The following is a 49,727-nucleotide window of genomic DNA, read 5'->3' as shown; positions in this document are numbered from 1 at the left end:
TGATGGTTCAATGCCTGTTGTGGCTAGTTGGTTTACACGCACAGCAACAGGGCTGGGATAAGCATTTTCAGGCCAATACCATTGGGCATCGAACGGTACTCTCAACGATTCGCTTGGGATTGGAGGTACTCAGGCGGCCTGATTATCAAATCACGGAGAAAGAATTGCTGGCGGCCTGGGTATTATTCGCCAATCAGTTGCTCAAATATGGCTATGCTATGGCTGATTTATGAGGGGATCCTTCAGTGCAAGGTGTTTATCTCGAAAATACCGCAGACGGCAAAATTCAAGCAATGGGCTATGTACTAAATAAATAATGAAGACTGACTGCAGAGTTTATTAACCCCACTCTGCAGTCAAATTCATGCATCCTATAATAAGTCACCTAAATTAGGTTATTAGTATGAGTAAATCAGAAAATAAAATTGGCGTCGTCCAATTAACTATTATCACCATAGTCAACATGATGGGTTCGGGCATTATTATGCTGCCAACCCAATTAGCTCAAGTCGGTACTATCTCCATTTTATCTTGGTTAGTAACAGCTGCAGGGTCAACGGCCCTCGCCTTCGCCTTTGCTAAGTGCGGTATGTTCAGTAAAAAATCCGGTGGTATGGGCGGTTATGCCGAGTATGCCTTCGGCCGTTCTGGCAACTTTATGGCCAACTACACCTATGCCGTCTCGCTGTTAATCGCCAACGTCGCGATTGCCATCTCTGCCGTGGGTTACGCTGCCGTGTTGCTGGAAGTTAACTTAAGCCCGATGGCAATTTGTCTTGCGACCATTGGTGTACTTTGGTTGGCAACCATTGCTAACTTCGGTGGTGCCCGCATCACGGGTCGCGTCAGTAGCGTGACTGTGTGGGGAATTATTCTGCCAGTGATTGGCGTATCTTTAATTGGTTGGTTCTGGTTTGACATCGACCTCTATAAAGGCGCATGGAACCCGCATGATATGCCATTCTTCAAAGCGTTAGGCGGTTCTATCGCTATGACTTTGTGGGCGTTCCTCGGTTTAGAATCGGCCTGTGCAAACTCAGAAGCCGTCGATAACCCAGAAAAAAACGTACCTATCGCCGTGATGGGCGGTACCTTAGGTGCAGCAGTGATTTATATCGTTTCCACTAACGTCATTGCCGGTATTGTGCCAAATGCCGAGCTTGCCATGTCGAATGCGCCATTCGGCTTAGCCTTCGCACAAATGTTTAATCCAGTAGTTGGTAAAATCGTGATGGCCTGCGCCATTATCTCCTGTACTGGATCACTCTTAGGTTGGCAGTTCACTATTGCCCAAGTGTTTAAAGCCTCTGCCGATGAAGGATTTTTTCCTAAAATTTTCTCTAAAGTCAGCAAAGCCGATGCGCCAATTTGGGGCATGACTATTATCGTCTCGATCCAAACAGCATTATCGCTGATGACCATTAGCCCATCACTGAGTAAGCAGTTCGAAGCACTCGTTAACCTCGCCGTCGTCACCAACATTGTGCCTTATATCTTATCTATGGCCGCGCTTGGCATAATGCAAAGACAGCAAAAAGTGCCTATCAATAAAGCCCGCGTTGCCAACGTGATCGCCGTAATCGGTGCGTTATATAGCTTTTACGCTCTGTACAGCTCTGGCGAAACCGCAGTGATGCTTGGCGCCATAGCCACCTTCTTCGGTTGGACTATTTTCGGCGTGATCTCAAACCAAGCGCCTGTTGCCGACACACGTCCAGCCTAAATACGGCTAACGCATGATCGGAAACAATTAATACCAACATCCACATCAAGACTAACGATAACTCAGGGATCATAGGCCAAGCCTATGATCCCCTGGAGAATACTTGCTCATTATCGGGGGATTTATGAATAAGACTTGTCTCGCTTTAGTGTTACCTATGCTATTAACGGCCACCAGCAGTCAGGCGGTTGAACTCTATAAAGATCAAAAAAACACCTTAGATTTAACCGGTTGGTTAGGGTTTGCAGCCTTGAATGACAGCCACGACACCTCAGTTATTGACGATTCTTCGCGCCTCAGATTTAGTTTCGAGCGCAGCGAAAGAAATGGCTGGACCGCCTTTGCTACCACGGAATGGGGGATCAACATGGTCTCCAGCGACGATGGGCTAGTGATGCAAGGGGGCAAACTCGCCGCCGAAAAAACCGATGATTTTCTCTATAACCGCTTAGGTTATGTTGGTATGTCCCATGATACATGGGGCAACCTGAGTTTCGGTAAACAATGGGGCGCCTACTACGATGTCGCAGGCACTACAGATTTACCGAACGTATTTGCAGGTTACAGCGTTGGCGCTTACACCTTCGGTGATGGCAGCCTCACAGGTACAGGCCGTGCCGATTCCGCCTTCATTTACCGTAATAATTTAGGCCCAGTACAAATCGCCCTGCAATATGCCGCCAAAACCAATGGTGATGTCAGCCTAAAAAACGATGATGGTAGCGAGATGACCAACTCAGAACTGAGTTTCGACAGCAGCTACGGCGCCAGTATCACTTATGCGATAACCGATAAATTTAAGCTACTCGCAGGTTTTAACCGCGGCGATTTTGAAGGCCACTTAGGCAATACTCAAGTCGATGAAACCAATGAAATTATCGGCATTGGTGCCATGTATGGTGACTACTATCACTATGCCGAAGGACGGGAGGCCAGCGGTCTCTATGTGGGCTTTAACGCTCACAAAAGTAAAAATAATGAACTGGTCAACGGCGATCTCTACGACGCCACTGGTGCCGAGGTGATGACGGCCTATCAATTCGACAACGGATTTGTGCCCATGGTTGTACTCAGTTATTTAGATTTAGACACTGATGCAGCTACGCCGATTCAAGGTCAATGGACTCGCCAATTTGCCATGCTGGGGCTGCATTATCGCTACAGTAACGACACTGTGATGTTTGCCGAGATGAAGCTAGATTTCAGTGATATGGATGATCCTGCACTTGAAGCACAGGAAGACAACAGCTTCGCAGTCGGGATTAACTACTTCTTTTAAGGCTCAAGGGGATATTAACCAAGGTTGCTAAAGCGCTCATTCTACTTTGGCATTGCTTAGTCGCATGAAGCAGGACGATTTTGAGTAACAGTCTTCAGTGACAGTTCTAATCACATGTTGAGTTAAATCATGTTTAGCAGGATAGGCAGCTCGCGTCATCGCTCATATGCGTGAGCTTATTTGAGGCTGAGGTGCGGCGCACGTTCCGTCTACAAACGCTCGCCGTAACACTCATTGGATGGTACCGCAGGCTTACCATTATCTCTACGCCACTCCAAGTTAGTTTCTGGAGTGGCTTTTTTCTAACAAATTGAGCGGTTTAAGCCGATGTGCATTACGACTTTGCGCTTGACTTCAATGGCCAACGTTTACCCTACCCTTCGCCATTTATCGCATTAATACAGCGTTGTACGACTTCTTCGAAAGTGCCATCTATACTCACTTGGATAACGTCAGCTTCATCAGTCGCGGGCATTTCCAGCGTGTCGAACTGACTCTTGAGTAGCTCAATCGGCATGAAGTGGGCTGTTCTGGCAAACATGCGTGTTTTGACTAATTCAAAATCTCCGTATAGATGAATGAATACCAGCTTGCTATTGTTCTGACGGATTAAGTCACGATACTGGCGACGCAGTGCAGAGCAGACAATAACCCCCTGCTCACCCTTTTGCTCAATGCTATACACAGCGTCGTTGATGCGCTCAAGCCAAGGAGCGCGATCGCTATCGTTGAGCGGTGAGCCAGATTTCATCTTGATAATATTGGCTCTAGGATGCAGATCATCACCATCAATAAATTTCGTCTCTAAAGCCTCTGCGACCGCGGCACCAATCGAAGATTTGCCACAACTAGAGACGCCCATGAACACATAGCTATTGCCTTTTTTTCTCTCAGTCACTTTGTTAACCTCATGCCAATTCTCGAATTTAGTCACTTCCCACTCTACCATATTACGGGTAACATGTTACCGGTAACCTACAAAAATGTGGACAACTTAACTAACAAGGAAAAGTCCTCTTATGTCTGATATGTCATTGATTCTGACAGCACTGGGTTCAATCGCCCTGCTACTGTTCTTAGTGATGAAAGTGAGATTACATGCAGTAGTATCACTGATACTGGTGTCGATAATTGCCGGCCTTTTCTCTGGTATGAACCCAGCTGATATTACCAATACAATTCAACAAGGTATGGGGGGAACACTGGGCTTTGTTGCGGTGGTGGTCGCTTTGGGAGCCATGTTTGGCCGGGTAATGGAAGAGACTGGCGCGCTAGATCAGATAGCCCATACACTGCTGAATAAATTTGGTAACGACAAAGCTCACTGGGCCATGACCTTTACAGGCTTTATCTGTGCGCTCCCCCTCTTCTTCGATGTTGCTGTGGTACTGCTGATTGGCATCGCCTTTGCCGTGGTTCGTAAAGGGGGCGGCAGCGTCGTTAAAATTGGTATTTCACTGCTCGCGGGTATTGCCACTTGTCAGGCATTTCTCATCCCTGCACCAGGGCCTATTTTGGTCGCTTCCCAGCTCAATGCCGACTTTGGTTACATGATAGTCTTCGGTTTATTGGCATCGATTCCGGCGATGATTCTAGGCGGCCCACTCTTTGCCAGCCTCATCTCCCAAAAAGTCCATGTTGAGCTGCCTGCCCACGAGCAGCAGGAAAAAGGTGAACGAGAAGGCGGACCGATCCCCTCATTCGCGCTATCAATCAGTATTGTGGTGTTCCCACTGCTGCTTATCGGTTTAAAGACAGTTGTGTCACGCTTTATTGATGAAAAATCCGATCTGCATAATTGGCTCGCCTTGATAGGTCATCCCTTCACCGCCATTTTGCTAGCCTGTTTAATCGCATTCTATGTGCTGGGCGTGAGACGCAATATTCCCAATGAGCGCATCATGGAAATCTGTAGCAGTGCGCTCCAACCTGCTGGGATCATTATTCTCGTCACCGGTGCTGGCGGCGTGTTTAAGCAAGTGCTGATTGATTCGGGGGTTGGCGATGCATTAGGCAATATGTTGGCAGGTTCGGGATTACCGATTGTAATACTGGCATTTATTTTATCGGCGTCGGTACGCGTGATCCAAGGGTCGGCAACCGTGGCCATGTTAACGGCTTGCGGCCTTATCATCCCAATACTTGAACCACTAAACTTAGATGGTGCTCAATTGGCGGCAATTACGATTGCCATTGGCGGTGGTTCGATTGTGCTCTCACACGTCAATGACTCAGGCTTCTGGCTCGCTAACCGTTTTCTTGGATTATCAGAAAAACAAACACTGCAAACTTGGACTGTAATGGAGACCATTATTGGTACGACGGGCGGCATAGTCGCAGTCATCATCTCTGCGTTTCTCTAACGATAACCTGTGATGACAAACATAAGTCGTTAAGCGAAAGAACGAGGGGAAGTCTACAGTGTTTCCCCTAAATCAATACGATAGCCCAGATCGATAACCGAATCTGCTATCTCTTTGCCATTTAACCTGTCTAATAGCTCAGTGGCAGCAATTCGACCAATCTCCTTTCTCGGCGTAATAATGCTCGCCAATTTTGGCGTCATAGATTGGCCAATATCATGGCCATGAAACCCTGCAACGCCAATTTGTTCAGGGATCTTGATGCCTTGTCTTTGACACTCAAATATCACCCCCGCCGCTAAATCATCGTTGGTGCAGAAAAAACTATCCACATAGGGATATTTCGCTAATGTTTGTTGCAATAACGACGCCCCCAAGGAAAACGACGAGGCCTCATTTGTGGTCATCGCCAAAGGTGTAAGCTGAGCTTGCTGCATCGCTAACTCGTAGCCTCGCATCTTAAGCTGAGTACGAATATCCATGCGCGCGCCTAGGTAGGCAATGTGGCGATAGCCTTGTGCAATCATGGCCTTAACCATTTCGCATGCGGCCGCAGTGTTATCGAAACCCACACACTGTTGAATCGAAGGCGACACGCTATCCATCATTTCGATGACCGGAATGCCCGCCGTTTCAATCATTCGCACGGTACGCGGCGTGTGGTAACTTTCGGACAAGAGTAAGCCATCGATATTGTAAGAGAGCAGTGATGCAACCCGCTCTTCTTCTAATTCAGCCTGATACCCGTAGTGAGCCAGCATGGTTTGATAACCGCGTTTGCCGGTCACATTCTCGATACCGCGCAGCACTTCAGCAAATACTTGGTTGGTTAACGAAGGCACTAACACGCCAATGGCGCGACTGGTTGCTTGCGCTAAAATTTCCGGCGCGCGATTAGGAATATAACCTAAGGTTTCTAGTGCGACAGCAATCTTCTCTTGAGTGCTTTGTGCCACCCTTGTTGGATTTTTTAAATAGCGACTCACCGTCATTTTGGTGACCCCAACTTGATCGGCAACGTCTTGAAGACTGGGTCTACGCTTTTTATTCATAATATCTAATGTTAGTTAACGAACCGCGGATATGGGTGAGATGTATAGCTAAAATATCGAATATAAACAAATAGTAGACATAAACATCAGACAGGGATCTTATAATAGTTCGCCCAGCGATACCAGTTGAGGACTATTTTAGCGGAATGACCATGCTAGCTAGGCCACTCCAAACTCATATCTGGAGCGGCCTTTGAACATTATTTGTGATGGTGAAAAGTGTTACTTAGCCTGTTGGCGCCCCTGAGAGGGCTTTCCTGCAGGTTTACCACCCGTTTTTGATGGGCTTCCGCCTTGAGCACTGCTGTTCGCTTGAGCGCCGCCGGCCTTAAAACCAGACTGGCCGAAGGGCGCTTTTGCTCCCGGACGGCTCGAATGGACTCCACTAGGTTTAGAGCCAGTTGGTTTAGATCCCGTTGGCTTAGCGCCATTCGCAGCGGGTTTTCCACCTTTGCTGGCAGGTTTTGACTCAGCACCAGCCTGAGTTTGTGCGCCGCCTTTCGCCGCACCTTTAGATTTGCCATCGCCCTTGCGGTCATCAAATTGATTACTCGAGAAGCGCGTAAAGGCTTTTTGGCCTTGGTTGGCATCTTTCATCCACTTAGGTCCGCGCTCATTTCGACCTTCTGGCGGCACTAACTGATGCGGACTATTACCGATCAAGTCTTCACGCCCCATGGCGGTTAAGCCTTCACGGATTAATGGCCAACCCGCAGGATCGTGATAACGGAGCAATGCTTTGTGCAAGCGACGTTGGCGCCCTTTCTTCGGCACCGATACCACTTCGCTGGTGTGCTTAACGTTTTTCAGCGAGTTTAACTCGGTATGATAAATCGTGGTCGCATTCGCCATCGGTGACGGATAAAAATTCTGTACTTGATCGAGCTTAAACTTACGTTCCTTCAACCACAACGCTAAGTTCACCATGTCTTCGTCGGTCGTACCTGGATGCGCCGAAATAAAGTAAGGGATCAGGAACTGCTCTTTGCCCGCTTCCTTAGAAAACTTATCGAACAATTCTTTAAACTTATCGTAGGCGCCCATGCCAGGCTTCATCATCTTACTGAGCGGACCTTCTTCGGTATGCTCAGGGGCGATTTTTAAGTAGCCGCCCACATGGTGCTGCACTAACTCTTTAACGTAAGCAGGATCTTCGATTGCCAAGTCGTAACGCACGCCAGAGGCGATCAATACTTTCTTGATACCAGGTACAGCACGCGCCGCGCGGTACAGGTCGATAGTGTGTTTATGATCTGTGCCTAAGTGGCCGCAAATCGATGGGAACACACAGGATAAACGACGACAGGTTTTTTCAGCCTTCTCGCTGGTACAACCTAAACGATACATGTTGGCGGTTGGGCCGCCTAAATCGGAAATCACCCCAGTAAAGCCTGGCACTTTTTCCTGAATATCTTTGATTTCTTTAACAATCGACTCTTGTGAACGACTCTGAATGATTCTGCCCTCATGCTCGGTAATCGAGCAGAAAGAACAGCCACCAAAGCAACCACGCATGATGTTGATTGACGTCTTGATCATGTCATAGGCAGGGATTTTTTCCTTGCCGTAAATCGGATGAGGAATACGCTGGTAAGGTAAATCGAATACGGCATCCATCTCATCGGTATTGAGCGGCCATGCGGGCGGATTCACCCAAACGGCGCGGTCGCCATGGGGTTGAAATAACGCACGGGCACAACCTGGGTTTTGCTCTTGGTGCAAAATCCGTGAAGCATGGGCATATAAATATTTGTCTTCAGAGACTTTTTCAAACGCTGGCAGCAGCACATAGGTTTTATCCCATGGCTTAGGTTTAGGCGGTTGAACGCTAATAGGCTTAGGGGCTTCGTTATCGAAAATTTTCACATCCGACGGGCCAGACAAGTTAGCACAACCCACATCATCGGCGCCGTAAGGATTCGGCAGCGGCTCTATCTTGTGCAGTTGGTCAATCTTGCGCGAGTCCATACCGCGCCATTCGGGCAGTGGCTCTTTACGGATAACAGCTGTGCCACGCACATCGTGCAACGAGCTTATCGGTTCACCGGCTGCTAAGCGGCGTGCCACTTCAACTAAAGGACGCTCGGCGTTGCCGTACATCAAAATGTCGGCCTTGGCATCGAAAATCACACTGCGACGCACTTTGTCCGACCAATAATCGTAATGGGCGATGCGGCGTAAACTGGCTTCGATACCACCAATAATCACAGGCACATCTTTAAAGGCTTCTTTACAACGCTGGGTGTACACAGTCACGGCGCGATCTGGGCGCTTACCACCAATATCCCCCGCAGTATAAGCATCGTCGGAGCGTAAACGACGGTCGGCAGTGTAACGGTTGATCATCGAATCCATGTTACCGGCGGTGACGCCAAAAAACAGATTCGGGCGGCCCAATTGCATAAAGGCGTCTTTGCTCGACCAATCTGGCTGGGAAATAATCCCAACTCGGTAACCCTGAGCCTCTAACATACGGCCGATCACCGCCATGCCAAAGCTTGGGTGATCCACATAAGCGTCGCCTGTGACTATGATGATGTCACAGCTATCCCAACCAAGCTTATCCATCTCCTTGCGAGACATAGGTAAGAAAGGCGCAGTGCTGTCGCCCGTGGCCCAATACTTGGGATGACTAAAGAGTGTGGATTCAACTTGCATGGATTGTGACCCGAAAACGTAATGTCGAATAAAGGCGCCACGAAAATAAGTTACGCCAATTTAGGGACGCGGAGTATAGCAGGGAATGGAGGATAAATGCGATTAAAAAAACACCAATCGAGGCATTTTCAGGGGTATTTGAGCCAGAAGCGTAATACCCCTAAATCCGCTATGGATATGGCTTAGGGCGGAATTGACCGCCCAAACCTGCGAGCCTAGAGACCCTTTCCTAAACCTTGAGCAAAATGCAACAAATTCACCAACGCCAAACTGATAATCACTAGCCAAGTGAGCAATACGCCCCAAAAACGACCAAAATGGTAACCACCTTGGCCTTGAGTTAAGCCAATAGCATGGAGTAAGCGCGCCACTATCCACACGGTCCCAAAACAGTGTAAATAAAATGCAGGCAAGCCACCCGCTTCGGCCACCAGCATTAAAATCAATACGATAGGCGCATTTTCGATCAGGTTAACATGCACTCGATTAGCCAAAGCTAAGGTGCTGTTACCACCATCGCCTAGGCCGATTTTCTGACCTCGCCTTAATTTCACTACTCGATAAGCCAAAGCGACAATTAATAGCCCTGTGAGGCTAGCGTAAAGACCCGTTACCATCAAAGACATGCCTATTTCCCCTTATCAAAAAGCTGACTATAGCCCGAGCTGCAAAAAATCAGCAATTTATTTGTATTAAGGTTAAAAGCCATTAACCTTTTATAGACAAGATAGGTTAATATGCGCGCGTCATTCCCTACAACTTTTTATACAGTGAATACCCCGATTGGATAACGACGAGTTTATCGAAAAACGCAGATTTATCATAAAGCTAGGCAAAGCCTTGCATAAGTTTGGCACACCCGCTTATCGTCTAGAAACCCACTTACAAACCGTTGCTCGCACCTTAGGTATCGAAGGCTATTTCCTTATTTCTCCGACGTCGATGACCTTCGTTTTGCAACATGATACCGATCAAGAATATAACCATGCCGCTCGCGTTAAGCCCGGTGAACTCGATTTAGGTTCACTCGCCCGCACCGATGAATTGGTCGATGAGTTAACCTCAGGTAAACGCACTTTGGCCGAGGCCTTAGATCGCTTAGAAGAAATTGCCAATAAACCCAATCCCTATGGCCCTGTATTAACTTGCTTTTCTTTTGGAACTTCTGCCGCCGCTTTCGCTATGCTGATGGGCACGGGTTGGAACGATGTATTTTGGTCAGGATTATTAGGCTTATTCGTCTATGGCTTGGTATACCGTGCCGAACGCTCGGCCCGCATGGCCGAAGTGCTCGAACCCTTCGCCACTATCCTTTGCGCCATCGCAGCCTGTGGCATAGCGCGTATCGATCCAAATATTAATATCCCAGTAGTGATCCTCTCCTCCATTATTATTTTTATTCCCGGCTTAGCCTTAACCTTAGGTTTAGCCGAACTCGCCGCACGGGATTTAATTTCTGGCACGGCGCGCATCATGGATGCGAGCATGCAATTATTTAAGCTGTACTTTGGCGCAGTGCTCGGCATGGCAATCGGTAAAGCTATGTTCGGCGAAGCGATTCACATAGAACCTGAGGGTTTACCTCGCTGGGCAATTTGGTCGGCGGTTCCGATTCTATCTATGGCGCTGGTTTTTATTTTCAAAGCAAGGATGCAAGATTCGCCTTGGGGCGTATTGGCTGGGATAGTGGCGTTTTTCTCAGCCATGCTCGGCGGACATTATTTTGGTGATTCGGTGGGGATCTTCTTTGGTGCCTTAGCAGTAGGAATTTATTCTAACCTCTTCGCCCGCTGGATGAAGGCGCCAGCCTCCATCGCCCTGTTGCAGGGAATAGTGATCTTAGTCCCCGGCAGTAAAACCTATATCGGACTCAATGCACTGATCTCAGGAGAGACCATGCTCAATCAGTCGCACATAGGCTCGCAAATCTTTTTGATTTTTATGTCGCTGATTGCGGGGCTCATCTTTGCTAACGTCGCTGTCCCACCTAGGCGTACACTGTAACAATCGCTAATCCGGCTGGAGCCCGCGCCCAGCCGCTACCTCAAGATAATCTTAAGCTAACCTTAAGTAAAATAAGAAACTTATTAAAATGTTTCCTTGACTAACACTCGTTTTCCATGTGTTATTAAATTGTGAATTGCAACGTGAAATTGTTTTCGCTGCAGTCGTCGATTTCATGGGAGTGGCCTTTTATGCAGAAATTTTTTCAGTATGCATGCATCCTATCTTGTTGTGTTGGCAACCTAATCAGGATTGCCCAAGCAGAAGAGGCTAAGCTCGCCGATCCCGCAAACCAAGATCAAACCAAACAAAAAGTCAGCAAGATTGTGGTGGTCAATAACCCCATTTTTGATGAGTCAGATCCCGATGCTTTTTTCATTCACCGCTGGGCTAACGCCCTGCATATCAATACCAAAGAATATGTGGTTCTCGATAATCTAACCTTCAGCGAAAATGATACTGTCACACAAAAAGATCTCGACGAATCCCAACGACTTTTGCGGGCAATGCCTTACATTCGCGATGCGAAAATTTATATCGCAGAAAAAGATCCCCAAGCCGATGTCGATCCATCCGTTGAGTCCGTGGTGGTGGAGACCTGGGATAATTGGTCATTATTACCGACAGCGAGTTTGAGTAGTTCAGGTGGCGACACCCGTTACTCCTTCGGGCTCAAAGAAGACAACTTGCTTGGAACGGGGATCCGCACTCGACTTAAATATCAATCCAATGAATCCCGGAATGGCTATAAATTTGCTTTCGAAGCGCCGCTCAGCATTATTGAACACGGCACAGTTGCCGCTGAGTTCTACGACAATAGCGACGGCCAAGCTAAACACGTTTATGTGAGTAAGCCCTTCTATTCCCTCAATACGAGTACCATGTATTCGGCGGAGTTTTTAGACGATAACCGTACAGATACCCTCAGACAAAATGGGCAAGAGGTGAATGAGTTCACACACACAGTCGACTATCTCAATCTGCAATATGGCTGGTTAATTAATAAAAACAGTCAGCACCTTTCTCGCTTTATTACTGGTGTCACCCAAGACAAGCACGAGTTTGCCCATTCTGAGCGCTATCCTACGTCCATGCTCCCTCAAGACAGGGACTTTATGTACCCTTGGGTCGCGTACGAGTTTATCGAAGATGATTTCCACGTACTGAATAATGTTCACCTGATCACCAATAATGAAGACTTTAACTTAGGTTGGCATCACTATGTGCAATTCGGCATAGAAACCAATGATATAGGTGATAATAATCCCTTAGGCTACCACGTTAACTGGCAAAGCACTGGCGGGTATAAGTTTAACGATCAACTGTGGCTGTTAGAAATGGGGGGAACAAGCACTATCGGCACCACTCAAAAAGATACTTATAAGGTCGATGTTCAAGCCGAATACTTCTATCAAATTCATCCTAAGTGGACGGCTTATGGCAAAGCTTGGGCTAGCCTTTCACAGAACACTTATCTGGATCTAACAAAAGGATTAGGGGATGAAACTGGCGTGCGCGGTTATCCAAACGAATACCAACAAGGGGATAATCAGTGGTTACTGACCGCCGAGATACGCAACTACCCCAATATCAACTTATACCAACTGGCTGAATTAGGCTGGGCAGTCTTTGCCGATCTGGGTCAAGCTTCCGGCGGCCAACTCGCCGAGAATAACGAAGTCAGCGGTCCACTGGGTAGCATAGGCATAGGCGCGCGGATTTATTCCTCTCGATCCAGCTATGGCAACGTAGCCCATATTGATTTTTCACTCCCTTATACGGGCGGCGAGTCAGTAAACAGCTGGGAATGGCGATTCCTAGTGAAAAGCAGTTTTTAAACTAAGGTACATAATAATCGTATGAACTATGTACTTTTTAAGACAATCTTTGGCGCCTTGTGGCCTAAAATAATCCTGACGCTATCTGCCTGACCTCCTGTTCAACCCTCTGTACCAGAGAAGCGTCTGCCAATATGGGAGAACCGCAATTAAAGGGAGGTTTAGGATCATATTCAAACAATAACTGCAGTGTTTTAGCCTGTTGTTCACCCTCTATATTGGCAATGAGTGCCAAAGCAAAATCGAGCCCTGCAGTAATACCGCCGCCACTGATCCGATTACGGTCAATCACAATACGTTTATTTTCAAAAGTAATTTGAGGATATTGTGCCAATACTGAAGCATAAGCCCAGTGAGTGGTCGTGCGATAACCATTAAGTAAACCTGTTGCTGCAAGAATCAAGGCACCAGTGCATACAGATGTAATGTATTGCGCTTGCTCCCCCTTGCGTTTTAAGAAAGAAATGACTTTCTCATCCTGTATTTGCGCCAAAGGATTTGCGCTCCCAGGCACTAAAAGGATATCTATCGGCGGACAATTATCGAAATCGTAATTAGGTTGTAAGTTAACGCCCGCATCACAGGGTAATAGCATGCTGGTTTTCGCAAAAGTGAAAGTTTCAAAAGATGGCACAAAGGCTAAAAACTGTAGTGGCCCATAGGCATCGAGCATCGTCATGCCGGGATAAAGAAAAATACCTACTCTTAATTTGTGTTTGATTGGATAATTTGTTTTATCACTTTGAGCAGCTTCAATATTTTCACTCATCACAGATTCTCCATCGGTAGTGACAATTTCATATTTCAGGTAACACTGTCATTGCAGTTAACCCTATGACCGTCACTATAAAGCCCATTATTCCCAACCATCAGGCACAAACTCGCCCGAATGTTTCAAATGGTACACCTGAACCTATCTGTTCCACTTAAGCAAAAATCACAACACAAGAGCCATTGAGGCTAATGTATAATCAAACGCCTGAATTGAATTTGGAGCAAAATCCAGTATGCACACCAAGCCCCACATGCGCATAGAACAAAGCCCACGAGCGATGCTCAAGGTTCTCCACGTTTTCAAGGAAATGCTTAAACAACAAGATTATCGTGATATTGCAGTGGCAGATATTGCGCACAAAGCCGATGTCGGGCGCACGACGTTTTATCGCTACTTCAAACGCAAGCTGGATATTCTTATTGCACTACATCAAAATATTTTTGAAAATATCTTTGAAGATCTACGGTCAACCGAAGACTGGCTTTCAACCAACACACCACCCTCATTGGAAAAACTGCTTATTACTTTTAGCCGAAACAGCATGTTTCGCCGTTCCATGTCATTTAGACTAGGTAGCGACCTCGATGCAGCAACTAAACAATTACAAACTAAACTTGTGCAACATATTGAAAATAAATTGATCAACACCTTCAACACTGACGAATTTATTATTCCAAGCTACACATTAGCCCATAGCATAGCAGCTCTTTATTTAAGCCAAATTCAACAACTTATCGCCAGTCCCACACCTTGTCCTATACAACAAGCAAAATACTTACACTTACTGACTCGAGGCATGATTGTAGCAGCATTGACGACAACTAATAGCAGCGAAACCCATACCAATGGAAATCATTAAGGTAGAAATCACGGCATTTACATCATTCTCAAGCGATGAGTTTGGTAATCCAACGCAAGCCAAAAGTGCTACGCAGTAGTTTAACAGTGCTGTTGTGGCGCATTTGAAACAGGCAGCCAAGGCTAAAACTGACGATTAAACCTGGTGTCGACCCTATAAAATCACGACTGCTTTGCGCTAATTGTAGTTTCCTCATCAGTAACAAATCATGCTGCAACTGGCCTTGTTCCGTCAGCACAGTCAGCTTCAACTGCTGTTTTTTAAGTAACTGTTGAATTAGCATAGTCGCGCCTCCTATTTTTGATGTTCCGACTCTCGAGTCGAGAGCAAAAGCTGTAATTGCTGCCAAGTCTTCGAAAAGCCAGTTTGTGACAGCACATAGCCAAGGCTACGCCAACACCAAAGCAATAAAACAAACTGTAGCACCACCAAAGCGATCACCGAGGCCAATAACGAACCGCTCAATTGAAACAGCATATAGCCCAACAGCAATAAAATACTGCCCCAGAATAACGTAATGCCAGTACCAAAACAGACGACTAAAGCCGCAGCGATAATCAGGCTACGCCCTGTTAACTGCCATTCTGCCGTTGCTATTTTCCCGGCCAACTTCAACTGCTCGAGATAGGCTTGCTTCACTGAACTGCTAAGAACAGCTATTTCAGCCAGTTGCTCCATTGCCTGATCAATTACTTTATGCTGGGCAGCAGCTGATGCTGTCTGCCCAGTTTTGGCGGTTTGCGCACTATGCTGGACGGGCCTTTGTTCTGGCGCCTCTGACCTTGCACGGTTTTGCATAAATCCACCTTAGCGACGGCGCAATAAAGCCGTTAATACCACGCCAGCGGCAAAGGCAATCCCAGCAGTAGCCAATGGATTTTGCGCTGCCAACTCACGGGTTTTGCTATAAGAACTTTGCAGTTGTAATTTGATTTCCTCCTGCTTGAGCGCCAGAGTTTCCTGTGAGCTAGCTGCCGTTTTACGCAAAGTGTCTTCTGCAACTGCGGCTTTCTCTGCTACTACATCAACAGCATGGTGCGTCACTTCAGTTGCTTTCGCTGTTGTGGGTGAATTTAAAGCACCGCTATCTTTACTGTTAGTTTGTTCTGCTACGCTTTTTGAACTGGCCATAGAAAGCCTCCTTGGTGAACACTGTGCAATGCAACAAGATGCTGCACTTTGCGTACAAACCAATGCAATGGCTATACCAAACAATATAAATGCATAAAAACAAAAGGTTATAACTACTTTATTTCTATTAACTCTCTCAGTTAACGGTAGATGTTACCTGCATTGAGTAATTTTTACCTGCGACGAAGAAGGACTAAAAATAGCTATAATGGCGGCTAAACTGAAAGCTAAATAAGCGATAGACTGAAGGGACGGGAGAACGAGATAACTCTGATTTTTTAATGAGTTAATCAAATAAAATTTATCATTACTGTATAAATTAAAAAACAAAAAGCCCGTTTGTCATTACGACAAACGGGCTTTTTGTTGAATGAGGTGAGTTGGCCGATAAGCCGGGTCCTGTCTTGGACAGTCATTCATCTAGGCCTGCAATCGCTCACAGGCTCAAGCGACCTACCCGGTTCCAACGCGAGCCACGCCATACGGAACCCTATTTGGTCTTGCTCCGGGTGGAGTTTACCTTGCTACGAACTATTGCTAGCCGCACGGTGCGCTCTTACCGCACCCTTTCACCCTTACCGACCTGATAAATCAGGTAGGCGGTCTACTCTCTGTTGCACTTGTCGTCGGTTCGCACCGCCCAGGCGTTACCTGGCACCCCGCTCTTTGGAGCCCGGACTTTCCTCCCCGTTCTTGCGAACGCGGCGACTGTCTGGCCAACTCGGCGCGGATTATAGCCTAAGCCACCCTGATGCACCACAGATAATCCGCTCGTAACCGTTTTAGCGCTTATAAATCAGACTCTAGGCCGTATTTATACAGAGCATTCTTTTTAAGTCCATGAATTTGCGCGGCAATTGCTGCGGCTTTCTTCAATGGTAAGTCTTCACATAAGAGTTTGAGCGTATTAATAGCGACGGTGGGAATCGCTTCGTCATCACTCAAATGGTAGCCATGCACCATAAGCACGATTTCACCCTTCTGCTGATTCGGGTCAGTACTTACGGTGGCAAGCACCTCTGAGACAGGACCAGATAAAAAAGTTTCGAAGGTTTTGGTCACTTCACGCGCCATGACGACGTGGCGTTCGCCACCAAGCACTTCAACCATAGTCGTTAGACTGTGCTCAATGCGGTGGGGTGATTCATAAAATATCAGCGTGCGCGGATCTTCTTTCAATGCCAATAACTTATCAGCGCGGGCTTTTTCTTTAGAGGGCAGAAAACCTTCGAAAGAAAAACGGTCCGATGGCAAACCCGAGGCGCTCAGGGCAGTAATTGCCGCGCAAGGGCCGGGCAAAGGGATCACATTAAACCCAGATTGGCGCACATGGGAGACCAAGTGATAACCCGGATCGGAAATCAGCGGGGTACCCGCATCTGAAATTAATGCAATTGACAACCCAGCTGCAAGCTGATCGACAATCCACTGGGCACGAGCACGCTCGTTATGATCATGCAGCGCCGTAGTTTTTGTAGTAATACCAAAGTGGCTCAATAACTTACCGCTGTGGCGAGTATCTTCACAGGCGATCAATGAAACCTGATTCAGCACCTCTATTGCCCGTGAGCTCATATCGCCCAAATTACCTATGGGAGTAGGAACTATGTAGAGTGCGACGCTTTGGTCCATATATACCTCTGTAATGACAGTGCCAAGACTTTCGTCAAGCGCGAGAGAAGGTTAAACTAGAGGCTGCATCTTACCAGAGTGAAGCCCAGTGTTAAAAAGCCTGAATACAACTAAGTTCGTTTCCGTGGCCATTTTATCGGTAATCTTGGCGGGTTGTGGCACTTCAACGCCCACCTCGACCGGAACTGCACCCACAGTGGCCACCTCTTTAGCATCCGCACCTTTGTCGGCCAATGTGTATTTGGCACAAGCCGCCAATAGCAAAGATCCGCAGCAGCGCGATACTAATCTGCTGCTCGCAGCCCATGCCTACATCAATGCCAACGACTACGCAGCGGCGCAGAAGCTACTAAAATCGATACAGCCAAGCTTGAATCAGAACCCAACATTTCTGGCCGAACATAAATACTTGACCGCACGCGTGCTTGAACACACGTCCACCTATAGTGATGCACTTAAAGTTCTGAATTATCCAAGCAATTGGAGTTTGCCAAGCTGGCAGATGACGGCTTATCACCAATTCAAGGCGCATTTATATCAATTGAATAAACAGCCTATTGAGCAAGTGCGTGAACTGAGTTTACTGACGACTTACTTGCCCCCCGCCCAAGCCAACGAGGTGAATAACGCGATTTGGCAAGTGCTGCAGCCAATGCACGAACAAACCTTAAAAGCCTTTACCCAAGATGCTAAGACTCCTGTGTTTACGGGTTGGTTGCAATTGGCTTATATCGCGAAGCATTATGCTGTCGATCCGACACAGTTAGTACGCTACTTAGGCGAATGGCAGAAACAAAATCCTTATCATCCTGCAGCGGCTAAGCTGCCCGCCGATCTTGACAGAGCCTTAAACGCTAAGCCATTTACGCCAAAAAACATTGCGGTGCTGTTGCCGCTGACGGGGCCAAGAGCTAACGCTGCCAATGCAATTCGCCAAGGCATATTAGCCAGTTACATGGCCAAGCAAAATGACCAAGTCGCAGTCAACTTTTATGACACGGCAAACGATGCTGCCAGCGCTTACCAACAGGCGCTAACTGCGGGAGCCGAATTTATTATTGGCCCATTACTGCCAACTGAAATTGAACAACTGCAAGTGATCAATGCGGCAAACACTGCCGCCACTAATGCGGTGACTAATACTGCTAACCCAGATAAAACGACCAATACAGCACCTGCTACGCCTGTGCCACAACTATTTTTAAATCAAGTAGATAAGTTCACCCCCGATCCGAATAAGTTCTACTTTGCATTATCTCCCGCACAAGAGGCGGCCGATGCGGCGGAGCATTTATATCAAGATGGTGTAACTATGCCGTTACTGCTCGCCAGTAACGATGCCCTTGGCAAACGCATGGCCGAAAGCTTTATTCAAGCATGGAAAAAAAAGAGCGATAACCCTGTCGAAGTTCACTACTTCGATGGCGGTGATAAAATGCGCACCACAGTACAAGATGCCCTTGGCGTACGCGATAGCCAAGAGCGGATCGCCCGTATTAAAGAGCTGTTAGGCAATTCAGTACAAGCCGACTTCCGCTCGCGCCAAGATATTGATGCCATTTATATGATTTCAACGCCACAGGATCTCACCCTGCTCAAGGCCTTTATCGACGTAAATTTTAGCGTTTTCACACAACCTGTGCCTTTATATACCTCAAGCCGCAGCCGAGTTGAAAATGAAAGCACACAAACGGCGCAGGATTTAAATAACCTGACCCTAAGCGACGCACCTTGGCTAATGCAAAACGGCGAAGAAAATCTGATGGTCAACACACTATTTTCGGGCTGGAATAACAGTCAGAAACGTTTGTTTGTTATGGGTTATGATGCAATGGATTTGATCGGCCGTTTGGCGCAAATGCGCTCATTCACAGGCTATCAATTCAATGGCCGCAGTGGTGCTTTATCTGTCAGTCCAGATGGCATAGTCAACCGCCAGTTAAGCTGGGGACGTTATGAAAGAGGTAGCTTCCGCCAGTTATGACTCTCGGACAGCAGGCAGAATCGCACGCCCAACGTTACCTTGAACAACAAGGCTTAACTTTTGTCGAACGTAATGTCCGCTATCCGTTTGGGGAAATTGATTTAATCATGCGCCATAAAAACCATTGGGTATTTGTCGAAGTGAAGTATCGTTCGGCAAATCAATATGGCGGCGCATTACAGGCCCTAAGCAGCGCGCAGATTTCGCGAATTCGCAAAGCGGCTAGCCACTATTTACAACTCAATAGACTCGATGTGCCCTGTCGTTTCGATGTCATCGCCATGGAAGCCGATCAAATTCATTGGCTGGTCGATGCCTTTTAAGCGCCAATAGTGAAAGAGTAACTACACAAATTATTTTAACGTCTGTGCCTCAACACGCTTGTGGAAATATGGCATGATAGCAACACTTTATCCTGAAAGGATTTATCCATGTTAGAACGCATTAAAGACAGCTTTACTGAATCTATCCAGACAAAAATCGATGCAGCCGAAGCACTGCCAGAATCCATCGCCAAAGCGGCCGAGATGATGGTGCACTGTCTTTTGGGTGGCAATAAAATCCTTGCTTGCGGTAACGGCGGCAGTGCTGGTGATGCGCAACATTTCTCAGCAGAACTGCTAAACCGCTACGAGATTGAGCGTCCACCATTACCGGCCATCGCTCTGTCTACCGATACTTCAACCATCACAGCTATCGCAAACGACTATAGCTATGATGAGATTTTCTCAAAACAGATTTTTGCCTTAGGTCAACCGGGCGACATTCTGCTAGCGATCTCGACCAGTGGTAACTCAGGTAACGTGATTAAAGCCATTGAAGCCGCATTAAGCCGCGACATGACTATCGTAGCGTTAACAGGTAAAGATGGCGGCGCTATGGCTGGCCTACTGAGCGTGAACGATGTGGAAATCCGCGTACCTTCAAATGTCACTGCACGTATCCAAGAAGTGCACTTACTGGTGATCCATTGCCTGTGTGACAATATTGACCGCACCCTCTTCCCACAGGACGAGCAGCAATGAGACACGCTGCCCCGCTGTTAATGGTTTGCTTGCTGCTTCAAGGCTGCGCCGGTGCCGTTATGGTGGGCGCAGTCAGTGGCGCTATGATGGCCAACGACGAACGTACTGTTAAGACTCAGCTTGATGATACCAATACTGATTTTAAGATCACCAGCGCACTGCTAGAGCAAGAAGATCTTAAAAAACAAACGAATATCACAGGTGTATCCGTCAATGGCAATGTACTTATGATAGGCCAAGCCCCTAACTCTACGTTAAGGGATAAAGCCATCAAGGTCGTACAAGATCTTAAGCTCGGCGGCAAAATACATAATCAAATCCGCATTGGCAATCCAACCTCTTTCACCACCCGCAGCAATGACACTTGGGTTACAACCAAAGTGAAGGGCCGCATGCTGAACGAAAAAGATTTGGATGTGACTCGCATTAAAGTCATCACTGAAAATGGTGAAGTCTTCCTGCTGGGGGTTATTCATCGCTCACAAGCAGACTTAGCTGTTGATATCGCCCGTAATACTGCTGGCGTGCGTAAAGTGGTGAAAGTATTTGAGTATGCTAAGTAATTTTGCAGTTTACCTATTTAAAACTTGAGCCTAAGTGGTGAGCTAACTCGCCCACTTAGGCTTTAACCCTCGCTGTTATTTTCCCGTGAGTGTATCTGCTATCTTAGGTGCCGATTTTGATAGGAGCGATCCTAGCCAAGGTAAAAACAACGAAGGCAATACGATTAAGGCGGCACCGAGCCAACTTAAGTTATCCAACCATTCATCGAACAACAACCAGCCTAAAAAGACAATAAACAACAAGCCTGTGTATTCCGCAATCGCGATATCACTCGCCTGGGCCTTGCGGTAAGCCAACACACAAAACCAGTGATAAACCAATAAAAATGCGTTGCTCAGCAAGGCCACGCCCACCAGCTCCCAACTCAAACCCTCAATCCCCTGAAACGCTGCAATCACTAACGTTGCCGGAATACCCAGCAAGTTATATAGCATTAGCGTTAGCACGGGATGCTCAGCATGGGGTACTTTTTTAAGTGCTAACTGATTCACTGCAAAGGTAAAAGCAGAAAACAGCACAGCAATGCCGTACCAGTTCATTTCACTCGGTCGCAGGATAATCAAGATGCCGACAAAACCTAAGCCAGTACAGATTGTCTGAGCAGCGGTGATCCTCTCGCTCAGGAAGAAATACCCCATCAAAATAATCATTAGCGGTGCGGAGTAAAACAATGAGCTAACTGTCGCGAGCGGTAATGCCATTAAGCCAATAATTAAAAAAAGCGCGCCAACTGAGCCTATGTTGGCACGCCAAAGGTGAACTGAGATATGTGTCGTCATCGGACGCTGCGAATACAGCCACACTGGCAACAACATAAATACTGAAGAGATTTGCCTGACAAGGAGGAAAGTAGAGGCACTCGCATCGTCCGGTAACCACTTGATCGACACATCATAGAAGGCACTGAATAGATTACCTACTATCAATAAAATCAAACCAATAACTACTGGGCGTTGCATTTTTTAACATCCATAAACCTCAATGGCGGCATGATAATCCTCGCAAAACTTAAGCTGAAATGATGCTTTCTCATGCTAGATGAATTAAATTCATACTAAAGCCTTTAGATATTGAAAATCATGAGAAAGCTCCCGCCATTACGCGCTCTACAAGTGTTTGAAGCTGCCGCCAGACAGCAGCATTTTTCTAAGGCCGCCGATGAACTGTGCATCACCCAAAGTGCAGTGTCGCACCAAGTGCGAGTATTAGAAGAGTATTTTGGCGAGCAACTGTTCGACCGTCAGGGGCGTAAACTGCAGTTAACGCCTAAGGGGCACGGACTATTTCTAGAGTTAGAGCGGATATTCAACGAGTTAAGCGACCTCAATTTGAAAGTGCGCGATACGCCCAATCAGCAGCTGTGCCTAGCCGTTTACAGCTCATTTTCAGTAAAATGGTTAATCCCAAGACTCGCCGATTTTCGCCGCCAATATCCGAGCGTGAAAATACGCCTCGAGATGATCACCCAAGATCCAGATCTAAGCACCAGTACCGCGGATATCTTCATTGCCGGTAAGCTAAATCAACGTGGCTATTGGCAACAGTTACTGCACAAAGAGCGTTTAATTCCTGTATGCAGCCCCAGTTTTTACCTTAAATGGCGCGACATAAGCCTGAGTAATTTCCAGCAACAAGCCCTGCTGGTGGTTGATGAAGGACCATTAGGGCTTGACTGGCACAAGTGGTCATCGGCGCACCAAATACCACTCGATAACGAACAACAGCATGTATTTAGTCATATTGTAATGGCGATTGAAGCGGCGATTGCTGGCCAAGGCTTAGCCCTAGCGCCGGACTTTATGGTGGCTGGCGATATCACCACGGGGCGTTTAGTCGCCTTGAATCTGCCCGATGTGCATACCGGATTTGAATTTACCTTCTTTTGTAAGCAACGCCGTTTATCAGAACCTGCGATTGCCGCTTTCTCATCTTGGCTAAAATCACAGGCTTAGGATGAATTTACAGGCACAAAAAAGCCGACGCGAACGTCGGCTTAATTTATCGATCGATTGATTACACTAACAAACCAATCTTCTCATACACTTTCTTCAGGGTCACTTCGGCGCGCGCCTGCGCACTCTGTGCACCAGCTTTCATCACTTGGTCTAAGTAAGCGCGATCGCTACGAATCGCGCGGTAACGCTCTTGCAGTGGCTCTAACATACTCACAACCGCTTCACCAGCCGCACCTTTCAAATGGCCATACATCTTGCCTTCAAACTCGGCTTCTAGGCTCGCAATGCTTTGCCCTGTCACACCCGACATGAGACTCAGCAGGTTAGAAACACCCGGTTTATTATCCACATCAAAACGCACGACTGGCGGCTCATCACTGTCTGTCATGGCTTTTTTCAGCTTCTTCAGCACTGATTTCGGATCTTCTAGCAGGCCGATAACGTTATTACGGTTATCGTCTGACTTAGACATCTTCTTTAGCGGCTCCTGCAGTGACATGACTTTAGCGCCAAGCTCAGGAATAAAAGGCTCAGGAATGGTGAAAGTATCACCATAGGCATTGTTAAAACGAGTAGCGATATCACGTGTTAACTCAAGGTGTTGTTTCTGATCTTGCCCAACAGGGATTTCGTTCGCTTGATAAATCAGAATATCCGCCGCCATCAACACTGGGTAGCCAAATAAACCCACGTTGATGTTGTTAGCGTGCTTTTGTGATTTATCTTTAAACTGAGTCATGCGGCTCAACTCGCCCATTTGGGTATAGCAGTTTAATGCCCAACCCAATTGCGTATGTTGTGGCACCTGTGACTGGATAAACACTGTACTCTTTTTAGGATCTACGCCACAGGCCAAATACAGGGCTAAGGTATCTAAACACGCTTCACGCAATGCTTTAGGATCTTGGCGCACGGTAATGGCATGCAAATCAACTACACAATACAGGCAGTCGTGGCTATCTTGCATCGCAACCCACTGACGCAATGCACCCATGTAGTTACCTATGGTTAATTCGCCGGACGGCTGTGCACCGCTGAGTACTATGGGTTTGGTCATTACGTCATTGCTCCACTATCTATATATAAAAAGACTAAAAAAAATCGACTAAAGAACAGGTAACCCCCCATTACTTGGTAGGTTTTACCCAGTTCAGAATCTCACTAAATTGCTCACATACGGCATCTGGGCCACTGAGCCCAATATCTTCACCGTAGTTGTAGCCGTAGGTCAAGCCGATTGACGCTATCCCAGCCGCTTTCGCCGCTAAAATGTCGTTTTTAGAATCGCCGACCATCAATAACTCAGTTTTCTCCAATTGCCACTCATGCAATAAATGCTGCAGCGGCAAAGGGTCGGGCTTCATCTTAGCTAAGGTATCGCCACCTAACACTAAGCTGAAAAAGTCGTTAATCCCAAAAGCATTGAGTAATGGCATGGTAAAACGATAGGGTTTATTGGTGACAACCGCTAACTTAAAGCCTGCATCAAACAAAGTTTGCAGCACTTGATGCACGTCGCTATACAGCGCACTGTGCTTTTCAAGATTCTCTTGGTAATGATGCATAAAAATCGGCATGGCAGCATCAAGGGTTGTTTGCTCAACATCCGTACCCAAAGCATGACTCATAGCACGGCGCATTAACATTTCGGCGCCGTTACCGACCCAAGTACGCACTTGCGCCTCAGAGCAGCTCTTCAAACCTAACTCAGTCAAGGCTTCCTGCGTAGCAACGGTTAGGTCCGGCACACTGTCAATCAGCGTGCCATCTAGATCAAACGCAATCGCTTTAATCTTATCCCACATGGCTATGCCCCAACTTTAGCAAGTTCGGCACGCATCTCATCAACAACGACCTTATAATCAGGCTTGCCGAAAATAGCCGAGCCCGCAACAAACATGTCCGCACCAGCGGCCGCGATTTCGGCGATATTGTCGACCTTAACGCCGCCATCGACTTCTAAACGAATATCAAAACCACTGGCATCAATACGCGCACGCACTTGGCGCAGCTTATCTAAGGTTGATGGAATAAAGGATTGACCACCAAAACCAGGATTCACTGACATCAATAGGATCACATCCAGCTTATCCATCACATGGTCAAGATAATGCAGTGGTGTCGCAGGATTAAACACGAGACCCGCCTTACAACCGCACTCTTTGATGAGCTGAAGTGTGCGATCGACGTGCTCAGAGGCTTCAGGGTGGAAAGTAATAATAGACGCGCCCGCTTTAGCAAAATCAGGCACAATACGGTCAACCGGCTTAACCATCAAATGCACATCAATATCAGCGGTAATCCCATAGTTACGCAGTGCTTGGCACACCATAGGGCCAATCGTTAAATTAGGAACATAGTGATTATCCATCACATCAAAATGTACTACGTCGGTTCCCGCATCTAACACAGCTTTTACATCGTCACCCAAACGGGCAAAATCGGCAGATAAAATTGATGGAGCAATCAAGAATGGACGCATAAAACACTCGCTGCTATTTGGATAAAAAGTGCCTTATTTTACCCTGAGCCAAGCTAAGCCTCTATAGCTAAAGCCACATTTCTGGCAATTGATCCGCTATGCCTATGTCAGTAAAGCAGCACACTCTGCAGCTATAGCAGTAAATTGGGGCTTAGATTCGGTAAAATAAGCTAATATTTCCGAGCATTTTGGCTGGAATTGATAATTTTTTGTTCATAAACTAAGCGAGTTTGTTATACTCGAGGCGCAGTGCTGGTTCATTCCAAAGGAAGCGTTATGATGGAGCGGTTTAGTCAGTTTTCACACTATGTTAGGTCGGTGACATTCAAGTCATCTATGATGTTGGCATTTACTGCAGTTGTAGTGGCCACGCTAGCTTTTGGCGTTGAAAAACTGACGGAAAATACCGAAACTGCATCTTGCGCTTGTAGCAATGACACTCGTTACAACAATGCACTGCCCAGTAGCCACCCTAATAATCGCTGCGCCGATCAAGCACAAACCTTAAGCTGGAAAACGTGGCTTACAGGTAAAAACCGTTCGAGTCAGTTCCACTTTGTCGATCTACTTGAACTATTACATGGTCATCAAGATAAACCTATGGATGATCTCGAGCCCACTACGTCGCATCTCGCCTATTAATGCTTAGCCGCATTTGGCAAGTATTCCACAGTACCATTGCCGCCTTTTTCGGGGTACAAACTAGCGAAAATCGTAAAAAAGATTTTCAAACCAGTTCCCCATTGCCCTATATAGTGATGGGCATTGTGTTAGCTGTCATCCTAGTGGCAAGTCTGATGTTTCTCGTAGGACAAGTGCTTAGCTAAACGTTATTTATGTTGAAACTAGTCGTCTTTTGGATCGTAGTTTTCATCATATAGCGCCATCAACTCATCCACTTTATTACGACCACTGCCATTTTGGCTAATGTTGCGTTGCACTTGAATTTTCGCTAAATGCGCGCCGCGATATAACTCGCGAGTTAATGGAATATCGTGATTACTAATCAATACCGGAATACCACGCTCTAACGCGGTATGGCGCGAATGACGAGCCAGCAGTGCTTGATCGTCTAAACTAAAACCTGCACCAACATATGTCGTGAAACTGGATGTAGTAGATAACGGTGCGTAAGGTGGATCGCAATAGATAACATCGCCACTGCGTGTCTGCTCAAAGGCTTTTTCGTAACCAATGCATTTAAACTCAGCACGTTGCGCTTTTTCAGAAAAGGCCCAGATTTCCTTTTCGGGGAAATAAGGTTTTTTATAGGAGCCAAAGGGCACATTGAAGCCACCCTTACGGTTATAACGGCATAAGCCATTAAAACCATGGCGATTTAAATAAAGAAAATACACAGAACGCTGGAAAGGGTCGCGACATTTATTAAAGTCGGTCCGCACCTGATAGTAAGCTTCCTTTTGATTCATCTCATCGACAAACAATGCTTTAGCGGCGGCAATGTATGCTTCTGGTTGATGCTTCACGATCTGATATAACTCGATCAAGTCCTGATTAATGTCACAGAGCAGGTAGCTAGGATAATCCGTATTCAAGAAAACGGATCCTGCACCCACAAACGGCTCGACCAAACGGTCTCCTGCGGGTAAATAACTGGCTAAATCATCCACCAATTTAAATTTACCGCCAGCCCACTTAAGGAAGGCTCTGTGTTTTTTTATCATTTAACTTGATGAATGCCGACAAAAATAAAGGCCATGATTGTACTCTGTTTATTCTGAAATTTCACGATTTGAGAGACTTTCTTCTACTTGATAATCTTTCAAATCGGCCCATTTTCTGACCCAAGGTTGCTCAAAACGATACTCCTTAACCAATTGCGCCGCCGCATTCGAAGCCAATTTGCTACTGCTGTAGTGACCAACGAGAACAACCCACCGCTGTTTATACTTTGCGACTCGAACGCCCTCGACATTCTCAAGACTCTTTAATGTCGAACGCAGGGTATCTAGCTGAGCAACACTCGCTATTTGTACGGTATAACCTTTGAGTGGCTTTTGCGGTTCCAAAACTGTTTTATCAACCTTTGCCACCTCTGGCGCTGGGGACTGAACATCTACCGTTTTAGCTTGAGGCTCTGCATCCACAGTTGGCTCATCATCACCAAAAGACTTGCTACTCACTTCACCAACACTCACTAAGGCAGCATCATCAGGCTCTGGATGTGGTGCCTCACCATGAAATTCACTTAATGGATCGACAGCCTGTTCTGTTTTGGCTTTGGATGTATCTAGTTCGTTAACTTTCACGGTTACAGTGGCAAACTTTAATTGTTCAGCGCGCAGAGCAAAATAGGGGGCTAAGATTTTTTGCCCATAGGACAAGAAAGCGGGTGAATCTATCGCAGGAAAAGTCGCAGTCTCTAGGGCTTGCTCTTCAGAAAATGGTTGAGTAACACCAAGCCAAATACCTAGCGCTAACAACATGCTCACAGCTGTCACCACCATAGCTTTATATTTCATCCAAGAAGATGTTTTCTCTTGCGGGCTATGCAAGGCTTTATCTAACAGATTGACCACTTCTTGCGGCGTACCCGTTTGCTTCTCAAGCTGACTGCGTACGATTTCCCTTGGCGTAAAAGGGTTTTGATCGCTGTATCTCAGCAATGTTTGATACAAAGCTTCACGCTCTGGCATGGTTAACGGCTCAATACTGATAGGCAATATTTGCCGCCGCAATTGCTCGGGTAATTGTGGCAATAGGTCCGCTAAGAATGCCGGTGGAACCGTGAGCGTGACGGCAATATTCTTACCCGCACACTGAATTTGATTGAGAATAATACACTCAGCCCATAGCGCCTTAGGCAATAAATGCGCATCATCGATAATGATATGTAGGGGTTTAGTTTGCGTGCTCGCAAGCCGCAACAGGGTATCGGCGAGGGGAATGTCGTCGTCAAAAATAGGGGATGAAATTAGCTGGACTAGAATTTTGCGGCGTATCTCAGCGTTATCGGCATGCATAGGACAAATCACAAATGCCGCATTTGACTCGTCAAAATCGGTCGCTAATCCGGTAACTAAGGTCGTTTTTCCTGAACCGCTGACACCAGAAAGCACCAGCAACTGATCGCTATAACTGGCAACATGATGCATTCTTTGTATGAGGGCTTCCTGAGAAGGAAGCAAGACAGAACCCTGAAACGTCACTCGCCCACCACACAGTTTTTATGCGCAGCGAATAACCTGTTCAAGGGTAGATTCTGTGACTTGACTAAACACATCCGCGCGGCCTATTGCCGTTGGGAGCACCAGTCGAATCTGACCGCCTAAAACTTTTTTATCGCGTCGCATATGTTGAATGAAACTGTCGAAATCCATAGATTCCGGCGCACTCACTGGAAGATCAAAAGCTTGTAGTAACTGTATGATACGACAAACTATTGACTCATCGATAAGCCCCAGTGCCTTAGCTGTTTTAGCAGCAAGGACTGTGCCAGCTGACACGGCTTCACCATGCAGCCAATTACCGTAGCCCATTTCGGCTTCAATCGCGTGACCAAAGGTATGACCCAGATTCAACAAAGCACGCACGCCCTGCTCAGTTTCATCTTGGCTAACCACATCGGCTTTAATCTCACAGCAACGAGAGATAGCATAAACTAATGCTTCGGCATCTAAGGTTTTTAGCGCCGTTACATTATCTTCAAGCCATTGAAAAAAATCAGCATCCCACATGATGCCATACTTGATGACTTCCGCCATTCCCGCCGCAAACTCGCGCGCTGGAAGCGTATGTAAACATAAAGTATCGATAAGCACGATTTGTGGCTGATAAAAGGCCCCAATCATGTTTTTACCAAGAGGATGGTTAACAGCCGTTTTACCGCCGACGGAAGAATCCACCTGCGACAATAAAGTTGTCGGAATTTGAATAAAATCGATCCCACGTTGATAACATGCCGCGGCAAAGCCCGTCATATCACCAATCACGCCACCACCCAAAGCCACCAGCACAGAATCTCGACCATAGTTTTGCTGCAGCAATGCAGTAAAAATAGTATCTAGATGTGCTAAGTCTTTGAATTGTTCGCCATCAGGAAGGATAACACTCTCTACCTCACCAAACGAAGCCATCGTCTCTTGTATCTGTTTAAGATACAAAGGCGCGACAGTTTCATTGGTGACGATAAGAATACGTTTTTTAAGCAGGTAGCGAGACAAAGTCTCGCCATCACTCATCAAATTCAGGCCAATGTAAATGGGATAACTACGTACACCTAAATCAACCTGAATTTGCTTCATAAATTCTGCCTAAAAACCTAATTGCTCAATGATCTGATTTGCGACGATCTTTGCGCTTTGATCATCGGTTTTGACAATCACATCGGCAATTTCTTCGTACAATGGATTACGGATCTCTGCAAGATTCTCCAACACTTCTCGAGGATCATCCACTTGCAATAATGGGCGTCGCTTGTCTCTTTGAGTACGAGCGACCTGTTTGTCGATAGTGGTTTCCAGGTAAACCACAATGCCACGAGCAGACAGATGATTACGGATATCTTTGCTTTGTACTGAACCACCACCGGTGGCAAGGACGATACCTTGTTTCTCAGACAAATCAGCAATAACCTGAGCTTCACGACGACGGAAGCCTTCTTCACCTTCGACGTCAAACACCCAAGCAATATCAGCGCCTGTGCGTTGTTCAATCTCTTGATCCGAATCGTGGAATTCTAAATGCAGCATTTGCGCCAGATGGCGACCAATTGTGCTTTTACCTGCGCCCATAGGGCCTACCAGAAAAATATTACGTTTTTCAGCCATTTCTTGTACGTCTGAATCTTATTGAAAAGTATGCCTATATCGACTCAACATCAAGCCGACCTATATGTTACCTTGCTCTTATGAGACTTGACCGAGGATTATCTCAGCTTAGGGTCTACTATGGCAAGCCATGTGCGCTATTTATGCAAAGAATTGTATTTCAGTAATAATAAAGCCAGCAATCACTGCTGGCTTTAGTCGATACATAGCAAGTGCTTAGATCTTCTCACCGACTATTTTGGGGGTTACGAAAATAAGTAGCTCTTGACGCTCATTTTTGTCTGTTGTGTTCCTAAACAGGAAACCGACTAAGGGAATGTCACCGAGAATAGGGACTTTACTCACACGGCTGATCAAGTTTTGCTGATAAATACCACCAAGGACTATGGTTTCACCGTTATCAACTAGCACTTGAGTGCCAATACGCTGGGTATCGATGGCGACAGCGGGGCCCGTTGGTGTGTCAACCGTCTTGCCCTGAGAGTCTTGGGTGATTTCCAAATCTAAAATAACGCGGTTATCAGGTGTAATTTGTGGTGTAACTCGCAAGGACAACACGGCTTTCTTAAAAGTGACCGAGGTTGCACCGCTTGAAGTCGACTGCACATAAGGGATCTCCACACCCTGCTCAATATAAGCCGCCTTTTGGTTAGAGGTGGTAATACGAGGGCTGGCGATAATTTCACCCTTATTTTCTTGCTCTAACGCACTCAATTCCAAATCAAGAATAGTACCATCTGCCAACTTAGCAACGTGGAATGCGATACTTGTTGGATTGGTCACTGCCGCAGGCAAATTAACGTTCAAACGTTGGTCAGGAGTTGGAATGATGCCGTTGGCAATACTCTGAGCACCTTCTAATGTACCTGAGGTTCCCTTACTGCCCTGCTGATCCGTTACGCCCCAACGTATGCCTAAGTCTTCAGAGACATCATCTTTGACCGTTACCATACGTGACTCGATCAGTACTTGACGAATAGGGATATCGAGTACTTCGACTAAACGATGGATGTTCTCAATCGTTTCTGCCGTATCTTTCACGAGTACTGTGTTAGTACGTTCATCGACCGCGACTGAGCCGCGTGGCGAGAGTAAACTAGAATCTGCGCTTTTAAGCAGCTCAGCAATGTCGATCGCTTTGGCATAGTTAATTTGCAAGTACTCAGAATACAAAGGTGCTAACTCTTTAACTTCTTGCCTATTTTTGAGATTTTGGCTTTCACGAATAGCCAACTCTTCGCTCGGTGCCACCATTAAGATGTTGCCTTCGATACGTTTATCTAGGCCTTTGGTTTGTAGAATCAAATCTAATGCTTGGTCCCAGGGCACATCGTCCAACCTCAAGGTGATGTTGCCTTCAACAGTATCACTCGTGACTAAGTTAAAATTGTTATAGTCAGCAATGATCTGCAAAACAGTACGTACAGGGATATTTTGAAAGTTAAGCGACAAAGTACGGCCATTGTATTTTTTAACATCTTTCTTGGCGGCAACTCTCTCAACTTTATTCATCGAGAGTCTAAAGAGATTATCCTCTTGCTTGTAACTGAACTCATATTCCCCTGCAATATCAACTAAAATGCGCGTTGTTAAATCTTCTTTAAATGTCTCGAAGCTTTTTACTGGTGTTGAAAAATCTTTCACATCCATAACATAAAGCAGATCACTATTAATATCAGTGTTATATAACTTAACTTCGAGTTTAGCACCCACTTGCTCAACGTTAACGGCAACCGAGCGGTTATTCAAATAGACTAATAACTCACCGCCACCATTTTCATTACGACGAAAATCGATATTTTTAATGCTGTTAACGAAGGGGTTTTCTGCCTGAGTCTGAGCGCCCGCAACCTCATCATTAATAGTGAGTCGATATGAGTTGCCCATGACTGAACCTTGGTAAGGTTTCACTTTGGACATACCTAAGGTGACTTTAAGACGAGTATCTTGCTGCTCAGTCATCATGTCAGTTACACCGACTTGATTAATGGGTAAGCGATCCTTAGATAAACCAGAAATACTATTATCAAAGGTTAATACGAGCTCTGCAGGCGAGGCATTAGAGTCAATAACTGGCGGAGTGACCGCTTCTTCAAATACCAACTCTAGCTCTAACTGGTGGTCAACCAAGGCATGGTATTTAACATCCATTAATCGGTTTGCAGCATAACTCGATGGCAAAATTCCAAATACCAATGCGATCCCAATAACAGACTTGATTAAGCCTGAAGAAATTAACGGGACTTTTATCGCGGCAGAAGATTTCATTATTCCCTCATCCTTCGCTCGTTATTCTCCAGAAAGTTCTAAATTGCTCGTCCTTTCGGACCAACAACCTGAACCATCTGGAATTAATTCTACTACTTCGACATTTTGTGAAGTAACTTTAGAAATGCGTCCATTAAACAGACCTAAATACTCACCAACGCCCATCCGATAAACACTGCCGTCATTTGTTTCAACTAACGCCCAAGTTGTATCGGCTTCACTTAAGGTGCCACGCATTTTTAAATTATCTAAAGGATAAGTTTCTAATCGTCCTTTTCGACGCTTTAAGTCCGGTTGTAAACAATCTTTGCTGGTATCAACAACTTCTTCCGTTAACTCACGCGAAGGTGGTACAAAAGGGCTACGCATTAATTCGGCTTGATAGGCAAAGTGCTCAAATCTTGGCGGCTCTTTCAAGGGCGGGATATGAGCAACGTGTTGCGCTTTGGTTGTAGTAACAAATAGCTCTAAATCACTACGATCGCCAACACAACCCATTAAAAAAAGACTCAAGGCTAACAAAGGTAAGAATTTCATTATTTCTTCCCCTTATTAGCAGGTTTTTCAGGCGGTAATTCAGCCCCTTCTTTAAAGCGGTATGTCTTGGCTAAGATATCCATTGCTAAGTTGCCGGCTTCATCTCGCTTAATGGTGAAATCATGGAGGCTAACGATACGCGGCAGCTTAGCGACACCACTCACCATACTACCTAGCTGATGGTAATCTCCCGTCACAGACATTTTAATTGGAAACTCAATATAGAAATCCCGCTGAATTTCGGCCTCCCAATTCAAACTATTAATTCTGAGTCCTGCATCCGTAGCCACAAAAGTTAAATCGTCTAGCAAACCTGGCATTTCATTTTCAGATGGCAGCATCTTCAGTAACTCTGCAAACTGTACTTCCATCGTCGCTAGCTGATCTCGGTAGAGTTTTAAATTTGCCGCAAGTTGATACTTATTCTTGAAATCATCTCTGAGCTGCACTTCTTTATCTTGCTCTGCGGTATAAATATCTACCGAATCGGAGACGACCAAGAAATATCCCGCAGCAAAAACACAAAGTGCTAAAAGGATCGCGAAAAAGGTTTTAACTTGATTTGGCCAACCACCAATATTTTCAAAGTCGATATCATTAAATTGACTTAGATCGAGTTTCATTTACTCGCTCCTTTTGTCATTTTCTCAGGCTCGTCTACACTCGCGCCTTTAATAGTGACTCTCAAACTAAAACGCTGTAATTGCCGTAACTCTTCATTTTGGGTCACGATCGACTGCATATTAGGATCGGTTAACCATTCGGAAGTTTTCACTTTTCGCATCATGTTGGCGACGTTATTGTTCGATTCACTACGCCCTTCAATCAGCAACAAACTGCCCTTTTTCTCTAGGCTAGACAGATATATTCCTGGAGGTACAATTCGAACAAGCTCATCTAACACGTGAGTAGGCAAATTACGGGATTGCTGTAGATTAAGAATAATTTCTGTACGCCGCTCAATGTCTTTCTTACGTTCAGTAATTTTCTTGATCTCAGAAATTTGCGTTTCAAGCAGACTGATTTCCGATTGCAAATAAGCGTTACGTGCTTTTTGCTCATCGGTCATAACATCTAATAAAGATACTGCGACATAGACTAAAATCGCCGACGCTAAAAATACTGCCGCTAAAATACCAATATAGTCGCGCTTTTGTTTTTCTCTCGCCTCTTCTCGCCAAGGGAGTAGGTTTATGTTCGCCATTGACCGTAACTCCTCAATGCTAAGCCACAAGCAACCATATATTTGCTGATTGTAGGTTGCAGCGCACTTTTAACCGACTCATCGGCATGCAAACACCCTTGAAAAGGATCGGCGATAATAGTGTGAACACCCAATTCATTCGTCAGTAAATTAGCCATACCTTCTAATTTAGATGTCCCACCGCATAATACGAGATAATCGACTTTATCTTTACCGCTGGAAGTGCAATAAATCTGCAGCGTACGTTTTATTTGTTGTAATAGCTGAGTTTGAAAAGGTGACAAAACTTCAAACATATAATTTCGTGGTAAGTCGCCTTCAATCTTTGCTTTCTCAGCTTGATCATAAGACATGCCATAGAAGGATAATATTGACTGAGTAAATTGCTCACCACCGAAAGCTTGCTCACGAATAAAAGTCGTCTCACCCGATTCAACCACAGAGAAAGTCGTCATATTCGCGCCGATATCAACCATAGCGACGGCTTTATGTTTCGCTCCTTCTGGAAGCTGGGCCATAATTAGCTCGGCAGCTCGACCTAGAGCGTAACCTTCAACATCCACCACTTTAGCCTCAAGTTCAACGCTATCCAGCGCATCGACTCTGACATCAATATTATCAGTGCGGCATGCGCTCAACAGCACATCAACTTTAGTAGGATCGGTACTGTTTACGTTTAGCGTTTCAAAATCTATGCTAACTTCATCGAGTGAATACGGAATAAGGTTATCGGCTTCAATTTCTATCTGTGCCTCCATTTCTTCCTCACTAAGGGAGGCATCCATGTAGATCACTTTCGTCATCACAGCAGAACCCGAAACAGAAACAGCGGCATATTTAACGGATTTAGGCAGGCTACGTTTTATTTGCTTAAGGCATTCAACAACGGCATCAGCATCACGAATATCATGATCGTTAACGGCCCCCTTCTTAATGGGTACCGCGGCATGACTCAATATTTTGTATCCGTCAGCAGTCTTACTCAACAAAATGGCCTTAACTTCATGGGAACCGATATCGATTCCCACCATCTGCGGAGCCTGACGCTTCCATAAATTTGAAAGCATATCCATTGTCACTTTTTTATTTATATTTCAGTAAAAGAGATTAGCACAAAATCAACTTGTTATACTTACTTGTATCGAATGTTTCATCATTTTACAAATGCTATTTTGTGAGTCTCACGTTTTTACTTCACCAAGACGTGTGCGCCTTATATACTGTCGCACTTAACAGAACATTAGGATAAATTTTGGTGAAGTGGTTAAAACGTATTGTTATAGCACTATTCAGTCTAGCCCTTTTGGGCGTAGGCGCCATTGTGGCAGCATACTTTTATGTTTTGCCGGATTTACCGGATGTTTCAACACTAAAAAATGTGCAACTTCAAACACCTTTACGTATTTACAGTAGTGACGGCAAACTTATTTCTCAATTCGGTGAGAAACGTCGCATTCCACTAACGTTAGACGAAGTGCCAAAACCTCTGCTACAGGCGTTTATCGCAACCGAAGATGCCCGCTTTTATGAACATGGTGGTATAGACCCTGTTGGCGTGCTTCGCGCCGCATTAGTGATGTTGACCACTGGTGAGAAAAAGCAAGGTGCGAGTACGATTACCATGCAGGTCGCGCGTAACTTCTTCTTAACCCGCGATAAGACTATTATTCGTAAAGTGAAGGAGATTTTTATCTCCTATCATATTGAAGAGTTGCTCACCAAAGATGAAATTTTAGAGCTCTACGTAAACCGCATTTACTTAGGCCAACGGGCCTATGGGGTTGGGGCTGCTGCGCAAGTGTATTTCGGTAAAAACGTGCAAGAACTCAGCTTATCTGAACTGGCCGTTATTGCAGGCCTACCCAAGGCGCCCTCTACACTCAATCCAATCACGTCACCTTCGCGTGCATTGGCTCGCCGTAATGTCGTCCTCATGCGGATGAATGAAGTCGGCTACATCAGCCAAACCGAATACCAAGCAGCACTACAAGAACCATTGGTGGCCAGATATCATGGCGCTGAAATTGATCTCTATGCCCCTTATATTTCTGAAATGGCTCGGGATTACATGGTACAGAAGTACGGTGAAGAAGAAGCCTATACCAATGGCTACAACGTCTATACGACTATCTCATCGGATCTACAACTTAAAGCTCAACAGGCACTGCGTAATAACGTCTATGCCTATGATGAACGCCATGGCTACCGCGGTCCTGCTGCCGTGTTGTGGACGGACGAAAAACCTGAACCTGCTCAAATCAAAACTGAACTAGCCAAGATTGCTTCAGTACAAGAATTGCAACCCGCCGCAGTCATCAGCATTGCAGATCAGCAAGCAAGTATAATGACCGCCAAAGGCGAAACTAAAGTCATTACTTGGGATGGATTGAAGTGGGCACGTAAGTTTATTACTGATAAGCGTCAAGGTAGTGTACCGAAATCAGCTTCTGACATACTCAAGGTCGGCGAGCGTATTTGGATCCGTGATAACGGCCAATATTTGCAACTATCGCAAGTACCAGAAGTCGCCAGCGCAACAGTATCACTCGACCCCAAAAATGGTGCTATTCGCACTTTAGTTGGTGGTTATAGCTTTAGCCAAAGCCAATACAACCGAGTGACTCAAGCGAAGCGTCAATTAGGTTCGAATATAAAACCTTTCATCTATGCCGCAGCATTAGAGAAAGGCTTTACCTTAGCGACCCTCATAGACAATGCGCCAATTAATAAACCCGATATCAGCCAAGGCACAGCATGGCGCCCTAAAAACTCACCCGATATCTATGGCGGCCCCACTCGTTTACGTGTGGGTTTAGCGCAATCTATTAACGTTATGTCTGTGCGTGCAATGCGTCATGTCGGACTCGACGAAACCATTGCTCAACTCGTTGAATTTGGTTTTGATCCTAACGACTTACCTCGCAACGAATCGATTGCATTAGGTTCGTCTTCAGTCACGCCATTGCAAGTAGTTACTGCATTTAACGTATTTGCTAACGGCGGTTTCTTACTCGAACCTTTCTATATTGATCGCGTAGAAGATGCTTACGGCAATGTTATCGAAAAAGCGAACCCTACATTGGCCTGTAAGCCTAGCCAACCAGTTACACCGAGCGACTCTATAGCGTTCAGCGTAAGTGGAGACTCTGGTGCTGAGCGTAGTGCACCTGTTGCGCAGTGTTTCAATCAAACCGGTCGCTACGCTCCGCAAATTATTTCAGAGCAAACGGCATTCCTCATTACCGAAGCACTGAAGAGCGTGATCTGGGGTGGGGGCGATTGGAGTAAAGGCACGGGTTGGCAAGGTACGGCTTGGCGCGCGGCAAAATTGATTAAGCGCCATGATATTGCAGGTAAAACGGGTACAACCAACGAATCGCGCGACACTTGGTTCAGTGGTTTTAGCCCAGTCATCACTAGCACTTTCTGGGTCGGTTTCGACGATCACGGTCGCCAACTGGGCAGAACCGCATGGAATGCAAACGGCGAAAAAGATCAGATAACTGGCGCCGAAGCGGGAGCGAAAACAGCAGGTCCGGGCTGGAACGAGTTTATGAACAGTGTCTTACAAGGCACACCAGAGACAACCTCGATTCCGCCAGAAGGCATAGTTTCGGTACGCATCGATTTAGCGACGGGTAAACTTACCCGAAAAACCGACTATACCAGTGCGTTCGAGTACTTTATTTCAGGTACGGAGCCGAAGGAATACATCAGCGAAACTCAGGATGAAAACAATTTATTCATCGATGCACCAACCGATGATTTATTCCAATAAACAAATGCTAAAAAGTCATTACCACTAATTGTGGCCCAATAAAAACGCGACCTAATGTCGCGTTTTTTATTGGCTTGAATTGTGGATTTGAATAACTCGCTTAACGAACTTTCTTGGCCGCAATCGCCTGCTGAATTTGTGGCAATGCAGTACCACCGAGCACGTCGCGTTTCGCTAAACAAGCTTCAATAGTCAGGTTTGGATAGACATCATCTTCAATGATAGCGGCAAAAGTTTTTAATTCGGCCAAGGAGAAATCCTCGAGCGGAATTTGCTTCGCTATCGCAGCAACCACGACTTCACCCACAACATGGTGCGCCTCACGGAAAGGCATACCTTTAGACACGAGATAATCCGCAAGCTCAGTAGAATTTGCATAACCTTGCTGTGCGGCTAACAGTGCATTAGGACGATTGACCTTCAAACCTGACAACACTAACGCCACCATATCGAGGCAAATTGCCCAGCTATCAACTACGTCAAACAGGCCTTCTTTATCTTCCTGCATATCTTTGTTGTACGCCAAAGGCAGTGCTTTCATCGTCGTGAGAATGCCCACTAAGCTGCCATACACCCGGCCGGTTTTGCCACGGATAAGCTCTAATGCGTCTGGATTTTTCTTCTGTGGCATCAGGGATGAACCCGAGGTCACTTCATCACTCAGGGAAATAAAGTTCGCTTCACCTGAGTTAAAGAAAATCAAATCTTCAGCCATACGGCTTAAGTGCATCATGCTGATCGATGCGGTTGAACAAAGCTCTACCACGTGATCTCTGTCTGATACACTATCTAAGCTATTCAGCGTTGGCGAGGCAAAATTAAGCGCAGCAGCCAGTGCATGTCTATCTATTTTATAAGCTGTGCCCGCAAGGGCACCAGAACCTAATGGACAGGTATTCGCGCGGGTTAACGCATCGGCTAAACGGCTGATATCCCGCTCAGTCATTTCCACATACGCTAAACACCAGTGGCCAAATGTCACAGGTTGCGCGCGCTGCAAGTGAGTATAACCCGGCATTACCGCATCAAATTCACGCTCAGCCAACGCCAGTAATTCAGCATGTAAGCCTTGAAGGCGCGCGAATAATGCTTTGCCTTCGGATTGACACCAAAGCTTTAAATCGGTGGCAACTTGATCGTTACGGCTACGACCGGTGTGCAATTTCTTACCGAGATCGCCCACTTTGGCAATCAAGGCCGACTCGACGAAACTGTGAATATCTTCAGCGCCCGAGGCAAGAATAATCGCCGGATCGCCCTGTACTTCCACCAGTAAGTCATTAAGCGCTTTTTTCAAGTCGCGGCATTCAGTTGCCGAGATAATTCCCACGCTGGCAATCGCATCCGCCCAAGCAATGGAGCCGACCACATCCTGTTCGAACAAGCGATAATCCACAGGCAACGAATCGTTGAATAATTTGAATAGCGCGCTCGTTTCGCCCTGAAATCTTCCACCCCATAAAGCCATGCTAACTCCCCTTACTCACTGCTTATTTGAAATCGACTCATCTGAATCAAAAACTAAATCAAAACCTAAAAACAAAAAAGGGCGCTAGGCGCCCTTTTAAACGACCTCTTACTTAGACTTTACATCATTAGCATTGAGTGCGCGGATGCGGCTCGCTAATGAGTACAGGCGGATAAAGCCTTCTGCATGCTTTTGATCGTAAACTTGATCTTCACCGAAGGTGGCAAACGCTTCAGAGTACAAGCTGTTAGGTGAACGTTTCTTCACTGCGCTCGCTTGGCCTTTGTAGAGTTTTACCACAACTTCACCGTTAACTGATTCAGCCAGTGATTCAGATGCTGCCAGCAGTGACTTACACAGTGGCGTGAACCAACGGCCGTCATACACTAAATGCGCCATTTGTGCGGCAACTTGCTCGCGCCAGTTACGGCTAGTCTTGTCGAGTACGAGCTCTTCAATCGCACGTAGTGCTGCGAACATCACAGTGCCACCGGGTGTTTCGTAACAACCGCGAGACTTCATACCCACTAAACGGTTTTCGGTAATGTCGATACGGCCCACACCGTGTGGCGCAGCAATGGCGTTTAATGTCATCAGTGCAGCATAAGGCGTTAGGGCTTCACCATTCACTTTAGTGATACGGCCATGTTCTACTTCTAGCGACACATATTCAGGCTTGTTCGGTGCATCTTCAGGATCGGCAGTCAGTGTCCATACGCCTTTGCTTGGCTCGTTCCATGGATCTTCTAACTCACCACCTTCATGGGAAATATGGAAAGCGTTGGCATCACGGCTATAGATTTTAGTCGCTGACGCTGACGTCTTGATGTCACGTTCAGCTAAATAGGCCAGTAGATCTTCACGGCTCTGCATAGTCCATTCACGCCATGGGGCAATCACTTTTAAATCAGGTGCTAATGCGGCGAAGCAACCTTCGAAACGCACTTGGTCGTTACCTTTGCCGGTACAACCGTGACACAGAGCATCGGCGCCCACTTTACGAGCCACTTCAACCTGCGCTTTGGCAATAATAGGACGCGCCATTGACGTACCGAGTAAATAAGTGCCTTCGTAAATCGCACCGCTCGCAATCGTTGGGTAGATATAGTCTTTAACGAATTCTTCTTTTAGATCGACGATATGACATTCAGAAGCACCTGAAGCTAAAGCTTTTTCAGTCAAGCCAACCAGCTCTTCTTCGCCTTGGCCAACGTCGGCGCAGAATGCGATGATTTCACAGTTATCGTAGTTTTCTTTTAACCAAGGAATAATGGCCGAGGTATCTAGACCACCTGAATAGGCTAAAACCACTTTTTTCACGCCAGTATTTTTGTTCTCGATAGACATCTTAAATTCCTATGACTCGTTTCTCTCAAGGAGAAAACAGGCTGCTAAACAGGGTTAATTTAACTAAATAAGGTTACCAGTACCGCATTTTGGGCATGCATCCGATTTTCGGCTTGTTGCAGAATTAAGGAGCCTGCACCGCCCATCACTTCATCTGTTACTTCTACACCACGGTGGGCGGGCAAACAATGCATAAAGAAGTTAGCGCCCGCTTTCGCCATCAAAGCTTTGTTTACTTGGTATGGTGCAAACTTCGCTTTGATATCAGACAAAGGCGTTGGATCGCCCATTGAAATCCAAGTATCAGTATAAATAGCGTCGTGACCTTCAATCGCATCGATATCTGAAGTCAGCACTATCTTGCCGCCATATCGTTTGGCGAGCTCTTGCACTTCTGCCACTACGTAGCCATCAGGAAAGTGACCCGCTGGGCAGATCACTGTCATGGTGGCACCGAGAATAGCCGCACAGTACATCAGCGAGTTAGTGACATTATTACCATCACCAACATAAGCTAATTTAGCTTTACTGACATCCTCAAACTGCTCTGCCAGTGTTAAAAAGTCAGCTAAGGCTTGGCAAGGATGATAAAGATCCGACAGCGCATTGATCACGGGCACTGAGCCGAACTCGGCTAATTGTTCGATAGTGGTGTGTGAATAGGTTCTCGCCACAATTGCGTCGGCCCAACATGACAGGTTAGAAGCAAAGTCAGCAACCGATTCCCGTTTTCCCAGTTCACCATTTTGCTGGTCTAGGTATAAACAGTGGCCCCCGAGCTTATTAATACCGATATCAAAGCTAACGCGTGTTCTGAGTGAGGGCTTTTCAAATAACATCACCACACTCTTGCCATCCAGCGCATGACGATACTCAGCCGGATTGGCTTTAATCGTTTTTGCCAAGGCAATTAGATCCTGTAACTGCTTCTGGGTTAAGTCTTTTATCGATAGTAAATGCTTCATAACCTACTCCACTTATGGTTGGATTTGTGTTCCTACGGCTTCACCTTTTGCTAATGCGATTAATTGGCTTGCATCACGCCACGAGGCAACTTGTACCGCCTGCCCCATCCACTGTGCGACTTCGAGCGCAGCTTCAACTTTGACCTTCATTCCTTTTTCGATCACACCTTGCTTAACAAGGTCTGCTATCTGCTTGCCATTTAAACTGTGGATGAGCTGGCCTTTACCATCGAGCACCCCAGAAACATCCGACAGTAGCACTAACTTGCCGCCCACTAATTTGGCTAAGGCCGTCGCAGCTTGATCAGCATTGACGTTAAGCATTTGGCCATCGTCCATCATGGCGATAGAGCTACAAATCGGCATCCAACCTTGGGCGAGGATAAACTTAAGATAAGTGCCATCGTTTGGCGTGACTTCGCCCACTAGGCCTAAACGCTCATCTTTAATCTTAGCCGAAACAGTATTGCCATCGGCGAGGCTCATGCCCACACTCACAATGCCAGCCTTAGTCGCTGCGCCTTGAAGAATTTTGTTCGAAGTCCCCGCAAGTGCGCCGGCAATAATCGGCATTTGCTCGGGCGGAGTCACACGCAAACCTTCTAACTTGACGGTTTCCATACCATTCGCTGCTAGCTGCTCATCCACCAGACAGCCGCCGCCATGCACCATCAACACTTGCTGACCATTGGCTAACATAGCCGCAGCCGTATCCATCAATCGCGCCATCCCCATTTCACATTGCAGCAGCGCGCCGCCCACTTTAAGCACTAATACTGAGTTGTTTGTAGACATCTTGACGACTCTCTTAAATAAGGATGAACAATTAAAGGTTAAAATGAATCTTTATGCATTGCAGCGCTTGGCTGGCAGCACCTTTCATCAAGTTATCGATGGCACTGGCTACCACTAAGTAACCGCTATTCTCATCAAACTTCCAACCTAAGTGACAGTTAGGTGTCAGCACCACATCGTCTACTTTCGGGAACTGATTGTGCTTCACGGTGACCAATGGCGCCTTGTCATACACGCTATAGGCCGCGGCCACATCGGCAGTCGTAGTACCTGGTTTTAGCTGTACGGTAATGGTCGCTAAAATGCCACGCTTAAAGTTACCAAGGTGCGGTGTAAATATCACTTCTTGGCCAAGCTGAGTGGCAATCTCGGGTTGATGTCTGTGGCCTAATACGCCGTAGGGTGTCAGGCTAACTTCACAAAAACTGGTGTGTAACTGCGCTTTACGGCCCGCACCTGTTACGCCGCTCACAGCATTGATTACCGGATAAGCCGATGTCAGTAAACTCACTAGCGGCTTTAACGCTGTCAATGATGCGGTCGGGTAACAACCTGGCACGGCAATCATCTTAGTCGCAGCGATTTCTTTAGCATTCCATTCGGCAAGGCCATACACGGCTTTGGCTAAAACTTCAGGATATTCATGCTCAAAGCCATACCACTTCGGATATTGCGCCACATCACTGAAACGATAGGCACCGCTTAAATCGAATACCGCTAACCCTTGGCTATAAAACCAAGCCGCTAAATGCAGGCTCACCGAGTGCTCAGTCGCTAACACCACGGCATCGGCTTCGACAACGATTTTTGCCTTAGCTTCATCGGACAATGGCGACAGCGTTAATGCGATATGGCTATAGCTAGGATACAAATCCGCTAAAGGCTTACCTTTATCTAAACTGTTTTCAGAAACATACAACCCTTGAATCGTCAGTTCTGCTTCTGCATGGATTAAAGCGGTCAGTTGCGCGCCTGTGTAACCACTGGCACCAATAATGGCGATATTTTTCATGTTTTTGTCTTATTAACCGAATCAAAGAAACTTAAAGAGTAGATGAATAGCTTACACGCAACCGCGCATATCTATGATGACAAGACTATCGTCGCAGGAAATCGTAATAGGTTGTTATTTTATTCACTGTCAGGCTAATACTGTACATCATGATATTCACTCTACAGGTCACAGGGGGTGACTCATCTCAACTGATGGCTAGACTACCACAAAGATCTACTTATGCAATATATGTGAATATATATTTTTAATTTATTTTCATATTTTAAGCTCAAACTGGGATATCGAAGACACGCCTCCCATTCAGCTAACTCGTTAATAACACAGTTATCCAGGGTCAACATGAGTTAAAATCAGTCCTTTTCATTAACAGCTAAGATACATGTCTGCAAAGCATAAAATAATGCACTTCATATTCACTTGCACTAATCATCAAAAAATATTGCGTGACTTCGCATTTCTATTGAATATTCTTCATCAAATACCGTGATTGGTTGCATATCGGATAAGCCAGTCGTATAAGTTATAAGTTCTGCTGTTGACCATAGCCCCAAGTGATAGGTATTGTGCTAACGGGCTATATACCCAAGCTACCTGAAGATACGAGTTTCAGAGCGCCTAGGGTGCTTCAATTCAAGGCGCATCAATGAAAGAATGTCGGCCACCTTTTAAATTGATGCAACACGGAAGTGGAGTGCCCTAGGTGCTCCGTCCCGGCGGGTTTTAACGCACTTTATGCTGCGTTGGTTATTTTTAACTTAGCCCGCTAGGCCTGCAAATAACTGCCTTGCCTAAAGTGCGTTAAACTCCCGCTGAATCCTGCATCTTCAGGTTGTTTGGGTATATACACAGCGGATTTTCATGTTTTTCTATTCGGAGTAACTATGTCAGTAACCATGGCAGACAATATGACAGATATGTATGCGTCATTAAGATCGAACGTGAGTATGTTAGGCCAAATCCTTGGCGATACTATGCGTACCCATCTTGGGGACTCTTTTCTTGAGAAGGTTGAACAGATCCGTAAGCTTGCCAAAGACTCACGCCGAGGCGATCAAGCCGCCAGAGAGCAAATGCTCGAGTTACTGACAGCTTTGCCAGACGAAGAATTAGTCCCTTTTGCAAAAGCTTTTAACCAATTTCTTAACTTAGCTAACTTATCCGAGCAATTTCATACTATCAGTCGTAATTGCGACGAACTTGTCTGCGTGCCAGACCCAGTGGAACAACTCCTAGGCCGCATGCTCAATGGTCGTGTCGACCAAGCTAAAATGCTCGACTGTCTAAAAACACTGGATATCGATCTGGTGCTAACAGCGCACCCCACTGAAATTTCCCGTCGCACCCTGATCCAAAAATACGCCGCCATTGTCGACTGCTTAACAGAGCAAGAAAACGACCAACTATCGGATAGAGAACGTCAACAGATCAATCTGCGCCTGCGCCAATTAATCGCGCAAATATGGCACACCAATGAGATCCGCCGCGAGCGCCCAACTCCAGTAGATGAGGCTCGCTGGGGATTATCCACCATTGAAGAGTCACTCTGGCATGCGGTGCCTGACTTCTTAAGACAACTTAACGATCGAGTGCAGCAACGCACAGGGCAGCAATTACCGATTGATATCGCGCCAGTGCGCTTTTCAAGCTGGATGGGCGGCGATCGCGACGGCAACCCGTTTGTTACCGCAAAAGTCACCCAAGAGGTGCTCGATCGTAACCGCCATGCTGCCGCCAGACTATTCTTAAAAGACATAGTCCTACTGGTCGGTGAACTGTCGATGGAAGAAGCCAATGATGAGTTAAAGGCTTATACCAATAACAGCTGCGAACCTTACCGCCACGTGCTGCGATCTATTCGTCAAAGACTGCGTGACACCATAGATTATTTAAATGCGCGCATCGAAGGCCACAATCCTGAAGTCGATAAGTCGAGCCTGATTTGGCAAGAAAGCGATCTCAAAGCGCCGCTAGAAATGCTCTATAAGAGTTTAACCGACTGCGGTATGCGCTTAATCGCCAACGGTTTATTGCTCGACATTCTCCGCCGTCTCGCCTGCTTTGGCATTCATATGCTCAGGCTCGACATTCGCCAAGATGCCAGCCGTCACAGCGATGTGCTCGCCGAGTTAACTCGCTATCTCGGCATGGGTGATTTCAACCATTGGGACGAGACTGAGAAGCAAGCCTTCTTATTACGTGAACTCAGCAACCGTCGTCCACTGATCCCAAGTAACTGGCAACCCTCGGCCGATGTGGCCGAAGTGCTTAATACCTGTCGTTTGATTGCTAAACATCCGGCAAAAGCACTCGGATCCTATGTGATTTCGATGGCGGGTAAACCATCGGATGTCTTAACGGTTTTACTGTTACTCAAAGAAACAGGCTGTTCGCATCCAATGCGCGTGGTGCCACTGTTTGAAACCTTAAGCGACTTAAACAACGCCGCTGCATGTATTACCGATTTGCTCGATATTGACTGGTATCGTGGCTATACCAAGGGCATGCAAGAGGTCATGATTGGCTACTCTGACTCAGCTAAAGATGCCGGTGTTATGGCGGCGGCTTGGGCTCAGTATCACGCCCAAGAGCAGTTAGTGGCAGTCTGTAAACAAGCGGGCGTCAAGCTCACACTATTCCATGGCCGTGGTGGCAGCATTGGTCGCGGGGGTGGTCCTGCACACAAAGCAATCCTATCGCAACCACCAGGTTCGGTAGATGGCCGCATTCGCGTGACTGAGCAGGGCGAGATGATCCGCTTCAAGTTTGGCTTACCAAAACTCGCGGTTCAAAGCTTGGCCCTGTATACCTCGGCCGTATTGGAAGCAACCCTGTTACCACCGCCAGAGCCGAAGCAAGAATGGCGCAATTGCATGCAACGTATCGCAGAAGAATCAGTGGGTGCTTACCGTGGCATAGTGCGTGATGAACCTGATTTTGTGGCTTATTTCCGCGCGGCAACGCCAGAAGTGGAATTAGGAAAACTGCCACTCGGCAGCCGCCCAGCCAAACGTCGTGTCGATGGTGGGATCGAAAGTCTGCGAGCTATTCCGTGGATTTTTGCTTGGTCGCAAAACCGCTTGATGTTACCTGCATGGCTTGGCGCCGGTGAAGCACTTCAAGCCGCCTGTGAACGCGGTGAAATGGGCTTACTGCAAGAGATGGAACGGGAATGGCCTTTCTTCAGCACTCGCATTTCAATGCTGGAAATGGTCTACGCCAAGGCGGAACCTAATTTGGCCCGCTACTACGAAACCTGTTTAGTACCGAAAGACTTGCATCACTTAGGCGAAACCTTGCGCCAACGCTTGGATCTGGGTATTAAAGTCGTGCTTGAACTGACAAAATCAGATAGTTTAATGGCGCATACACCGTGGAATCGCGAATCAGTTAAACTGCGAAATCCGTATATCGATCCATTAAACTTCTTACAAACCGAGCTATTAGCGCGGACACGTAAGGAAACAACCGAAACTCCTGCGTCTGAACATGTACAGTTAGCGCTAATGCTGACCATTGCAGGTGTGGCAGCGGGTATGAGAAACACTGGTTAATGAAAAAACTTTCCCGCACGATTTGCTTGGGACTGACTGTACTGCTTGGCGGCTGCGTCTCGCAGTACAGTATCAGCGAGCACGAAATGGAGCAGTACCTCAGTAAAGAGATCCATTTTGAGATTAAACAAGGCAATCAATTAGTTGGCGCAGAAGTGCGCATTAACGACATCAGTGTCAAGCTAGGTGTAAAACCTGACACTATGAGTGTAAGTGCCGCAACTCAAGTATCAATTAAGAATCCGATCTTTCCATTGAGTGCCAAACTCACTACGACTTTCGAAGCTAAGCCTTGGTATGACAGCGCAACGCACAGTGTCTATCTGCGTCAGCTCGAATTAGTCAAAGTGGAATCAACGCCCAAGGATATTGAAAAAGCGATTAGCAGTGCCACACCGCAGGTGATGGGTTATCTAAGGCAATTCTTAGAAAACCAGCCTGTGTATGTACTGGATACCAAGGACAGTAACCAAGCACTGATGGCAAAAATGACCGAAAGCATTCAAGTTGCCCCAGGCAAATTAGTGCTTAAGTTCACTAAATAATCTGCCATTTTTGTATCTCTGTAGAAGTTAAAATGCTCCCTCGGGAGCATTTTTGTTGGCGGGCATAAATGGATATATACCCGTATAAGAGTTACTTACTGAATCGCCCAATCGACTGATAATCGACGATCACAGCTTCAGCTAAAAGCTCACGTCTTAGCATATCGTAAGCCACAGCAGCACTTAAACTGCGTACCAGATCCCGTGAACGTCTCGGTAGTTTAATCATCTGACTATAAACACCGCCGCGAGTTGCTAAAGCGATCGCCACAGTGCCCACAGGTTTCTCATCTGTGCCACCATCGGGCCCCGCAATTCCACTAGTTGCCAGCGCATAGTCACTGTCTAAAATTTGCCTTGCCCCCTTAGCCATTTCTTCTACAGTCGCAATGGAGACTGCACCATGATCATCTAAGGTTGAAGGATTAACACCTAACACGCGAACTTTAGATTCATTACTATAAGTCACTAATCCGTGCTGTAAGTAAGATGAACTGCCGGGGAAATCAACTAACTGACTGGTGATCATGCCGCCGGTGCAAGACTCGGCAACGCTTAAGGTCAAGCCTGAGTTAAGTAGCTTATAATGAATTTCTTCGGCAAGAGTGGCTTTATCTTCCGCGACAACCGCAGTACCCAGCACCATTTTGATGTGCCCAGCGACGCGAGGTAATACTGCAATCGCCTTCTCGCCACGGGCGAAAATCTTAATCTCAATATGCGGCATAGAAGAGCGGTAACCAATAGTAATGCCTTCTGGCAGCTCTAGCGGTTCTAACTTATCTGCCAAAGCGGACTCACCTTGGCCTATGGTCAATAGTTTCTTTAAAGCAACCTTGGAATCAAGGTTAAACTCTTCGCGAATAAAGGGCACAAACTGCTCTGTAACCATGTGCTTCAGCTCAAAAGGCACACCAGGCGTGAAGAATAACCAAGCGCGATTAAGTTTAACTCTAAAACCACAAGCGGTTCCCACAGGGTTATCAACCATCACAGCTGAGGCTGGTAGCATAGCTTGCTTGAGATTACTTAAAGGCATTTCACGGTTATTACGGGTAAACCACTCCTCTAAACGCTCACGCCACTCCGCATTCTCAACCAATGGTTCGCCCTTCGCCTTCGCCATCGCTAAAGCAGACATATCATCACTTGTGGGCCCAAGACCACCATTAACGAGAATCACATCTGCATGTAAGCTACGTTCTTGGAAAACCGCAATCAGATCCTCGAGGCGATCGCCGACGGTTACTCGACGCTGGATCTCGACACCATGCTCCATCATAGTACTGGCAAACCAAGCGGCGTTGGTATCAACAATCTGTCCCGCCAACACCTCTTCCCCAGTGCAAATCATCTCTAACTTCATCTCAGATCCTTATCTACCCCAATAAATTAAAACATAAGGTAAGTAACCGCTTAACTAATAGCAATAGCTAGGCTCGATCGAGAACTAAGATCGCTGTAGCAAAATCGGAGCATTGACAAAATAACCGACAACTATTACTTATTATTGATGTCATGAAGAGTGTTAAGGAGAGAAAAATAGGAGGAAAACAGACTAATTAAATAGAAACAAGGCTGAATTTTACAAATTGCAGACGCAAATAAGCCAGCTTATTCAGCTGGCTTCGTTACATCTCAATGAGATAATTAGGCGCTTGGCGATGACCTACTCTCACATGGGGAGACCCCACACTACCATCGGCGCGTTTGCGTTTCACTTCTGAGTTCGGGATGGGATCAGGTGGTTCCACAAGGCTATTGTCACCAAGCAAATTCTGTTTATTACCGTGTCCATCGCTGGACCACGTTAATAATAATTCGGAAAGCTGATTTTCTGTTGAGTCTTTAACTTTATCAAGTGTCGATATTCTATCTAAGTTCGCTTAGCAAAACCCATCTGGGTTGTATGGTTAAGCCTCTCGAGTCATTAGTACATGTTAGCTCAACGCCTCACAACGCTTACACACCATGCCTATCAACGTCCTAGTCTCGAACGGCTCTTTAGAGGAATTAAATTCCTAGGGATGACTCATCTTAGGGCTCGCTTCCCGCTTAGATGCTTTCAGCGGTTATCGATTCCGAACGTAGCTACCGGGCAATGCCATTGGCATGACAACCCGAACACCAGCGGTTCGTC

At 46.3% G+C, this 49,727-nt stretch carries 44 protein-coding genes, 2 rRNA genes, 1 other RNA gene and 1 pseudogene; 17 read left to right on the top strand and 31 right to left on the bottom strand.

Annotation, left to right across the window (positions count from 1 at the left end):
- The 3 genes and pseudogenes from L5M10_RS14460 to L5M10_RS14450 all read left to right on the top strand — a co-directional run.
- A pseudogene (locus L5M10_RS14460) lies at nucleotides 1-233 on the top strand (IS4 family transposase); the annotation flags it as partial.
- Nucleotides 234-403: 170 nt separating this feature from the next.
- Nucleotides 404-1,723 carry a putrescine-ornithine antiporter gene (gene potE / locus L5M10_RS14455; protein ID WP_105250509.1) on the top strand — a complete coding sequence of 440 codons (1,320 nt, stop codon included), beginning with the start codon at nucleotides 404-406 and terminating at the stop codon, nucleotides 1,721-1,723.
- Between the two features lie 124 nt (nucleotides 1,724-1,847).
- Nucleotides 1,848-3,002, top strand: coding sequence for a porin (locus L5M10_RS14450; protein WP_263223305.1), 1,155 nt, complete (start codon nucleotides 1,848-1,850; stop codon nucleotides 3,000-3,002).
- A gap of 373 nt (nucleotides 3,003-3,375) precedes the next feature.
- On the opposite strand, the gene L5M10_RS14445 is transcribed toward L5M10_RS14450, so the two are convergent.
- A complete protein-coding gene (locus L5M10_RS14445) occupies nucleotides 3,376-3,936 on the bottom strand; it encodes a gluconokinase (RefSeq protein ID WP_113941472.1) in 561 nt (186 codons plus the stop codon).
- An 85-nt stretch (nucleotides 3,937-4,021) separates the two neighbouring features.
- Here L5M10_RS14445 and gntU point away from each other — a divergent pair, with 85 nt between their 5' ends.
- A complete protein-coding gene (gene gntU, locus L5M10_RS14440; RefSeq protein ID WP_105250511.1) occupies nucleotides 4,022-5,365 on the top strand; it encodes a gluconate transporter in 1,344 nt (447 codons plus the stop codon).
- 53 nt (nucleotides 5,366-5,418) lie between these two features.
- Here the strand turns inward: gntU and gntR are convergent, their stop codons facing one another.
- From gntR to L5M10_RS14425, 3 genes are all read right to left on the bottom strand, one after another.
- Nucleotides 5,419-6,417 carry a gluconate operon transcriptional repressor GntR gene (gene gntR, locus L5M10_RS14435; protein WP_263207504.1) on the bottom strand — a complete coding sequence of 333 codons (999 nt, stop codon included), beginning with the start codon at nucleotides 6,415-6,417 and terminating at the stop codon, nucleotides 5,419-5,421.
- A gap of 222 nt (nucleotides 6,418-6,639) precedes the next feature.
- Entirely contained in the window at nucleotides 6,640-9,075 is a 2,436-nt protein-coding gene (locus tag L5M10_RS14430) for a YgiQ family radical SAM protein (RefSeq protein ID WP_263255466.1), read from the bottom strand.
- Nucleotides 9,076-9,290: 215 nt separating this feature from the next.
- The gene (locus tag L5M10_RS14425) at nucleotides 9,291-9,701 is read right to left on the bottom strand and encodes an MAPEG family protein (RefSeq protein ID WP_113941441.1); all 411 of its coding nucleotides are present in this window, start codon (nucleotides 9,699-9,701) and stop codon (nucleotides 9,291-9,293) included.
- A gap of 157 nt (nucleotides 9,702-9,858) precedes the next feature.
- Here L5M10_RS14425 and L5M10_RS14420 point away from each other — a divergent pair, with 157 nt between their 5' ends.
- Complete coding sequence (locus L5M10_RS14420) at nucleotides 9,859-11,079, top strand: threonine/serine exporter ThrE family protein (protein ID WP_105250515.1); 1,221 nt, start codon at nucleotides 9,859-9,861, stop codon at nucleotides 11,077-11,079.
- A 191-nt stretch (nucleotides 11,080-11,270) separates the two neighbouring features.
- Nucleotides 11,271-12,917: a hypothetical protein gene (locus tag L5M10_RS14415; RefSeq protein WP_263147632.1), complete on the top strand. Its 1,647-nt coding sequence runs from the start codon at nucleotides 11,271-11,273 to the stop codon at nucleotides 12,915-12,917.
- A gap of 64 nt (nucleotides 12,918-12,981) precedes the next feature.
- Here L5M10_RS14415 and L5M10_RS14410 read toward each other — a convergent pair whose 3' ends face one another.
- Nucleotides 12,982-13,686: a DJ-1/PfpI family protein gene (locus L5M10_RS14410; RefSeq protein ID WP_173496136.1), complete on the bottom strand. Its 705-nt coding sequence runs from the start codon at nucleotides 13,684-13,686 to the stop codon at nucleotides 12,982-12,984.
- A gap of 238 nt (nucleotides 13,687-13,924) precedes the next feature.
- On the opposite strand from L5M10_RS14410, the gene L5M10_RS14405 reads away from it, so the two are divergent.
- Complete coding sequence (locus L5M10_RS14405; protein ID WP_219234835.1) at nucleotides 13,925-14,551, top strand: TetR/AcrR family transcriptional regulator; 627 nt, start codon at nucleotides 13,925-13,927, stop codon at nucleotides 14,549-14,551.
- Nucleotides 14,552-14,579: 28 nt separating this feature from the next.
- Here L5M10_RS14405 and L5M10_RS14400 read toward each other — a convergent pair whose 3' ends face one another.
- From L5M10_RS14400 to rsmI, 5 genes are all read right to left on the bottom strand, one after another.
- Nucleotides 14,580-14,834: a hypothetical protein gene (locus L5M10_RS14400; RefSeq protein ID WP_263174065.1), complete on the bottom strand. Its 255-nt coding sequence runs from the start codon at nucleotides 14,832-14,834 to the stop codon at nucleotides 14,580-14,582.
- 11 nt (nucleotides 14,835-14,845) lie between these two features.
- Nucleotides 14,846-15,349, bottom strand: a complete 504-nt coding sequence (locus L5M10_RS14395; RefSeq protein WP_219234833.1) for a hypothetical protein — start codon at nucleotides 15,347-15,349, stop codon at nucleotides 14,846-14,848.
- A 9-nt stretch (nucleotides 15,350-15,358) separates the two neighbouring features.
- Complete coding sequence (locus L5M10_RS14390; RefSeq protein WP_105250521.1) at nucleotides 15,359-15,682, bottom strand: DUF883 C-terminal domain-containing protein; 324 nt, start codon at nucleotides 15,680-15,682, stop codon at nucleotides 15,359-15,361.
- A gap of 372 nt (nucleotides 15,683-16,054) precedes the next feature.
- An RNA gene (gene rnpB / locus L5M10_RS14385) (RNase P RNA component class A) lies at nucleotides 16,055-16,406 on the bottom strand.
- A gap of 65 nt (nucleotides 16,407-16,471) precedes the next feature.
- Entirely contained in the window at nucleotides 16,472-17,314 is an 843-nt protein-coding gene (gene rsmI / locus L5M10_RS14380) for a 16S rRNA (cytidine(1402)-2'-O)-methyltransferase (protein WP_263147644.1), read from the bottom strand.
- Nucleotides 17,315-17,402: 88 nt separating this feature from the next.
- Between rsmI and L5M10_RS14375 the strand changes: the two genes are divergently transcribed.
- The 4 genes from L5M10_RS14375 to dolP all read left to right on the top strand — a co-directional run bounded on the left by L5M10_RS14375 (nucleotide 17,403) and on the right by dolP (nucleotide 20,886).
- A complete protein-coding gene (locus L5M10_RS14375) occupies nucleotides 17,403-19,298 on the top strand; it encodes a penicillin-binding protein activator (RefSeq protein ID WP_263255465.1) in 1,896 nt (631 codons plus the stop codon).
- The gene (locus tag L5M10_RS14370; protein ID WP_105250524.1) at nucleotides 19,295-19,621 is read left to right on the top strand and encodes a YraN family protein; all 327 of its coding nucleotides are present in this window, start codon (nucleotides 19,295-19,297) and stop codon (nucleotides 19,619-19,621) included. Before L5M10_RS14375 ends, L5M10_RS14370 begins: the two co-directional genes overlap by 4 nt.
- A gap of 108 nt (nucleotides 19,622-19,729) precedes the next feature.
- Nucleotides 19,730-20,323, top strand: coding sequence for a phosphoheptose isomerase (locus L5M10_RS14365; protein WP_105250525.1), 594 nt, complete (start codon nucleotides 19,730-19,732; stop codon nucleotides 20,321-20,323).
- Nucleotides 20,320-20,886 carry a division/outer membrane stress-associated lipid-binding lipoprotein gene (dolP, locus tag L5M10_RS14360; RefSeq protein WP_105250526.1) on the top strand — a complete coding sequence of 189 codons (567 nt, stop codon included), beginning with the start codon at nucleotides 20,320-20,322 and terminating at the stop codon, nucleotides 20,884-20,886. The genes L5M10_RS14365 and dolP overlap by 4 nt, the downstream gene beginning before the upstream one ends.
- Nucleotides 20,887-20,961: 75 nt before the next feature.
- On the opposite strand, the gene L5M10_RS14355 is transcribed toward dolP, so the two are convergent.
- Nucleotides 20,962-21,846 carry a DMT family transporter gene (locus L5M10_RS14355; protein WP_131525400.1) on the bottom strand — a complete coding sequence of 295 codons (885 nt, stop codon included), beginning with the start codon at nucleotides 21,844-21,846 and terminating at the stop codon, nucleotides 20,962-20,964.
- A 120-nt stretch (nucleotides 21,847-21,966) separates the two neighbouring features.
- Here L5M10_RS14355 and L5M10_RS14350 point away from each other — a divergent pair, with 120 nt between their 5' ends.
- Complete coding sequence (locus tag L5M10_RS14350) at nucleotides 21,967-22,839, top strand: LysR substrate-binding domain-containing protein (RefSeq protein WP_173913161.1); 873 nt, start codon at nucleotides 21,967-21,969, stop codon at nucleotides 22,837-22,839.
- A gap of 61 nt (nucleotides 22,840-22,900) precedes the next feature.
- Here L5M10_RS14350 and trpS read toward each other — a convergent pair whose 3' ends face one another.
- The 3 genes from trpS to rpe form a co-directional block, all read right to left on the bottom strand.
- A complete protein-coding gene (gene trpS / locus L5M10_RS14345) occupies nucleotides 22,901-23,899 on the bottom strand; it encodes a tryptophan--tRNA ligase (RefSeq protein ID WP_113941452.1) in 999 nt (332 codons plus the stop codon).
- Between the two features lie 70 nt (nucleotides 23,900-23,969).
- Nucleotides 23,970-24,647 (bottom strand): phosphoglycolate phosphatase, encoded by a 678-nt coding sequence (locus L5M10_RS14340; protein ID WP_131525402.1) that lies wholly within the window; start codon nucleotides 24,645-24,647, stop codon nucleotides 23,970-23,972.
- 2 nt (nucleotides 24,648-24,649) lie between these two features.
- Complete coding sequence (rpe, locus tag L5M10_RS14335) at nucleotides 24,650-25,324, bottom strand: ribulose-phosphate 3-epimerase (protein ID WP_263178920.1); 675 nt, start codon at nucleotides 25,322-25,324, stop codon at nucleotides 24,650-24,652.
- A gap of 276 nt (nucleotides 25,325-25,600) precedes the next feature.
- Between rpe and L5M10_RS14330 the strand changes: the two genes are divergently transcribed.
- A complete protein-coding gene (locus L5M10_RS14330) occupies nucleotides 25,601-25,966 on the top strand; it encodes a hypothetical protein (RefSeq protein ID WP_263255464.1) in 366 nt (121 codons plus the stop codon).
- Nucleotides 25,966-26,151, top strand: a complete 186-nt coding sequence (locus tag L5M10_RS14325; protein WP_131525403.1) for a DUF2970 domain-containing protein — start codon at nucleotides 25,966-25,968, stop codon at nucleotides 26,149-26,151. The genes L5M10_RS14330 and L5M10_RS14325 overlap by 1 nt, the downstream gene beginning before the upstream one ends.
- Before the next feature lie 18 nt (nucleotides 26,152-26,169).
- Here the strand turns inward: L5M10_RS14325 and L5M10_RS14320 are convergent, their stop codons facing one another.
- From L5M10_RS14320 to L5M10_RS14280, 9 genes are all read right to left on the bottom strand, one after another.
- Entirely contained in the window at nucleotides 26,170-27,009 is an 840-nt protein-coding gene (locus L5M10_RS14320) for a Dam family site-specific DNA-(adenine-N6)-methyltransferase (RefSeq protein WP_131525404.1), read from the bottom strand.
- A gap of 48 nt (nucleotides 27,010-27,057) precedes the next feature.
- Nucleotides 27,058-28,494: an AAA family ATPase gene (locus tag L5M10_RS14315; protein ID WP_263255463.1), complete on the bottom strand. Its 1,437-nt coding sequence runs from the start codon at nucleotides 28,492-28,494 to the stop codon at nucleotides 27,058-27,060.
- Between the two features lie 18 nt (nucleotides 28,495-28,512).
- The gene (gene aroB, locus L5M10_RS14310) at nucleotides 28,513-29,589 is read right to left on the bottom strand and encodes a 3-dehydroquinate synthase (protein ID WP_263255462.1); all 1,077 of its coding nucleotides are present in this window, start codon (nucleotides 29,587-29,589) and stop codon (nucleotides 28,513-28,515) included.
- A 9-nt stretch (nucleotides 29,590-29,598) separates the two neighbouring features.
- Nucleotides 29,599-30,114: a shikimate kinase AroK gene (gene aroK, locus L5M10_RS14305; protein ID WP_006083542.1), complete on the bottom strand. Its 516-nt coding sequence runs from the start codon at nucleotides 30,112-30,114 to the stop codon at nucleotides 29,599-29,601.
- Between the two features lie 216 nt (nucleotides 30,115-30,330).
- A complete protein-coding gene (locus L5M10_RS14300; RefSeq protein WP_113941458.1) occupies nucleotides 30,331-32,382 on the bottom strand; it encodes a type IV pilus secretin PilQ in 2,052 nt (683 codons plus the stop codon).
- Between the two features lie 21 nt (nucleotides 32,383-32,403).
- Nucleotides 32,404-32,919: a pilus assembly protein PilP gene (locus tag L5M10_RS14295; RefSeq protein ID WP_105250537.1), complete on the bottom strand. Its 516-nt coding sequence runs from the start codon at nucleotides 32,917-32,919 to the stop codon at nucleotides 32,404-32,406.
- Nucleotides 32,919-33,542 carry a type 4a pilus biogenesis protein PilO gene (locus tag L5M10_RS14290; RefSeq protein ID WP_263255461.1) on the bottom strand — a complete coding sequence of 208 codons (624 nt, stop codon included), beginning with the start codon at nucleotides 33,540-33,542 and terminating at the stop codon, nucleotides 32,919-32,921. Before L5M10_RS14290 ends, L5M10_RS14295 begins: the two co-directional genes overlap by 1 nt.
- Nucleotides 33,539-34,123, bottom strand: a complete 585-nt coding sequence (locus L5M10_RS14285; protein ID WP_105250539.1) for a PilN domain-containing protein — start codon at nucleotides 34,121-34,123, stop codon at nucleotides 33,539-33,541. The genes L5M10_RS14290 and L5M10_RS14285 overlap by 4 nt, the downstream gene beginning before the upstream one ends.
- A complete protein-coding gene (locus tag L5M10_RS14280; protein WP_263140930.1) occupies nucleotides 34,111-35,190 on the bottom strand; it encodes a pilus assembly protein PilM in 1,080 nt (359 codons plus the stop codon). The genes L5M10_RS14285 and L5M10_RS14280 overlap by 13 nt, the downstream gene beginning before the upstream one ends.
- Nucleotides 35,191-35,378: 188 nt before the next feature.
- Between L5M10_RS14280 and L5M10_RS14275 the strand changes: the two genes are divergently transcribed.
- Nucleotides 35,379-37,901: a penicillin-binding protein 1A gene (locus L5M10_RS14275; protein ID WP_263147668.1), complete on the top strand. Its 2,523-nt coding sequence runs from the start codon at nucleotides 35,379-35,381 to the stop codon at nucleotides 37,899-37,901.
- 100 nt (nucleotides 37,902-38,001) lie between these two features.
- Here the strand turns inward: L5M10_RS14275 and argH are convergent, their stop codons facing one another.
- From argH to argC, 5 genes are all read right to left on the bottom strand, one after another.
- Entirely contained in the window at nucleotides 38,002-39,369 is a 1,368-nt protein-coding gene (gene argH / locus L5M10_RS14270; RefSeq protein ID WP_263255460.1) for an argininosuccinate lyase, read from the bottom strand.
- 108 nt (nucleotides 39,370-39,477) lie between these two features.
- A complete protein-coding gene (locus L5M10_RS14265) occupies nucleotides 39,478-40,716 on the bottom strand; it encodes an argininosuccinate synthase (RefSeq protein WP_105250542.1) in 1,239 nt (412 codons plus the stop codon).
- 59 nt (nucleotides 40,717-40,775) lie between these two features.
- Nucleotides 40,776-41,681, bottom strand: a complete 906-nt coding sequence (locus L5M10_RS14260) for an ornithine carbamoyltransferase (protein WP_263255458.1) — start codon at nucleotides 41,679-41,681, stop codon at nucleotides 40,776-40,778.
- A gap of 12 nt (nucleotides 41,682-41,693) precedes the next feature.
- Nucleotides 41,694-42,476 carry an acetylglutamate kinase gene (gene argB, locus L5M10_RS14255; protein ID WP_106649098.1) on the bottom strand — a complete coding sequence of 261 codons (783 nt, stop codon included), beginning with the start codon at nucleotides 42,474-42,476 and terminating at the stop codon, nucleotides 41,694-41,696.
- Between the two features lie 31 nt (nucleotides 42,477-42,507).
- Complete coding sequence (argC, locus tag L5M10_RS14250) at nucleotides 42,508-43,488, bottom strand: N-acetyl-gamma-glutamyl-phosphate reductase (protein ID WP_263147675.1); 981 nt, start codon at nucleotides 43,486-43,488, stop codon at nucleotides 42,508-42,510.
- 884 nt (nucleotides 43,489-44,372) lie between these two features.
- Here argC and ppc point away from each other — a divergent pair.
- Nucleotides 44,373-47,042, top strand: coding sequence for a phosphoenolpyruvate carboxylase (gene ppc, locus L5M10_RS14245; protein WP_219234812.1), 2,670 nt, complete (start codon nucleotides 44,373-44,375; stop codon nucleotides 47,040-47,042).
- Nucleotides 47,042-47,587, top strand: coding sequence for a DUF1439 domain-containing protein (locus L5M10_RS14240; RefSeq protein WP_263147679.1), 546 nt, complete (start codon nucleotides 47,042-47,044; stop codon nucleotides 47,585-47,587). The genes ppc and L5M10_RS14240 overlap by 1 nt, the downstream gene beginning before the upstream one ends.
- A gap of 91 nt (nucleotides 47,588-47,678) precedes the next feature.
- Here the strand turns inward: L5M10_RS14240 and L5M10_RS14235 are convergent, their stop codons facing one another.
- The 3 genes from L5M10_RS14235 to L5M10_RS14225 all read right to left on the bottom strand — a co-directional run.
- On the bottom strand, nucleotides 47,679-48,953 hold the full coding sequence (locus L5M10_RS14235; RefSeq protein WP_173248122.1) for a CinA family nicotinamide mononucleotide deamidase-related protein: 1,275 nt from the start codon (nucleotides 48,951-48,953) through the stop codon (nucleotides 47,679-47,681).
- 290 nt (nucleotides 48,954-49,243) lie between these two features.
- Nucleotides 49,244-49,359: ribosomal RNA gene (gene rrf / locus L5M10_RS14230) — 5S ribosomal RNA — on the bottom strand.
- 137 nt (nucleotides 49,360-49,496) lie between these two features.
- Nucleotides 49,497-49,727, bottom strand: a 23S ribosomal RNA gene (locus L5M10_RS14225); the annotation flags it as partial.

Origin of the sequence: Shewanella sp. SM32 (assembly GCF_025654235.1) — a bacterium.
In the GTDB taxonomy this organism is placed as follows: domain Bacteria; phylum Pseudomonadota; class Gammaproteobacteria; order Enterobacterales; family Shewanellaceae; genus Shewanella; species Shewanella oncorhynchi.
This window is presented reverse-complemented; position numbering and strand designations above follow the sequence as displayed.

Bases quoted from the DNA above. Each gene is read 5' to 3' on its own strand.
- L5M10_RS14395 (WP_219234833.1), bottom strand. From the start codon at position 15,349: ATGCAAAACCGTGCAAGGTCAGAGGCGCCAGAACAAAGGCCCGTCCAG.
- L5M10_RS14370 (WP_105250524.1), top strand. From the start codon at position 19,295: ATGACTCTCGGACAGCAGGCAGAATCGCACGCCCAACGTTACCTTGAA.
- rpe (WP_263178920.1), bottom strand. From the start codon at position 25,324: ATGCGTCCATTCTTGATTGCTCCATCAATTTTATCTGCCGATTTTGCC.
- aroK (WP_006083542.1), bottom strand. From the start codon at position 30,114: ATGGCTGAAAAACGTAATATTTTTCTGGTAGGCCCTATGGGCGCAGGT.
- L5M10_RS14340 (WP_131525402.1), bottom strand. From the start codon at position 24,647: ATGTGGGATAAGATTAAAGCGATTGCGTTTGATCTAGATGGCACGCTG.
- L5M10_RS14415 (WP_263147632.1), top strand. From the start codon at position 11,271: ATGCAGAAATTTTTTCAGTATGCATGCATCCTATCTTGTTGTGTTGGC.
- L5M10_RS14295 (WP_105250537.1), bottom strand. From the start codon at position 32,919: ATGAAATTCTTACCTTTGTTAGCCTTGAGTCTTTTTTTAATGGGTTGT.
- L5M10_RS14330 (WP_263255464.1), top strand. From the start codon at position 25,601: ATGATGGAGCGGTTTAGTCAGTTTTCACACTATGTTAGGTCGGTGACA.
- potE (WP_105250509.1), top strand. From the start codon at position 404: ATGAGTAAATCAGAAAATAAAATTGGCGTCGTCCAATTAACTATTATC.
- argH (WP_263255460.1), bottom strand. From the start codon at position 39,369: ATGGCTTTATGGGGTGGAAGATTTCAGGGCGAAACGAGCGCGCTATTC.
- L5M10_RS14350 (WP_173913161.1), top strand. From the start codon at position 21,967: ATGAGAAAGCTCCCGCCATTACGCGCTCTACAAGTGTTTGAAGCTGCC.
- L5M10_RS14235 (WP_173248122.1), bottom strand. From the start codon at position 48,953: ATGAAGTTAGAGATGATTTGCACTGGGGAAGAGGTGTTGGCGGGACAG.
- L5M10_RS14365 (WP_105250525.1), top strand. From the start codon at position 19,730: ATGTTAGAACGCATTAAAGACAGCTTTACTGAATCTATCCAGACAAAA.
- L5M10_RS14320 (WP_131525404.1), bottom strand. From the start codon at position 27,009: ATGATAAAAAAACACAGAGCCTTCCTTAAGTGGGCTGGCGGTAAATTT.
- L5M10_RS14425 (WP_113941441.1), bottom strand. From the start codon at position 9,701: ATGTCTTTGATGGTAACGGGTCTTTACGCTAGCCTCACAGGGCTATTA.
- L5M10_RS14260 (WP_263255458.1), bottom strand. From the start codon at position 41,681: ATGAAGCATTTACTATCGATAAAAGACTTAACCCAGAAGCAGTTACAG.
- L5M10_RS14410 (WP_173496136.1), bottom strand. From the start codon at position 13,686: ATGAGTGAAAATATTGAAGCTGCTCAAAGTGATAAAACAAATTATCCA.
- trpS (WP_113941452.1), bottom strand. From the start codon at position 23,899: ATGACCAAACCCATAGTACTCAGCGGTGCACAGCCGTCCGGCGAATTA.
- L5M10_RS14450 (WP_263223305.1), top strand. From the start codon at position 1,848: ATGAATAAGACTTGTCTCGCTTTAGTGTTACCTATGCTATTAACGGCC.
- L5M10_RS14240 (WP_263147679.1), top strand. From the start codon at position 47,042: ATGAAAAAACTTTCCCGCACGATTTGCTTGGGACTGACTGTACTGCTT.
- L5M10_RS14325 (WP_131525403.1), top strand. From the start codon at position 25,966: ATGCTTAGCCGCATTTGGCAAGTATTCCACAGTACCATTGCCGCCTTT.
- L5M10_RS14300 (WP_113941458.1), bottom strand. From the start codon at position 32,382: ATGAAATCTTCTGCCGCGATAAAAGTCCCGTTAATTTCTTCAGGCTTA.
- L5M10_RS14290 (WP_263255461.1), bottom strand. From the start codon at position 33,542: ATGAAACTCGATCTAAGTCAATTTAATGATATCGACTTTGAAAATATT.
- L5M10_RS14405 (WP_219234835.1), top strand. From the start codon at position 13,925: ATGCACACCAAGCCCCACATGCGCATAGAACAAAGCCCACGAGCGATG.
- L5M10_RS14355 (WP_131525400.1), bottom strand. From the start codon at position 21,846: ATGCAACGCCCAGTAGTTATTGGTTTGATTTTATTGATAGTAGGTAAT.
- dolP (WP_105250526.1), top strand. From the start codon at position 20,320: ATGAGACACGCTGCCCCGCTGTTAATGGTTTGCTTGCTGCTTCAAGGC.
- aroB (WP_263255462.1), bottom strand. From the start codon at position 29,589: ATGAAGCAAATTCAGGTTGATTTAGGTGTACGTAGTTATCCCATTTAC.
- gntU (WP_105250511.1), top strand. From the start codon at position 4,022: ATGTCTGATATGTCATTGATTCTGACAGCACTGGGTTCAATCGCCCTG.
- L5M10_RS14285 (WP_105250539.1), bottom strand. From the start codon at position 34,123: ATGGCGAACATAAACCTACTCCCTTGGCGAGAAGAGGCGAGAGAAAAA.
- argC (WP_263147675.1), bottom strand. From the start codon at position 43,488: ATGAAAAATATCGCCATTATTGGTGCCAGTGGTTACACAGGCGCGCAA.
- argB (WP_106649098.1), bottom strand. From the start codon at position 42,476: ATGTCTACAAACAACTCAGTATTAGTGCTTAAAGTGGGCGGCGCGCTG.
- rsmI (WP_263147644.1), bottom strand. From the start codon at position 17,314: ATGGACCAAAGCGTCGCACTCTACATAGTTCCTACTCCCATAGGTAAT.
- L5M10_RS14400 (WP_263174065.1), bottom strand. From the start codon at position 14,834: ATGCTAATTCAACAGTTACTTAAAAAACAGCAGTTGAAGCTGACTGTG.
- L5M10_RS14265 (WP_105250542.1), bottom strand. From the start codon at position 40,716: ATGTCTATCGAGAACAAAAATACTGGCGTGAAAAAAGTGGTTTTAGCC.
- L5M10_RS14390 (WP_105250521.1), bottom strand. From the start codon at position 15,682: ATGGCCAGTTCAAAAAGCGTAGCAGAACAAACTAACAGTAAAGATAGC.
- L5M10_RS14280 (WP_263140930.1), bottom strand. From the start codon at position 35,190: ATGCTTTCAAATTTATGGAAGCGTCAGGCTCCGCAGATGGTGGGAATC.
- L5M10_RS14430 (WP_263255466.1), bottom strand. From the start codon at position 9,075: ATGCAAGTTGAATCCACACTCTTTAGTCATCCCAAGTATTGGGCCACG.
- gntR (WP_263207504.1), bottom strand. From the start codon at position 6,417: ATGAATAAAAAGCGTAGACCCAGTCTTCAAGACGTTGCCGATCAAGTT.
- ppc (WP_219234812.1), top strand. From the start codon at position 44,373: ATGTCAGTAACCATGGCAGACAATATGACAGATATGTATGCGTCATTA.